The sequence below is a fragment of the Tenacibaculum agarivorans genome, from assembly GCF_001936575.1.
In the GTDB taxonomy this organism is placed as follows: domain Bacteria; phylum Bacteroidota; class Bacteroidia; order Flavobacteriales; family Flavobacteriaceae; genus Polaribacter; species Polaribacter agarivorans.
The window spans coordinates 57,672-112,327 of record NZ_MSMP01000016.1 but is presented as its reverse complement, the minus strand read 5'-3'; the positions used below and the strand labels follow the sequence as shown (position 1 = coordinate 112,327).

The 54,656-nt window shown below is 30.6% G+C and carries 49 protein-coding genes (1 of these 49 only partly in view); 21 read left to right on the top strand and 28 right to left on the bottom strand.

What is annotated here, in order from left to right; all coding sequences use genetic code 11:
- The 3 genes from BVC87_RS13585 to BVC87_RS13575 form a co-directional block, all read right to left on the bottom strand.
- Positions 1–4,089, bottom strand: a 4,089-nt coding sequence (locus BVC87_RS13585; protein ID WP_075342931.1) for an ELWxxDGT repeat protein, incomplete at its 3' end; no start/stop codon positions are given.
- Between the two features lie 312 nt (positions 4,090–4,401).
- Positions 4,402–6,012 carry a class I SAM-dependent methyltransferase gene (locus BVC87_RS13580; RefSeq protein ID WP_075342930.1) on the bottom strand — a complete coding sequence of 537 codons (1,611 nt, stop codon included), beginning with the start codon at positions 6,010–6,012 and terminating at the stop codon, positions 4,402–4,404.
- 70 nt (positions 6,013–6,082) lie between these two features.
- Complete coding sequence (locus BVC87_RS13575; protein ID WP_083629466.1) at positions 6,083–7,993, bottom strand: alpha-amylase family glycosyl hydrolase; 1,911 nt, start codon at positions 7,991–7,993, stop codon at positions 6,083–6,085.
- A gap of 190 nt (positions 7,994–8,183) precedes the next feature.
- Here BVC87_RS13575 and BVC87_RS13570 point away from each other — a divergent pair, with 190 nt between their 5' ends.
- The gene (locus tag BVC87_RS13570; RefSeq protein ID WP_083629464.1) at positions 8,184–9,410 is read left to right on the top strand and encodes a CapA family protein; all 1,227 of its coding nucleotides are present in this window, start codon (positions 8,184–8,186) and stop codon (positions 9,408–9,410) included.
- 505 nt (positions 9,411–9,915) lie between these two features.
- Here BVC87_RS13570 and BVC87_RS13565 read toward each other — a convergent pair.
- On the bottom strand, positions 9,916–10,467 hold the full coding sequence (locus BVC87_RS13565) for an NUDIX hydrolase (RefSeq protein WP_075342929.1): 552 nt from the start codon (positions 10,465–10,467) through the stop codon (positions 9,916–9,918).
- Positions 10,468–10,876: 409 nt separating this feature from the next.
- Between BVC87_RS13565 and BVC87_RS13560 the strand changes: the two genes are divergently transcribed.
- Positions 10,877–13,429 (top strand): carbohydrate-binding protein, encoded by a 2,553-nt coding sequence (locus BVC87_RS13560; RefSeq protein ID WP_075342928.1) that lies wholly within the window; start codon positions 10,877–10,879, stop codon positions 13,427–13,429.
- A gap of 71 nt (positions 13,430–13,500) precedes the next feature.
- On the opposite strand, the gene BVC87_RS13555 is transcribed toward BVC87_RS13560, so the two are convergent.
- The 4 genes from BVC87_RS13555 to BVC87_RS13540 form a co-directional block, all read right to left on the bottom strand.
- Complete coding sequence (locus BVC87_RS13555) at positions 13,501–14,658, bottom strand: aminotransferase class V-fold PLP-dependent enzyme (protein ID WP_075342937.1); 1,158 nt, start codon at positions 14,656–14,658, stop codon at positions 13,501–13,503.
- A gap of 212 nt (positions 14,659–14,870) precedes the next feature.
- Positions 14,871–15,962 (bottom strand): M42 family metallopeptidase, encoded by a 1,092-nt coding sequence (locus BVC87_RS13550; protein ID WP_075342927.1) that lies wholly within the window; start codon positions 15,960–15,962, stop codon positions 14,871–14,873.
- 12 nt (positions 15,963–15,974) lie between these two features.
- On the bottom strand, positions 15,975–16,826 hold the full coding sequence (locus BVC87_RS13545; protein WP_075342926.1) for a lysophospholipid acyltransferase family protein: 852 nt from the start codon (positions 16,824–16,826) through the stop codon (positions 15,975–15,977).
- A 41-nt stretch (positions 16,827–16,867) separates the two neighbouring features.
- Positions 16,868–17,500, bottom strand: coding sequence for an NUDIX hydrolase (locus tag BVC87_RS13540; RefSeq protein ID WP_075342925.1), 633 nt, complete (start codon positions 17,498–17,500; stop codon positions 16,868–16,870).
- Positions 17,501–17,585: 85 nt separating this feature from the next.
- Here BVC87_RS13540 and BVC87_RS13535 point away from each other — a divergent pair, with 85 nt between their 5' ends.
- Entirely contained in the window at positions 17,586–17,894 is a 309-nt protein-coding gene (locus tag BVC87_RS13535; protein ID WP_075342924.1) for a hypothetical protein, read from the top strand.
- Between the two features lie 5 nt (positions 17,895–17,899).
- Here BVC87_RS13535 and BVC87_RS13530 read toward each other — a convergent pair whose 3' ends face one another.
- The gene (locus tag BVC87_RS13530) at positions 17,900–18,205 is read right to left on the bottom strand and encodes a DUF6787 family protein (protein ID WP_075342923.1); all 306 of its coding nucleotides are present in this window, start codon (positions 18,203–18,205) and stop codon (positions 17,900–17,902) included.
- Positions 18,206–18,297: 92 nt separating this feature from the next.
- Positions 18,298–18,939 (bottom strand): DUF937 domain-containing protein, encoded by a 642-nt coding sequence (locus tag BVC87_RS13525; RefSeq protein WP_075342922.1) that lies wholly within the window; start codon positions 18,937–18,939, stop codon positions 18,298–18,300.
- Between the two features lie 136 nt (positions 18,940–19,075).
- On the opposite strand from BVC87_RS13525, the gene BVC87_RS13520 reads away from it, so the two are divergent.
- The 6 genes from BVC87_RS13520 (at position 19,076) to BVC87_RS13495 (ending at position 24,758) form a co-directional block, all read left to right on the top strand.
- The gene (locus BVC87_RS13520) at positions 19,076–20,401 is read left to right on the top strand and encodes a dicarboxylate/amino acid:cation symporter (RefSeq protein ID WP_075342921.1); all 1,326 of its coding nucleotides are present in this window, start codon (positions 19,076–19,078) and stop codon (positions 20,399–20,401) included.
- A gap of 111 nt (positions 20,402–20,512) precedes the next feature.
- Positions 20,513–21,544: a glutathione synthase gene (gene gshB / locus BVC87_RS13515; protein ID WP_075342920.1), complete on the top strand. Its 1,032-nt coding sequence runs from the start codon at positions 20,513–20,515 to the stop codon at positions 21,542–21,544.
- 36 nt (positions 21,545–21,580) lie between these two features.
- Complete coding sequence (locus tag BVC87_RS13510; protein WP_075342919.1) at positions 21,581–22,420, top strand: sulfurtransferase; 840 nt, start codon at positions 21,581–21,583, stop codon at positions 22,418–22,420.
- On the top strand, positions 22,421–22,747 hold the full coding sequence (locus BVC87_RS13505; RefSeq protein WP_075342918.1) for a hypothetical protein: 327 nt from the start codon (positions 22,421–22,423) through the stop codon (positions 22,745–22,747). It abuts the gene before it with no gap.
- Positions 22,748–23,578, top strand: a complete 831-nt coding sequence (locus BVC87_RS13500; RefSeq protein WP_075342917.1) for an N-formylglutamate amidohydrolase — start codon at positions 22,748–22,750, stop codon at positions 23,576–23,578. It begins immediately after the preceding gene.
- 22 nt (positions 23,579–23,600) lie between these two features.
- Positions 23,601–24,758 carry a flavohemoglobin expression-modulating QEGLA motif protein gene (locus BVC87_RS13495; protein WP_075342916.1) on the top strand — a complete coding sequence of 386 codons (1,158 nt, stop codon included), beginning with the start codon at positions 23,601–23,603 and terminating at the stop codon, positions 24,756–24,758.
- A 65-nt stretch (positions 24,759–24,823) separates the two neighbouring features.
- Here BVC87_RS13495 and BVC87_RS13490 read toward each other — a convergent pair whose 3' ends face one another.
- The 4 genes from BVC87_RS13490 to BVC87_RS13475 all read right to left on the bottom strand — a co-directional run bounded on the left by BVC87_RS13490 (position 24,824) and on the right by BVC87_RS13475 (position 29,466).
- Complete coding sequence (locus tag BVC87_RS13490) at positions 24,824–27,340, bottom strand: membrane dipeptidase (RefSeq protein WP_075342915.1); 2,517 nt, start codon at positions 27,338–27,340, stop codon at positions 24,824–24,826.
- 351 nt (positions 27,341–27,691) lie between these two features.
- Entirely contained in the window at positions 27,692–28,396 is a 705-nt protein-coding gene (locus tag BVC87_RS13485; protein WP_075342914.1) for an SMI1/KNR4 family protein, read from the bottom strand.
- A complete protein-coding gene (locus tag BVC87_RS13480; RefSeq protein WP_075342913.1) occupies positions 28,396–29,046 on the bottom strand; it encodes an HAD family hydrolase in 651 nt (216 codons plus the stop codon). The genes BVC87_RS13485 and BVC87_RS13480 overlap by 1 nt, the downstream gene beginning before the upstream one ends.
- Positions 29,047–29,049: 3 nt before the next feature.
- The gene (locus BVC87_RS13475; RefSeq protein ID WP_075342912.1) at positions 29,050–29,466 is read right to left on the bottom strand and encodes a thiol-disulfide oxidoreductase DCC family protein; all 417 of its coding nucleotides are present in this window, start codon (positions 29,464–29,466) and stop codon (positions 29,050–29,052) included.
- Positions 29,467–29,603: 137 nt separating this feature from the next.
- Here BVC87_RS13475 and BVC87_RS13470 point away from each other — a divergent pair, with 137 nt between their 5' ends.
- The 7 genes from BVC87_RS13470 (at position 29,604) to BVC87_RS23865 (ending at position 37,568) form a co-directional block, all read left to right on the top strand.
- Entirely contained in the window at positions 29,604–30,311 is a 708-nt protein-coding gene (locus BVC87_RS13470; RefSeq protein WP_075342911.1) for an ABC transporter ATP-binding protein, read from the top strand.
- Positions 30,304–31,533 (top strand): ABC transporter permease, encoded by a 1,230-nt coding sequence (locus BVC87_RS13465; protein ID WP_075342910.1) that lies wholly within the window; start codon positions 30,304–30,306, stop codon positions 31,531–31,533. Before BVC87_RS13470 ends, BVC87_RS13465 begins: the two co-directional genes overlap by 8 nt.
- A 2-nt stretch (positions 31,534–31,535) precedes the next feature.
- On the top strand, positions 31,536–32,780 hold the full coding sequence (locus BVC87_RS13460; RefSeq protein WP_075342909.1) for an ABC transporter permease: 1,245 nt from the start codon (positions 31,536–31,538) through the stop codon (positions 32,778–32,780).
- A gap of 35 nt (positions 32,781–32,815) precedes the next feature.
- Positions 32,816–33,934, top strand: coding sequence for an efflux RND transporter periplasmic adaptor subunit (locus tag BVC87_RS13455; RefSeq protein ID WP_075342908.1), 1,119 nt, complete (start codon positions 32,816–32,818; stop codon positions 33,932–33,934).
- A 198-nt stretch (positions 33,935–34,132) separates the two neighbouring features.
- Entirely contained in the window at positions 34,133–36,718 is a 2,586-nt protein-coding gene (locus tag BVC87_RS13450) for a DUF6923 family protein (RefSeq protein WP_075342936.1), read from the top strand.
- Between the two features lie 283 nt (positions 36,719–37,001).
- Entirely contained in the window at positions 37,002–37,124 is a 123-nt protein-coding gene (locus BVC87_RS23870) for a hypothetical protein (RefSeq protein ID WP_262509529.1), read from the top strand.
- Between the two features lie 321 nt (positions 37,125–37,445).
- Complete coding sequence (locus tag BVC87_RS23865; RefSeq protein ID WP_262509528.1) at positions 37,446–37,568, top strand: hypothetical protein; 123 nt, start codon at positions 37,446–37,448, stop codon at positions 37,566–37,568.
- Between the two features lie 133 nt (positions 37,569–37,701).
- Here the strand turns inward: BVC87_RS23865 and BVC87_RS13445 are convergent, their stop codons facing one another.
- Positions 37,702–38,589: a 3-hydroxybutyryl-CoA dehydrogenase gene (locus tag BVC87_RS13445; RefSeq protein WP_075342907.1), complete on the bottom strand. Its 888-nt coding sequence runs from the start codon at positions 38,587–38,589 to the stop codon at positions 37,702–37,704.
- Positions 38,590–38,608: 19 nt separating this feature from the next.
- On the bottom strand, positions 38,609–39,577 hold the full coding sequence (locus BVC87_RS13440) for a Gfo/Idh/MocA family protein (RefSeq protein ID WP_075342906.1): 969 nt from the start codon (positions 39,575–39,577) through the stop codon (positions 38,609–38,611).
- A gap of 121 nt (positions 39,578–39,698) precedes the next feature.
- Between BVC87_RS13440 and BVC87_RS13435 the strand changes: the two genes are divergently transcribed.
- On the top strand, positions 39,699–40,340 hold the full coding sequence (locus tag BVC87_RS13435) for a protein-L-isoaspartate(D-aspartate) O-methyltransferase (protein ID WP_075342905.1): 642 nt from the start codon (positions 39,699–39,701) through the stop codon (positions 40,338–40,340).
- On the opposite strand, the gene BVC87_RS13430 is transcribed toward BVC87_RS13435, so the two are convergent.
- The 11 genes from BVC87_RS13430 to BVC87_RS13385 all read right to left on the bottom strand — a co-directional run bounded on the left by BVC87_RS13430 (position 40,337) and on the right by BVC87_RS13385 (position 48,864).
- The gene (locus tag BVC87_RS13430) at positions 40,337–41,065 is read right to left on the bottom strand and encodes a hypothetical protein (protein WP_075342904.1); all 729 of its coding nucleotides are present in this window, start codon (positions 41,063–41,065) and stop codon (positions 40,337–40,339) included. The two genes, BVC87_RS13435 and BVC87_RS13430, sit on opposite strands and share 4 nt — an antisense overlap.
- Before the next feature lie 67 nt (positions 41,066–41,132).
- Positions 41,133–41,291: a hypothetical protein gene (locus BVC87_RS23415; protein ID WP_159439358.1), complete on the bottom strand. Its 159-nt coding sequence runs from the start codon at positions 41,289–41,291 to the stop codon at positions 41,133–41,135.
- A gap of 24 nt (positions 41,292–41,315) precedes the next feature.
- The gene (locus tag BVC87_RS13425) at positions 41,316–42,170 is read right to left on the bottom strand and encodes a substrate-binding domain-containing protein (RefSeq protein WP_075342903.1); all 855 of its coding nucleotides are present in this window, start codon (positions 42,168–42,170) and stop codon (positions 41,316–41,318) included.
- Positions 42,171–43,040: a nucleoside phosphorylase gene (locus BVC87_RS13420; RefSeq protein WP_075342902.1), complete on the bottom strand. Its 870-nt coding sequence runs from the start codon at positions 43,038–43,040 to the stop codon at positions 42,171–42,173. It lies immediately after the preceding gene.
- The gene (locus BVC87_RS13415) at positions 43,041–43,976 is read right to left on the bottom strand and encodes a DUF1835 domain-containing protein (protein ID WP_075342901.1); all 936 of its coding nucleotides are present in this window, start codon (positions 43,974–43,976) and stop codon (positions 43,041–43,043) included.
- A 171-nt stretch (positions 43,977–44,147) separates the two neighbouring features.
- Positions 44,148–44,471: a translation initiation factor gene (locus tag BVC87_RS13410; RefSeq protein ID WP_075342900.1), complete on the bottom strand. Its 324-nt coding sequence runs from the start codon at positions 44,469–44,471 to the stop codon at positions 44,148–44,150.
- A gap of 57 nt (positions 44,472–44,528) precedes the next feature.
- The gene (locus BVC87_RS13405; protein ID WP_075342899.1) at positions 44,529–45,476 is read right to left on the bottom strand and encodes an isopenicillin N synthase family dioxygenase; all 948 of its coding nucleotides are present in this window, start codon (positions 45,474–45,476) and stop codon (positions 44,529–44,531) included.
- A gap of 214 nt (positions 45,477–45,690) precedes the next feature.
- Entirely contained in the window at positions 45,691–46,449 is a 759-nt protein-coding gene (locus BVC87_RS13400) for a DUF6048 family protein (RefSeq protein WP_075342898.1), read from the bottom strand.
- Positions 46,424–46,933 carry a DUF6452 family protein gene (locus tag BVC87_RS13395; protein WP_083629460.1) on the bottom strand — a complete coding sequence of 170 codons (510 nt, stop codon included), beginning with the start codon at positions 46,931–46,933 and terminating at the stop codon, positions 46,424–46,426. Before BVC87_RS13395 ends, BVC87_RS13400 begins: the two co-directional genes overlap by 26 nt.
- Before the next feature lie 6 nt (positions 46,934–46,939).
- Positions 46,940–48,391, bottom strand: a complete 1,452-nt coding sequence (gene rlmD / locus BVC87_RS13390; RefSeq protein WP_075342897.1) for a 23S rRNA (uracil(1939)-C(5))-methyltransferase RlmD — start codon at positions 48,389–48,391, stop codon at positions 46,940–46,942.
- Positions 48,392–48,510: 119 nt separating this feature from the next.
- Positions 48,511–48,864, bottom strand: a complete 354-nt coding sequence (locus BVC87_RS13385) for a hypothetical protein (protein ID WP_075342896.1) — start codon at positions 48,862–48,864, stop codon at positions 48,511–48,513.
- A gap of 219 nt (positions 48,865–49,083) precedes the next feature.
- Between BVC87_RS13385 and BVC87_RS13380 the strand changes: the two genes are divergently transcribed.
- The 4 genes from BVC87_RS13380 (at position 49,084) to BVC87_RS13365 (ending at position 51,772) form a co-directional block, all read left to right on the top strand.
- Complete coding sequence (locus BVC87_RS13380; RefSeq protein WP_159439357.1) at positions 49,084–49,635, top strand: RNA polymerase sigma factor; 552 nt, start codon at positions 49,084–49,086, stop codon at positions 49,633–49,635.
- Positions 49,622–50,005 carry a DUF6768 family protein gene (locus tag BVC87_RS13375; protein ID WP_075342894.1) on the top strand — a complete coding sequence of 128 codons (384 nt, stop codon included), beginning with the start codon at positions 49,622–49,624 and terminating at the stop codon, positions 50,003–50,005. Before BVC87_RS13380 ends, BVC87_RS13375 begins: the two co-directional genes overlap by 14 nt.
- A gap of 141 nt (positions 50,006–50,146) precedes the next feature.
- Entirely contained in the window at positions 50,147–51,427 is a 1,281-nt protein-coding gene (gene rocD / locus BVC87_RS13370) for an ornithine--oxo-acid transaminase (protein WP_075342893.1), read from the top strand.
- A 156-nt stretch (positions 51,428–51,583) separates the two neighbouring features.
- Positions 51,584–51,772, top strand: coding sequence for a hypothetical protein (locus tag BVC87_RS13365; RefSeq protein WP_075342892.1), 189 nt, complete (start codon positions 51,584–51,586; stop codon positions 51,770–51,772).
- 70 nt (positions 51,773–51,842) lie between these two features.
- On the opposite strand, the gene BVC87_RS13360 is transcribed toward BVC87_RS13365, so the two are convergent.
- On the bottom strand, positions 51,843–54,656 hold the 3' portion of the coding sequence (locus BVC87_RS13360; protein WP_075342891.1) for an AAA domain-containing protein. 165 nt of this gene lie beyond the right edge of the window; only the last 2,814 of its 2,979 coding nucleotides appear in the window; its start codon lies off the right edge, out of view; it ends in the stop codon at positions 51,843–51,845.

Genomic DNA, 54,656 nt, shown 5'->3' with positions numbered 1-54,656 from the left:
CGTAGCAGCGTTATAATTTACATTTCCAGCTTGAGAAGCTGTAATAGTTGTTGTACCTACTCCTACAATCGTAACTGTGTTTCCAGAAACAGTCGCCACAGAAGTATCAGAACTAGTATATGTAACTGTTAGTCCAGAATCAGAAGTTGCATTTAGGTTAAAATCAGCATCCCCATAGGTTACATCAGATAAACTATTGAATGTGATTATTTGATCAGCTTTGATGATTTCAAAATCATTAGAGACAAATGTGATATCATAGTTAGCATTATCTAAAGTTCCTTGATTAATAGTATAAGTACCCACATCTTCACCTGTAATTCTATCTAAGTTTCCAGTAAGTATATCGCTTCCGATTAAGCTTCCAGAAGTAATAGTATAAGCAAATGCAGGATCAGGCGTATTATATATTTTAGATTGTCCAGCATTTGTAGTAATTGTTACTGCTCTTCCGTTTACTTGTAAATCTTGAGTAACATCAGTAGCAGGTTTAAAATCTGAATCTCCAGCTTGACTAGCTGTAATAGTAGCTATTCCCGCTCCAACAATAGTTACTGTATTTCCAGAGATAGTAGCTACAGAAGTATCCGAGCTTGTATATGTAACTGTTAATCCTGAATCTGATATAGCGTTTAAATCAAAATCAGAGTCACCATAAGTAACAGTTGCTAATGCATCAAAAGTGATAGTTTGTTGAGATTTTCCAAACTCATAAGCTCCAATATCAATTGTATTGGTAGTATCTAGATTTCCATCAATGATACGATCAAAACCTCTAAGATCTTTAGTTTTTGTGTTTGCTGAATTATTTCCTGCATCTACTAAAGGAGAACTTCCTTGTAAGGTATAATCGTTAGTAGCAATATCTTTAAAAAGTACGTCAGTGATTGTTGTACCATCTATATTTCCCGTTCCTGACGGATTTTCACCTTTTAAGTAACTATATGAGGTAGATAAACTTCCTGTACCTGTGGTATTAAAATTTAAAGTATGATTTCCAGATACAAGGCTATTGGTAAATGCAATAGAAGCATTTTTCACTCCTAAAATCCCGTTTCCAGAGGCTGCCGTATTATTTACAATTGTACAATTGATAAAACTAGTTGTACCTTCTTCTATAGTTATCGTATTGGTTTGTTGTGCTTGATTTTCATAGAACAAACAGTTAATAAATTTAGTGTTTGATCCTGAAGTTTGATAAATTGTAGCACCCTCTAGACCTAAGTTATTTCTAAAAATACAATTAGTGAATGTATTGTTATTGGCATTTCTTAAATAAGCACCACCACCTCTTGTATCTTCTAAAGTATCTACATTATGATCAAATTCAGCATTAGCTTCTTCAATAATAAGTCCATCAATAGTAGTATTATCTGTATTTCTAAAATGTAATAAGGTGAACGAATTTCCAGAAATTGCCTCAGGAATACCGATATCTCCACTTAAAATTGTTGGATTAGTAATCCAGTCTCTTTCTGAAAGTTGAGTTTCAGAACCTGAAAATCCACCATAGATTTTAATATTATCAGGAATATAAAAGGTATCCAATCTGTTTTTTCCAGGAGTATAGCTTCCTTGTTGGATCCATATTTCTTCAATAGTAGAACATGTTTCCGCTAAGAAAAGTGCATTTTGTAACGAAGTAGCTTCACTCCATGAAATTCCGCTATTCGTATCTTTTCCTGTTGTACTTACATAGATAACTGTTGAAGTAATCGTACTACAATCAAAAGGTTCGTAAGCCCAAACTTCTTCTTGATGGATACCATCATCTGCATTAAAAATCAGTTTATTCCCTAAAATTGCGATATCGTCTAAAGAAGAACCTGACGGACCTTTTCTCATATCAGCGACTAATCGAGTGCCTTCAGAAGTACCATCACTTTCCCATAATTCTGAACCAAAAACTCCATCATCAGCACGAAAATATAGGCGATCTTGATGTGCTGTAACTTCTCTAACATAAGAGCCACGATTTCCTTTATGAATATCTACAGTTAGTTTAGTTCCAGCTTCTGTACCATCGCTTTCCCATAGTTCATCACCATGAATTCCGTCATTAGCTTTAAAATATAGTTTATTACGGTAAACAGCTAACCATTGTGGTGAAGACCAAGAGTTTCCTGAATAAATATCTTTGACTAATTGAGTTCCTGTCTGAGTACCATCGGTAACCCATAATTCTCCACCATGAACTCCATCATTGGCTTGGAAATAGAGTTTATTATTATATACTTTGAAATTTCTAGGAGATGAAGCTGAAGCACCTGAGTAAATATCTTTTAGTAATTGTGTACCTGCCGCTGTTCCGTCACTTACCCATAGTTCTCCACCATGAATACCATCATTTGCTTGAAAATAGAGTTTGTTATCAAACACAGCTATATCTCGAATTGAACCGTGATTGGTCCCTGGATTAATATCCTTAACCAATTGTGTACCTGCTGCTGTTCCGTCACTTACCCATAGTTCTAATCCATTAGTACTATTTTCAGCTTGAAAATAGAGCTTATCATTCCATACAACAGCGTTAGATGGATATGAACTGTCGTTTCCTGAGTTAATATCTACTGTCTGTTTTGTTCCAGTAGCTGTTCCATCGGTTTCCCATAATTCAGTTCCATTAGTTCCATCATTTCCCTGAAAGTATAACTTTCCATTCATTACTCCGAGCATTCTACTAGCTCCTCCGCGATTACCAGGGATAATATCTTTAACAATTGTTGTACCTGCTTCTGTACCATCTGTTTTCCACAATTCGAAACCATGAATATCATCTCTCGCTCTAAAGTATACGGCATTATTGTAAGTCGTAAAATATGAAGCATTAGAAGCTCCCGTTCTTTTTCCAATTGAAAAAAATTGTGAGGTACCTATTTCAGTACCATCAGTAACCCACATTTGACCATTACCTTCAGGACTAGAAGCTTTAAAAAAGATACTTCCGTTAAAGCTAAAAAACTCTCCTGGGCTTGAGCTGTTTGTACCTGGATATATATCTTTCAATACTTGAGTACCTGCTTCTGTACCATCACTGATCCATAGTTCTGTTCCATGTGTTGAATCAGAAGCGGAGAAATACAAATTATTATCAATAACAGTAAGATTGTAAGGACCAGAACTGCTATTGCCAGGTAAAATGTCTTTAACCATTGTAGTACCAGAAGGAGTACCATCACTTTTCCATAATTCAATTCCTGATGTTCCATCATCTGCACGAAAATAAAGTGTATTGTTCAGTATAGTTAACTGAGATGGATGAGAACCTCTTGTAGGATGAATGTCAACAGCCAATTTTGTTCCTGCTACTGTTCCGTCACTTTCCCATAATTCTCGCTCATAGCTTGAATTTTGTGCAGAGAAATACATTTTATTATTATAAACTACGATATCTGAAGGAGATCCTGAACGATACATATCAGGAACAATATCTACAGCAAGCTTAGTTCCTGTTTCAGTTCCATCACTTTCCCATAATTCTCCACCATGAATTCCGTCGTCGGCTGTAAAGTAGATTTTGTTATTATAAACAGTTAAGTTATTTATATAAGAACTATTTGAACCCGAAAAAATATCTTTTACCATATGTGTTCCCGCTGTAGTACCATCACTTACCCATAATTCTTTTCCATGAACACCATCATCTGCAGAGAAATAGAGTTTATTATTAAAGACTGTAATTCTAAATATTCCAGAAGAAGCTGTTCCTGGGTTCATGTCAGTTATTCTTTGTGTTCCTTCAGGAGTACCATCGGTCACCCACAATTCTCTACCATAGGCATCATGATCTGCAGAGAAATATAATTTGTTGTTAAATACAGTTAAACCATGAGGAGTAGAACTAAATCGTCCCGATTCAATATCTACAAATAATTTAGTTCCTTCAGGAGTACCATCACTTATCCAAAGCTCGTCTCCATATTCATCATCTTCAGCAGTAAAATAAAGCTGATTCTTATATGTTATAAAATTTTCAATATCTGCTCCAATACTAGATCGAATAGCATTTACATCTTTTACTAGATAAGCACGTTGGGCGTTAATTGTAGTAAAAAGAAAAAATATAAAAAGGGTAATTGTATATCTCATTGTATAGAAATGTTTAACAATAATTAGTTTGTCTATTAACTGTACAGGTAGACGATAGATTACCCTAGTTTTGAGATGAAAAAATATAATTTATAATGATTTAAGAAGTAAGGGGATCGATCAACTAAGCTATTGTAAAGAAAAAATAGACAACTATAATTGCCTTGTTTTTGAAGAAAAAAATAGATGATTATACTTATATGACAAAGAAATTACAGGTAAAAACGTAAAAGAAAGCAAAAGACAGAAATTTGGAGGTTTATTTAATGATGATTAATGTTTTTTGTTAACCTTTATTCGTTATTATTTATGTTATTTGAATAAATTAATAGATACAGTTGCTAATTCCGAGTTAGGAAATTTTCTAAAGCTATTTTGTTCAGGGGTTAAACCAATATCTTCCATAGCTTTCATGTATTCATCAATTTCTATAATGTATTGATCAGAATAACCATGGGTAGCATCATAAGCAGTAGCAGCAGTTTTTCCTAAATTTTGAGATACTAAATTGGGGGTAGAAGTATGTAACTCAATTAACAATAAGCCAAACTTATGAATAAACGGTTTCCATTTGTTAAAATGTTGTTTTAAAGATTCAATTACTAAATTATTATTAATTCTGACACCTCTATAAGCGTAAGCTCCTGTACAAGATGTAGTTTTTAATTGACCATTCAGTTTAGGTTCTTCCCATATTCTATTATGATCTAAAAAAGTCCTTACATTTAATAGATCAGATAAGTCAATACCGTATTTCTCATTTAAATCTTTAGACATGGCTTTTGGGTTACCAATATCTCCCCAAATTACTTTTGCCCAAATATCTGCTTGAACTAAATTTTTTCGAGTGATTTTTAACGCAGCTTCATTATAATCGACACCAATTAAAAATAGGGGATAGTCTTCTAAAACTTTTCCTCTTTCAGTTCGATTTTCGATAATATTGAACAAATGTTTTAGAAATGCACCATTACCACAACCTACATCTAAAATTCCTTTAGGTTGTTCTTGAATGGGTTTATTGAATAGATTAATAATGATCTCATCAATAACTTTAAAGTAAGCAGCATGAGCTCCTCCGCTTCCCCAAACATTCATTTCTCTATCTACATGAATTTCTTCGTTTCCAATACCTTCAGACCTGAAAATTGTAGGATCACCAAAAATAAATTTATCTAATTTTCTAAGTGTTGGAATATAGGAAACAGTTACTCCATAGGCACTAGCTCTTCTTGCAAAAAACAAACCTTTATCTGTAAACTCATAAGAATCTCCAATTTTTGAAAACCATCCTAAATGTGTTAGAATATCTAACAATCGACCGAAATTCTCAGGATCTTTATGAAATTCTTCAGCCTTAAATTTAGTTTGCATAAAGTATTTATGGAACATGCCTTTCATTCCTAATAACACTAAAGTAGGTCCTACTATAATTCCTTCAATATGTGTTATGATTTGTTGTAGTATTTCAGCCTCTTTTTTGTCTGTAGGAATTTCAACGCCAAAATTATTTTTAAAATTTTTAAACAAACGTTCTAACTTTAAAAAAGGCTCAACTTCAAATTTCCTAGCGCTGAATTTTTCAGAGAATTTTAATAATAATGCAGCTTCCTTGTAGAGATGAAAGTAATTAAAAGCAACTTCTGAAAGTGTATTTGTTGAAATAGAAACAGTATTAGTTTCATTAGCTACGTTATAGTCTAGCCATCCTTGAGAGGCTAATGTACGTAATGCTACATTCAAATAGCCTTCATTAGCTTTGAATTCAATAGAGATTTTGTGTAGGTCTACCGATTTCTTCTTTAGTAAATAAGAAGTGATCCCTTTTTCGTGTAATTCGTGAGCAGCAGGACAAGTTACTATTCCGTCTAAATGACGAAATAGTTTTCCTCTTAATTCCGATTTTTCTTGTTTAGAAAGCATGAATTGAAGTTGGTTTGTTTTGAATTATAAATTTAACCGATTAATTCAAATATGCTAAAAAGTTTATATTTTATTTCAGTATAATACTTTCTCTTCCAGGAATTATAACTTTCTTTTTTTCAGATTGATGATGTATTGGAATGTTGTTTATTATATTTTTGAATTGTAAGTTTTTCAGCTTTGGAAGTTCAATTTCTTTATCTTCAAAACCAGTGTTAAAAACAACCAAAATATTTTCGTTATTGCTATAACGTTGATACATTAAAATATCATTATCAGCAGTATTTATAAATTCTATATTTCCAGAAATTAATACAGGATTTTCTTTTCTGATACGAATTACCTTTTGATAAAAATTAAATACATCAGTATTCAATTTTACTTGATCTCTAGGTCTTTTCAAATGTAATGGATGTGTAGTTTCATCCTCAAAATCTAAATCAGGCCAAAGTAAGGGTTTTCTACATGATGGATCATCAGCTCCCCACATTCCCATCTCATCTCCTGCATAAATATGAGGGGCTCCTATATATGTATATTGATGCGTGAGCAATAATTTTAAAGTTTGTATGGTAGCTAGGTCTGGTTTATTGATTTTATAAGCTGGGTCTTCGTGAACTTTACATTTATACTTGTATTTATTTTTATTGAAGAGTGAAGTTAGCAGCCTTGGAGTATCAAAACCAGAAGTATAATTCATCATTGCCAGATTTGTCTCAGAATTCAACTGATTGTTGAACTTTTGTATGCTATCGATGAAAGTTGTAACTGGTATTTTATCAGGAGAAGCATTAAAAAAATGACGACTAGATCTAAACCATCTGTAATTCATTACAGCATCAAAAATATCACCCTGTAAAAAAGAAGAAGGATTTAATAATTTATCAGGCCATTCTTCCCACCAGATTTCACCTAACAAGTAAGCATCTGGATTAATACTTCTTACATGTTTTCTGTACTCTTTCCAAAATTCTAGAGGCATCTCAGCAGCTACATCTAATCGATATCCATCTACACCATCAGAAGGATCACCATCTCCATTAGGATCTAACCATTTTTTAGTGATTGCAAAAATATGATCTTTAGCCGCTTGACTAAATACGTTTCCATTAAAGACAGTTACTTTTTTTGAAAGATCTTGCTTTTGCGTTTCTTTAATCTCAGGAAGCTCATGAACGCCAGTCCAACCATGATATTTAAATTCATTTTCTGGAGTTTTAGGATCATCAAAATGATCAATCCAATACCAATCTTTGTATTTAGATTTTTCTTGATTTTTGAGAATGTCTTGCCAAGCCCAAAATGTTTTTCCTGTATGATTCCAAGAGTAATCTAAAATTACTTTAATTCCTTTTTTATGTAGCTCATCTATAACTTTCACAAAAAGTTTATCGGCTTCTGTAAATTGCCAAGTTGAAGGGTCATCAGGAATTTCCTTAGACATAGTTTCTTTATCCTTTTTAGGATTTGGACCAAAATTTCGATCAATATGACGCCAGTTTCTAGCATCGTATTTATGTAAAGAAGGTCCATCATTCAACGGTCTAAAATAAATAGCAGTAACTCCAAGGGATTCTAAGTAGTTTATTTTATCTAAAACACCTTGTAAATCTCCACCATATCTTCGTAGTTGTACTTTGTCTACAAACTTTTCTACAGTGCCTCCATAAAAGTTTTTATAGTTTTTGATATCGTCAAAATACTCATCTTCTTTATACCAATCTTGAGTCCATGGTGTAACTTTCCATCCCTTAGGAATAAAGCCAGGGTAAGAACCTTTTATATCATCTGCAGTAGGATCATTAGTTGGGTCACCATTTCTAAAACGTTCTACAGCAACTTCATACCAAACAACATCTTTTGCCCATTTAGGAGGGGCATTGAAATCCGTATGTTTTGTTTTTATTTGAGTAATTTCTTTCTTTTCTTTTTTACATTGAAGAAATAAGAAAATACTAAGTAATAAAAGTAATTTTTTCATGAAAAGTTAGTTAGAATACCGAGTACTAAAGTACTTTTTTTAGAATAAATGATGAATTAAATTTAATAAAGAAAGATTTCTTAAGTAGTCCAATAAATGAAAATTATAGACATTTAAAAAGTTAAGAAGTTTTTACTTGTTATTTTAATTTGATGTTTAATATATTGGCATTACAAAATTTCAATAAAATATGAAGGTTTTTAAAATAGTACTGATTTTTGGTTTATGTCTTTTCATACATAACTCTTGTGTTTCAAAAAAACAGGTACAACAAAAAGAAGAGGTAAAAGAAGAAAAAGTAGAAGTAGAAGTTAAAAAGAAAGCCCCGCCAATTGAACAAAAGGTAAAAAAGATAGAAAAACCTAAACCTAAGAAAGATGATGAGATAAGTTTACTTTTTATAGGAGATTTTATGGGGCACATGGATCAAATAAACGCTGCATATAATAAGAAAACTAAAACCTACGAATATGATACTTGTTTTTCTAAAATTAAACCAATTTTGAGTGATGCTGATGTTACTTTAGGAAATTTGGAAGTAACATTAGGAGTAAAGCCATATTCAGGTTATCCACAGTTCAGTTCACCTCCTTCATATGCAGCTGCAATACAAAATGCTGGTGTAGATATTTTGACGACTTCAAATAACCACTCGTGTGATAAGCGTAAAAAAGGATTGGAAAGAACCATCCATATTTTAGATTCATTACATATTGGATATACAGGAACTTTTATAAATTCTGTAGAGAAAACTAAAAACTCAGCCTATGTAATTAACAAGAATAATTTTAAAATAGCTGTGATAAGTTACACATACGGAACTAATGGAATAAAACCTACACCACCAAATGTTGTAAACTACTTGAAAAAAGAAACTATTAAAAAAGACGTAGAACTTATTAATACGACTATTAAACCAGATCAAATTATTGCTTTTGTACACTGGGGAGACCAGTATAAGGATCTACCAAATAAAAGCCAGACAGATATGTTTGTTTATTTTAAATCTTTAGGCGTAAATATTGTTATAGGAGCACATCCACATGTATTACAACCTATGAAATGGGAGAAATCAGTTAAAAAAGAAGATAAGGATAATCTTGTGGTGTATTCTTTAGGTAATTTTGTGTCACACCAAAGAACTTTTCCAAGAGATGGTGGGGCTGTTTTTAAATTAATTTTAACTAAGGATAGTACAAATACGGTAAAAATTAAAAAGGCAAATTATTTTCTTACTTGGGTATATGAACCAATTGTAAATGGAGAAAAAGAATATTATGTGCTGCCAGCAGATGCATACGCTTCAAAACCAGAGACATTCACTAAGAAGAAGGATTATGATAAAATGATGCGATTTATAACTCATGCTAGAAAATTATTAGGAGAGCACAACGAGAATATTACAGAATACAAGTAAAATTATTTCAGTAATTTATCTTATAAAGTAATAGTTTTAAAAATATATTAATTAAACTGTTTGTTTTTAACGATTGTTTTTTAAAGGTTTATATTGTTTAAAAAGTGTTAAATTATGTTAAACAATAATTGCCTAGCTGTGATAATAAATGTACAATTGTTGAAAAGAATTATTGTTTTTTCTTTAAATCATTGATTTTCAGTTATTTGTTTGTTTTTTATTTCTTCACTATTTCAATTTTTTTTTAGTTTAATTTTAAACATTGATAATTAATCTATTAGATAATTCGTTATCTTGACGGTAACTATATAAAGTTAGAAGGGCGGAGAAGAGACCATGTAAGTTAATATGATACTCTTATTTAATCCCTAAAGTAAAGAGCTCTCTTCGCTCGGTCTAACTTTAAGTCGCTTGCTTACTTAGGTTTGAATAGCAATAATCGAATAATCCCCCAGTGTTCAGCTATTTATCCAATAAGGATTAAGCCTAAATCAGCACAATTATTTTAATTGGTTTTCAGATAATTTTGAATAGAATCGTACACCGATTTATAATATTCTTGATATTCAGGGAGCAAAACATTTTCATATGTATCAACTTCTAAAAGAATATTCATATCAAAAAGTTGCAAATCATCTACTTCACTTTCTTGAATTACAAGATCATCTACAGGCACAGTTAGCTCTGAAATAAATACATGGTGGAATTCATTATCAATAATTCCATTTTTATGTTTTACCTGATGTTTTCTAGTTCCAATTTTAATAAGCTTTTCTACAGGGATATCAAAACCAATTTCTTCTTTTACTTCTCTAATAGCAGCTTCTTCTATAACCTCTCCAGCTCCAATATGTCCTGCAACAGAAATATCCCATAAACCAGGAAAAACCTTTTTGGTTAATGCTCTTTTTTGAAGTAGAATTTGGTTATCTGTGGTGTATATCCAAATATGAACAGTCGGATGAAAATATCCAAATTTATGAGCTTCAGATTTTAAACACGTTTTTCCAGTATAGTTTCCTTGTTCATCAACAATATCAATAAGTTCATCAGACATAATTACTATTAGTTTAGTTGTTTTCGATTGCTAATCTAATACAAGTTTACAATATGTGAAAATAGATGATCTTACTTCAATATAAATTAAATTTTATGTGTTTTTAGCGGTAAAAAATTAAAGAATAACTTGATTTGTTAGGAATATTCTTTTAAGTGTTAAATTTTTTTAAAATATATATAAATAGTTTTTCAATTTAAAGCTATATAAGAATTTAGAGCTATGTTAAATTTTGTTTTTTTGAAGATTAATAGCAAATAGATACTTGATATAAACTTTACAGAGATAATTAGTGTTCTAAAAAACATAGGTTGTTTTATACTTTTGATAATGTTTTCATGAAAATAATATGGAAAAGAAATATTAAACCTTTATCAATTAATAAATATTAAAAAACCTAATTAAAATCATGTTTAATGACATTCAGTTCTTTACTAGAACTAAAAAAACACTAAAACTCCTCATTTTATTTTTACTGGGATTCAATTTTATTACTTCAAATGCTCAACAGATAGATTTTGATGCAGTATATGGAAACTCAGGAGACATAAGAGAAAAAATTCAAGAAGCAATAGATAAAGCTAACGATAATGATATTATTCTATTTAAAAGTCAATATTATAATTTGGGAGGATCTAAAGCTATCTTAATTAATAAGCCTTTAACTATTGAAGGCGCTACGCCCGATAGTGGTACATTTTTTAAGAATGCTATAGGTGCTTCAGGAATTAAAACTACTTTAGGAAATACTGCTGACATACAAATTCGTTCAAATGATGTAAATTTTAAAAACATTTCTCTTGTTAGAAAAGATCAAACTGATGGACCTAATAAGTTTGATATTTTAATAGATGCGCGTCATAGTGACTATTTTGGAGATAGTCCATTTAGTAGGTACAAAGGTTTGAAATTTAATAACGTGGTATTAGCTCAAGCAGCATATTCCTTTCATGCAGGAAATGGTGTAGAGGTAGAAATGAATAATGTAACATTTATTGATTTCCGTAGAATTGGTTATTGGATAGATAGGGAAGGTAGAGTAAATAATACTGGAAAGGCAGTGTTTAACAATTGTCTTTTTAAGTTAAGAGAAGAGTCAGATACTTTTAAGCATCAATTTGATTTTAGAGCAATTTCTTTTGATGCTGGAAATACAGAATATCCAGTAGTTTTGGATTTAGATGACTCTGTTGTTAACAAATGTAGATTTGAACATACTGGCGTTGCTGTTTCTAGATGTCATAGTTTAACAGTTGAAGATTCTGAGTTTTATGATAGAGAAGGACTGGTAGATCAATTGCATTTTGAAGAATTTTCTTACAATATGAATGTATTTGATAATACGTTTGATTGTGGTGGACCTAATCCAAATTTGAGAACTAAAATTATTGTTATAGATAGAGAGTTACAACTGTGTAGAGATATTACCATAGATGGAAATACTATAAAAAATGATTATAACTTTTTCATTTCTTCGTATTCTGTAGAGAATATACGCATTACTAATAACGATTTTACTGAAGCAAATGCTGTAAATGATAATTCTATTAATTTCTCGTTTTACGAAGCGGCAGATTCAGAACCCATACCTCTTTCTTCTAGGTTTCCTTCTAAAAATGTAATTATAAAAAATAATGAAGGCTTAGGTACAGCTGCAAATAAAGGTTTGCAATTATTATATCTAAATGATGCGAGTAAGGATAATTTTGATATTACAGATTATCAAGGTCGTAGAACATTTATTCAGATTAATGAACCAACTCCAATTATAGAAGAGGGTGCATATGAAATTATCAATAAAGAAACAGGGGAGAAGTTGACAGCATCTGGAAATTCTGTAACGATGTCTATGAGTTCAGATGATACAACAAAGTGGAACGTAATTTGGAATTCTCCATATACATTTTTTATTGAAAATATAGCTACAGGAAACTTTTTAGAAACCGATTCGGGCTATACAGAGAATGATCTATTTAAAAAAGGTACTGATGGAACCAAAGCGAATGGTTCAATTATTCCATATGCTTCCAATACTTACAGTGGTACTTCTGTAAAGCCATTTTGGGCGTTTGTTCCTGTAGGTTCAGAATATGAAATTTTTGCAGGAGGTAATGAAAAACAATCTGCTTTGGCTGTAAATAACTCTAATGTAAACTTATTATATGGAAAGTTTTTTAACAAAAACAATATTAGAGAACCGATTATATTAGAAGATGATGCGAAATGGAGCTTTGTTAAAACTGCTGGACAAGGAAATACAAGTTCCCCTACTGGTAACGATTTAATTATTGAAGCAGAATCTTTTAATGAAACAGGAGGGACATTTGATGATAGCTTTGCCAATGGACCAGGATCAGGAGTTAATATTCAAGGAGGAATCATAAATTATGTAAATCGAGGAGATTGGGTGGAGTACGTAGTAAACATACCTGAAGCTGGTGTATACGAAATAGAATATGTAGTGGCTACTCCACAAATAGGTGCAACAATCGATTTTAGTGTTAGTGGTACGTTTTTTAATACTACTGAAATACCAAATACAGGAAGCTATGCTTCATATGAAACTGTAAAAGCTAGTAATACAGCTAACTTTAGCGCAGATACTCACGTTATTAGGCTTACTGCTGGAGGTCATAATTGGGCATGGAATTTAGATAAATTTAGTTTAAAAAGGATAGGTTCGTTTTTAAGTAGATCAATAAATCAAAAGGTAGATATTAAAAATGATGGTGAAGTAGGAGTATATCCAAATCCGGTACATGATTATTTACAAGTTCGAAATATTGGAGACAATCATACGATCAATGTGTTTACCATCACAGGTAGAAAGCTGAAAACAAAAAAACTGAATCAAAATCAAAATAGTATTGATATGGCTAACTTATCTGAAGGAGTTTATCTAATAGAGTTAGTAAGTAATATAGGTAGAAGTATAAAAAAAGTTCTGGTTAAACACCATTAAGAACTGTTTTGTTAATAGTAATTTTAGAACAGATAAGTTGTAATAGCTTATCTGTTCTTTTGTTCTTTACATTATACTAATGATAGAATACAATTAGCAAGTTTGTCTAAATGTTCTTTAGTATTAAATACATGACAAGATACTCTAATGTAATTTCCTCTAAAGGATACAAATATTTGTTCGACTCTCAATTTTTCTTTCAAGATTTCATGATTGATAGAAGGGGGAAGTTGAATTCCAAATAAATGTTTGGATCTGTACTGATCTTCTTCTATAACGCATCCTATCTTTCTTAATTTTAAAATACTAGATTGTGTAATAGAATGACAATATTCTTGTATATCTTCAGGATTCCAAGTCAATAATTGTGTTAATGCAGCAATTTGCATTTGAACATAAATAAAACTACCATGTTCACCAACGGAATATCTATTGGCAAGAGGTTTGTAGTTAGATTGATAGTTTGTGAGTCCACTTAAATTTTCACTATGTAATCTGTTTGCCCAATTTTCTTCAATTGGATTTCCATTGTCAAAATACTTTCCATAATAAGCATATCCGCAACCATAAGGACCAAAAAGCCATTTATAACCAGCACAAACCATGGCATCAGGTTGAATTTCTTGTACAGAAAAAGGTAATGCTCCAATAGATTGACTACCATCTATAATTAATAATGCATTATGTTCTGTAGCTTTTTTTCGGATAGATTTTAGATCAAATATAGTCCCATTTGTCCAATGAATATTTCCCATAGCAATAACTTTTGTTGTACTGGTTATTGCATTTAAAATTGTTTGATTCCATAATTTTCCTTTTTCTTTAGAGTCTTCAGGTTGTTTTACAATATGTAAAACTGCATCATACTTTTCGGCTAATTTTTTCCAGATGTAATAATTGCTAGGAAATTGTTCTTCAATTAATAGAATTTCATCTCCTTTACTTAGCTCTATATTATTAGCTATGGTAGCTAAACCATAGGAAACAGAAGGGATATTAGCAATTCTATTGTAGTCTTCAACATCAATGAGTTTGGCAAATAATTGTTTCAATTCAACTACAGGATCAAAAAAGTCAGAACTAGGTATGGTATATGGCCTACTTTTTTCTTTTACAGCCCTAATTCCTGCTTCTTCTATACTTTTAAAAGAAGGAGATAAACTAGCAATATTCAAATAACTTATCTCTTCAGGAATGTCAAATAGATGTTTTTGATTTGTTAAACTCATGCGAATAGACTTATTTCCTATAAAAATAAAAATGTCATTTTGAACCCAATGAAAAAATCTAGTTAAGATTTGATAAAAGTTCAAAATGACACAAAAAAAGTATCGTTGTTATTTTTATTGGCACCGCCAAAGGGTATAATAATCTAAGACTTATCTCAAAATAAAAATGGATAGTCAATTATAAATACCTCGTAGGCTTGCCTTGAGGAAGTTTACTTAAAATAAGAAAAGTCTTCTCCGTCTTCTATTTTTAACACAGCGTGATATATCATTTTAATTACATTTTCTACATCTTCTCTGTGTACCATTTCCACTGTAGTATGCATATAACGTAATGGCAATGAGATTAAAGCTGAGGCTACACCGCCATTGCTATATGCAAAAGCATCAGTATCTGTACCTGTTGATCGAGATAATGCAGAACGTTGAAAAGGAATATCATTTTCTTCAGCTCCTTCAATAATTAGGTCACGTAACTTTTGTTGTACCGCAGGTGCATATGCGATTACTGGTCCTTTACCAATTTCTTGATATCCTTGTTTCTTTTGATCAATCATTGGAGTAGTAGTATCATGAGTTACATCGGTAACTATCGCAACATTAGGTTGAATAGTATTTGTAATCATTTCTGCTCCACGTAAGCCTATTTCCTCTTGAACAGAATTAGTAACATATAATCCAAAAGGTAATTTCTTTTTATTTTCATGAAGCAAACGAGCTACTTCAGCGATCATAAAACCACCCATTCTATTATCAAGAGCTCTACAAACAAACTTATTTCCGTTTAAAATATGGAACTCGTCTGGGTAAGTAATTACACATCCTACATGAACACCTAAAGCTTCTACTTCTTCTTTGTTTGCGCAACCTACATCAATAAAAATATTATCTTGTTTCGGAGGTGTTTCATTTCCTTTATCTCTTGTATGAATAGCAGGCCATCCAAAAACACCTTTTACTATTCCTTTTTTGGTGTGAATATTGACAATTTTACTTGGAGCAATCTGATGGTCACTACCACCATTTCTTACTACATAAATTAATCCTTTATCAGAAATATAGTTTACATACCAAGAAATTTCATCTGCATGTCCTTCGATGACTACTTTATATTTTGCTTCAGGATTAATTACCCCTACAGCAGAACCATAAGTGTCAGTAATAAACTCATCTACATAAGGCTTTAAATAGTCCATCCAAATTTTTTGCCCTTCCCATTCATAACCAGTAGGAGCAGCGTTATTCAAATACTTTTCTAAAAAATCAAGTGATTTATCAGTTAATATTGTTTTGTTTGTTGACATATCTATTTATGTTTAATAAAAGTCCTCTTTTTTCTTTTTTTTGTCCTTCTTCTTATTATCAACACCCCAAAAACTTCTACTTTCAATAAACTCTTCTTGCTCTTTAAGTTGTTGAGGAGTCAATACTTTTAAAAATGAAGGATGTTGTTCAATAGCAAACTCAATTTTTTCTACTATACTAGCTATATCTTCATTTTCATAATCGATATCCAAAGGCTCTTTAATAACCATTGATTGGAGTACATTTCTTTTCTTAATCATTAATCCTTTCTTATCGAAAGATCTTCTAAACCCATCAATAACTATAGGAACTACAGTGGGTTTAAATGTTTTAATAATATGAGCCGTACCTCTTCGTATAGGCTTAAATGGTGTAGTTGTTCCCTGTGGGAAAGTAATTACCCAACCATCTTTTAATGCGGTACCAATATTAGAAATATCAGACATTTTTACTTGTCTGTTAATATCTTTTCCAGCGCTTCTCCAAGTTCTTTCTACAGAAACAGATCCTACATAAGCAAATATTCTAGGTAATAATCCAGAACGCATGGTTTCACCAGCAGCTACATAATAAAGGTTCAATTTAGGTTTCCATAGGTATCCTACATTTTTAATATTATCATCACGTCCTTTTAATGCAGCATTAAATACGTGGAACATGGCCGCCACATCAGCAAAATAAGTTTGATGATTGGAAATGAATAATATATTCTTATCAGGGAGTTGTCTTAAAACCTCTGATCCTTCTATTTGTAATTCATTAAAGCTTCTATAACGGCTATGAGAAATAACACCTAAAATTTGTATTAGAAAGCGCTTAATGAATAAAATATGACCAAAAGGATTCCTTTTAAACAAGGGCATAAATACTTCTTTAGTTAAGCAAATTTACAAAAGATTTTGAATCATAAATCTTTTATTAAATCTTTTATTTCTGAAAGAATCATTGCTGTAGCTCCCCAAACAATTTGATTATTAAAGGTAAAGCACGGAACTTCAATCTCCTTCATATAGGAAGTGTTCATTTTTACAGACGAAATAAAATCATCATTAATTAAATCTTTTACAGTTACTTCAATGGTTTCAGCTACTTCTTCATTAGGAATAAACTGAGGTTTTTCTTCTACAAACCCTATAAAAGGTGTAACCAGAAAGTTACTAGGAGGTATGTAAGTGTCAGATATTTGTCTGATTAATTCAACAGTATTACGGTGAACTCCAACTTCTTCTTCTAATTCTCTTAAAGCAGTTTGAGCCATATTATTATCTATTGGATCTACTTTGCCGCCTGGAAAACTAATCTGAGCAGAATGTGTACCGTTATAACTAGCTCTTTTAGTGAGTAAAAACAATGTTTCTCCATTATTGTCAGGATAAAAAAGAGCTAAAACAGCAGCTTTTCTAGGATTACTTTTCTTTATTTTTTCTTCAGAAAATTTAATTCTTAATTCAGGAACTAATTTAAATTGTGATGTAATTCCCCCTAACTTATTAGTTTTTAAGGAAACAACTTGAGATTTAAAATGAGAAAACTGCATTAATTATGTTACTTTTTTCAGTTTTATGTGTCTAATTATTACAACTCAAAATTTGAGTTATCTAAATCCAAACTACTTAAAAAATATGAATACAGAAAATAAATACCAAAAGTTAGTTTTAAGTTTGCTATTCGATGCTATAGGATATGCATCTTTTATTATTCCTGGATTTGCTGAAATAACTGATATTATTTGGGCACCAGCAGCAGCTTATATAATGACAAAAATGTACAAAGGGAATAAAGGTAAGATTGCAGGTGCAATAGCTTTTATAGAAGAAATTATGCCAGGTTTAGATGTGATACCAACCTTTACATTAATGTGGTTGTATACCTATGTATTCAAAAATAAAAAAGAAGAAAAGGTAACTAAGACAATAGATATTGATGTTTAGAAAACTTATTTTTTAAATAAGAAACCTAAACCTAATCTACCTAAAAACTTTTTTTCAAATTCCCAGAAGAATTTAAATTGACCAAATAACCATCCAATAATTGGTAATGTAGTCTGATATATAGGAAAAATTAATAAAATTCTTAGTGGGTAATATAACCAAGGACTAATAGTTTCTGGAGATAGACCTAAGAAATGAGTAATAGGTTTAGCTATCCATGCAGATAAAGATCCATTAATAGCAAAAACAATAAAAACAGCGATCACATCCCAGTTTGTTTTTAATCCCCAACGTGCTTTAAGTTTTTCCACAAAAAATAATATTATTTCAGTGCGCAAATGTATAGAAAAGAAAAAGGGTAAACAATATATGTTTACCCTTTTATTATTATGTAGATTAAATCTTATTTCTTTCCAAATAAACCACCTAAAAGTCCACCAAGTAAACCTCCAGATTTTTTCTGACTACCACCTAAAACCATTCCAGCAACATCGTCAATAACACTACCGTCTCCATCAGCATCTAAAATCTTTTCTAAGAAACTTTGTTCTTGTTGGGTACTGTTACCTCCTAACATTCCGCCTAATAAATCGCCAATACCTCCAGAATTACTAACTCCGCTTTGTCTAGATTGTTTTCCTAAAACTCCCATTAAAATTGGAGCAGCAGTCTTTAAAATATTACCAACAGCTCCTAAGTCCATTCCAGTTTTTTGTCCAATTACTTGTTCAACACCCTGTTGTTTTGCTCCTAGAACATGACCTAATATTTTACCTCCATCATTAACTACATCTTGGTTTACACCACCATTAAATAAATCACCTAGATTGTCTAAAATCCCTCCATCATGTTTACTTAACGCTCCCATTAATCCTTCAGCTCCTTGTGGAGTAGCTGCATTTCGTTGCATAGCTTTCATTAAAACTGGTAATGCCATAGTTAAAACACTTCCTGTTTTACTACTATCCTGTCCGGTAGATCCAGCTACACCATTAATGATTGTTTTACCCATTGGGCTGTTTAAGAGGTCTAATATTCCTTCCATTTCTTTGATTTTATTATTGTTCTACGATTATTATAGACACAATATACAAAAACAAAGTCACAAACACATTCAAAATAAATACTAGATTGATTCAATTTTATATTTTTACAAACAATATATCAACTAAATTTAATATATGAAGAAATTAGCATTACACTGGAAAATATTAATTGGAATGGTAGCAGGGATACTGTTTGGTTTATTAATGACAACGATTGGTGGTGGAGATACTTTCGTATCTAACTGGATTAAACCCTTCGGTTCCATATTTGTAAAACTTTTAAAGTTAATCGCTGTTCCGTTGATCATTGCTTCATTAATTAAGGGAATTTCAGATTTAAAAGATATCTCTAAGTTTAAGAATATAGGATTAAGAACTATTAGTATCTATATAGGAACTACAGTAATTGCTATTACTATTGGGTTATTGTTGGTTAATATTGTAAAGCCAGGTAATGGTATTTCTGAAGAAACCATTGAAAAATTAACAAGCACATATGCAAATAGTGGAAGCGTTCAAGCGAAAATTGCCGAAGCAGCTAAACAAAAAAATAGTAGTCCTTTACAATTTTTGGTAGATATGGTTCCGGATAATGCTATGAAAGCAATGAGTAATAACAAAGCTATGTTGCAAGTGATTTTCTTTGCTATTTTCTTAGGGATTTCTATGTTGTTAATAGGTGAGAAAAAGTCTGAGCCATTAAAAAACTTTTTTGACTCGTTGAATGAAGTGGTGTTAAAAATGGTAGATCTAATTATGCTATTTGCGCCATATGCTGTTTTTGCCTTACTGGCTAATGTAGTCGTTTCTTCTAATGATCCAGACTTATTATTAGCGTTATTAAAATATGGATTTACTGTAGTTGGAGGATTGTTAATTATGGTAGTTTTCTATATGATTCTTATAAGCGTTTTTGTGAAAAAGAACCCGCTTTGGTTTTTACAACAAATAAGTCCAGCACAACTATTAGCATTTTCTACCAGTTCAAGTGCTGCAACTTTGCCAGTAACTATGGAAAGAGTAGAAGAGCACGTTGGTGTAGATAAAGAAGTATCTAGTTTTGTGTTACCAGTTGGAGCAACAATTAATATGGATGGGACTAGTTTATATCAGGCAGTAGCAGCTGTTTTTATAGCACAAGCCTTAAGCTTTGATTTAACTTTTGGAGACCAGTTGACTATTATTTTAACAGCGTTATTAGCTTCAATAGGTTCGGCAGCAGTACCAGGTGCTGGTATGGTAATGTTAGTAATAGTTCTTGAATCTGTTGGATTTCCAGCTGATAAATTGGCGATAGGTTTAGCCTTAATTTTTGCTGTTGATAGACCCTTGGATATGTGTAGAACAGTTATTAATGTTACAGGTGATGCCACAGTTTCTACTATTGTAGCAAAATCAGTAGGGAAATTGGGCGATCCAAAGCCAAAAAACTGGGATGATAATTATGATTTAGTAAAATAAATTTCTCATTTATATATCATTAAAAAAATAGTATTTTTATGAACACCAATACATGCTGTGTAGTTGGTGTTCTTTTATTTGATAAACTAACCAAATACAATTTTAAGTATAATGAACATTTGTTTTTTAATGTATCCTTGGGAAGATATAAATCCAGAAAATGATTCTTCTCTGACACTTATTCATGAATGTGCAAAAAGAGGACATGGAGTAGCTATTTGCTCTCCATCAAACTTAACAATTCGTAATAGTGTAACCAATGCGTTTTGTACCATTATTAATAGAATGGAAAAGGTACCTTCTTCTCCAAAATCTTATCATAAAAAAGCAACTACTAGGGAAGAAATGTTACCATTAGCTGGTTTTGATGCTATTTTTATGAGAGCAAATCCACCATTAGATCCTCTAATGCTCAACTTCTTGGATTCTGTGAAAGATGATGTATTTATTATCAATTCTGTTCAAGGGATGCGAGAAGCAAATAATAAATTATATACGGCAGTTTTTGAAGATCCAAATAATGAGATTATCCCTGTTACTCATGTTTCTAAAAATAAAAATTACTTAATTAAAACCATTGAAGAATCTGATTCAGATAAAATGATTTTAAAACCATTAAATGGTTATGGAGGATCAGGTGTGATTTTAATTGAAAAGTCTGCAATGGGAAATATTAATTCATTACTTGATTTTTACATTAGTAAGAGCGATGGAAGTTCGGACTATGTAATACTTCAAGAATATATAGAAGGTGCAGAAAAAGGAGATGTACGCATTTTATTATTGAATGGTACTCCTATTGGGGCGATGAAAAGAATTCCTGGAGAAAAGGATCACCGCTCTAATGTAACTGCTGGTGGTAGTGTAGAGAAACATCGATTAACACAGGCAGAAAAATTATTATGCAAAAAAATAGGCCCTAAATTAGTAAAAGATGGACTGTATTTTGTAGGAATTGATGTAATTAATGGAAAACTAGTTGAAGTGAATGTAATGAGTCCTGGTGGGATTACTTATATAAACAAAGTATCAAAAGTAAAACTTCAAGAAAAAGTTATTGATTTTCTAGAAAGTAAAGTATTAGAGAAAAATGCGGCTTTTAGGAGAATGACTGATTTGAAACGTATGGTAGATGAAGCATAATTACTAAAAAAAGTAAAAATAGAAAGTTAGAATTTCATGTTAAAAATAGATAAACCATTAGTTTCAGTATCTTGTTTAAATGCTAATCTTAGTGCCGAAAACTTAATTGTTTTAGATGCTACAATTCCAAAAGTAACTTCTGAGCAAAAAACGTTAGCTGAAAAAGTACAGATTCCAGGTACAATTTTCTTTGATTTAAGAGGTGTGTTTTTAGATAAAAACGGATTATATCCAAATACATTACCTAGTGAGCAACTTTTTGAAGAAGAAGCGCAGAAATTAGGTATACATACTGATTCTTGTATAGTTGTATATGATGATTTAGGAATTTATTCTTCAGCTAGAGTTTGGTGGTTGTTTAAAACTTTTGGATTTGATAACATTGCTGTGTTAGATGGTGGTTTGCCTGAATGGAAAAAACACGATTTTTTGTTGGAAAAACAAGCTTTTAAAAACAAATCGAAAGGGAACTTTAAAGCAAAGTTTAACTCAGAAAAATTTACTAATACGGAAAAGGTTTTATCAATTATAAACAATCCTAATTACTGTGTAGCAGATGCTCGATCATCAGATCGTTTTTATGGTAGAGTAGAAGAACCTAGAAAGGGTGTCAGAGGAGGACATATTCCTAATTCTAATAGTTTGCCTTATACATCATTGCAGAAAGAAGGTAAGATGAGATCTAGTGAAGAATTAACTGATATTTTTAAGAACATAAATTCCTCTAATAAAGATTATATTTTTACCTGTGGAACAGGAATTACTGCTTGTGTTATAGCTCTTGCGTTAGAACTTACAGGAAAAACTAACTATGCGATTTACGATGGATCTTGGACAGAATGGGGAAGTAGAACAGAATTACCAATAGCATTATAAATGGAATTAAATTGGACTAAAAGAGAGTTTGAAGTATATGTACTACTTTACGCTGCTCAATGTAATCATTTAGAAACTCAAGAAGAACGTGACTATATTCTTTCTAAAGTAGATGAAGAAACATTTAATAAGATGCATACTGAAATTACTATAGAAAACGAAGCCATGAATATTAAGAAAATCAAACACTTTTTAGCATTTCATGAATATACAGATGAAGATAAAAAGAGTTTGATAAAAGATATTAAACAAGTTTTTTTTGCTGATGGTACAGTAGACTTATTAGAGAAAAATATTTTTGCTTTTTTGAAAGAAATAATTGAGTAAATGGAAAAGTTATCAATAGATCAAATCATCGAAAAAATAAAAAATGAAGAGGTTTTTCATGCAGTAATAGATGATTATTCGTTTACATTAAAAGTAGAACAATACGTTCCATTTGTATGCGCTGCGGTGCATGATGGGCATCAGTTTAGAAAAGAATTATGGGAATATTGTCTACATACTGAATATGAGAGATGGTATGAGGAAGATCCGTGTACAAAACAAATGATTGCTTCTCAACCCATAGTTATTTCTGGTTTAGATTCTCGATTTGAGTACGATTTAAATCGATCACCAGATGTTGCGATATATGATGACGCTTGGGGAAAGAAATTATGGAGATCACCTTTACCAGCTGAAGTAAGGAGTAGAAGTCTACAAAAACACACAAATTTTTATAAAGTTGTACACAATTTACTGGAAAAATTAGAAAGTAAATTCGAAACGTGTGTTGTGTACGATATGCATAGTTATAATTGGCAACGCTGGGATAGAGAAGTGCCTACTTGGAATTTAGGAACGTCTAATATAGATAATGATAGATTCGGAATTGATATAGAAGATTGGAGAGTAATACTCGAAAAAACTCCTTTGCCAAATGGAATCATATCTTCATCAAAAATTAATGATACTTTTCAAGGAAATGGATATTTTTTGAAATTTATTACTCAAAATTTCACCAATACTTTGGTTCTTGCGACAGAAATAGCCAAGATATATTGTGACGAAAGATCACAAATTATATATCCTGAAGTTGTATTATCCGTAAAAAAACATCTAGATATTGTATTAAAACAACATGCAGAACATTTTTATGCAAATCATAAATCTTAAATTTACAGCCTGAGATTTTATTATGATTGATACTTCTAGTAGAACACAAAAGGTATTGGATATAGACAATCGTTTAGATGCGCTTGTAAAAAAAATAGAATTATTGCGATATGTAAATCCAATAAATATAGAGGACGAAAAACAAAAGTTTTTTGCTTCTAAATACCTAACAGATCCAGATTTTAAATATCCTAAAAGAGACTTCGATAAATTCAAATTACATAGCCAGTTTTTTGCACTTCCATTAGATGAGATTGAAGATGAGAAAATCAAAAATCTATATGAAGAGATTATCTATTTCTACTCAGGATTAATCCAATGTATTGAAACTATTGGTGATGGAAAGAAGTTTTATTACAATAGTTTACGATCTTTTGGGACACCTACTGAAACTGATGTAGAAAACGCAAAGTTTATTCTTCATTTTGATGATGAAAGTGAAGATGATGCTGTTTTTCATCCTAAATATTCGCCAGCCGAAGCAGAACAAATATTTAAAGATTACGGACAGAAATATGATTTTGACTTTAATATAAAGCATTCTTCTACCATGAGTGCAATAGCTATGGTATTGAATAGTGTTAAAACATTAGTGTTAAATAGTCATCATACCTATTCAGAAAATGAAATGGCAGTATTAACTAATCATGAAATAGGTGTACATATGGTAACAACAATGAATGCTTTAGAGCATCCTATAAAAATCTTTTCTCACGGTTTTCCAAACAATGTAGAAACTCAAGAGGGACTAGCAGTTTTTAGTGAATATATGTCGGGGAATTTAACACTAAAGAGATTGAAGGAGTTAGCTTATAGGGTTTTGGCAGTAAATGGTTTAGCTAAAGGGTATTCGTTTTCTAAAACATTCCGTTCATTACACAATACTTTTGATTTAAATAGGGAAGATGCATTTTATATAACTGTTCGTGCTTATCGTGGAGGAGGATTTACAAAAGATTATTTATATCTAACAGGACTTAAAAAAATCTATAATTATTATAAAGAAGGTAAAGATTTAAAAACCTTATTAACAGGTAAGGTAACTTTAGAATTTGCTGATGAGATTAATTATCTAATAGGAAAAGGTTATGCTGTGGAATCCAAATTTATCACTGATTCATACGCAAAAAATAATAATACAGATAAAACGATAAACTTTATTTTAGATAATTTAAAATAAATTATTTCATTACATCTAAAATGTAAAGACCTAAAAAGTACTTCACTTCTTAGGTCTTTTTATTTCTATTTCTTAATTACTTTGTAAATCACATTTTTAAGAGATTTTAAATCCTTTATTTTTATAAATAAAACTCCAGAAGTAATGGTACCTAAATTGTCTATTGATTTAGGAGAAATATTGTTGTAATGTATCGTTTTTTGATAATAAACTTTACCTTGTATATCATAAATACTTACTTCTAGAATTGTAGGCTTTTCAGTTTTAATATTAAATGTATTCTCTATTAATGTGGGGTAAATAAAGGTCTCATTATTTTCCTCTTCATTAACAGTGTCTCTGTTTTTTGAGAATTCAGATGATGCTGTTGTGTTTTCAGTTTTCTTAGGTGACTTTTCTAATGGAGTTACTTTTAAATTACTATCCTTAACGCGTTTTGAAGCTTCAATACTTCGTTCCCAAAGTCTAAGGTATTCTTCAGCGCCGTTAAACAAAATATCAACATCTTTATTAGTATATCCTTGGTTTTTAATATCTTGGATAAGATCCGGCAATAGACCTAAATGTACTAAGCCATCAGAATTAATATCAAAAATTCGTTCTCCGGTTTGTTGACGATTAAATGTAACTGCACCATCATGTGATGTGAAAGGGTAACTTACAGGATTACTTTGTGCTCTATTACAAGGATTTGTTTGATTATTGAACCTAGGACCATTCATATGTTGCGTACCAGCGAAAAGATCCGAAGTAAAAGGAATTCCCACATGGTTTTCTTTGTTTTCTAAATTAACTTCATTTCCAACTTTAACCAGTTCAATAAAATCAGAAGAGATTGGGAATTCACAAGGATATGTATGCCCTTCAAAACCATTAGCTTTAAACATAGGAGACAGAACACCATTTCTTTGTAATACATGTTTCATAGAGTTAAAACTAGCCGAATGTGTAAATAAAGGAGGGTAATCGTATTGGTCTAGTAATTCGTAGGCATCTTCGACAGCAGCTTTAGAAGAGTGTCCAAAATCTATCATTATTCCTCTTTGCATACATTCTTCTATAAATACTTTTCCTAAAGTATTTAATCCTTTGGTGTTTCTATAGTTTCCAGTTTCAGAATCTGGTAGTTGGGCTGGTAGTGCATTTACATTAAATAATACACGGATAACATCTAATACTAAATCATTTATATCCCCAAGATTTTCTGCTACTAAAGGTTTGTGTACATTGAAGATTCCTTCAGCACCATGATCTGCTGCTTCCCATTCAAATACATGATCATTAAAAGCAATGTTACTTAACTCTAAAAACTTTTCAAATTGACGTGCTCCACCAAAATCATTGTCCCAATGATGATTAAGAAAAATATGGCTAATACCTTTATTTTCATATTTATCTAGTTGCTCTTCAATATATTCTCTCGTGCAATTAGAAGCTCCATCACGAGTTTTTATACAGTTAAAAGGAGCTTCAAGTTCCATTCCCATAACCACTGCGAGTTTTCCTTGAGCAATAACATTTCTGGCTTCAGCTGGAGTATGTACAATTCGAAACCAACCTTTACCGGGCCCGCCTTCTTGAGCATCTACATAATTCATTAGTTGTGTTGCTTTCTCTACCATAATGTTATGAGCTTCCATAGAGTCATAAATATCTTTTGGATCATCTAAAGTGTCAAATAATATAGGTTTAAGCTGTTTAGCAAGTTCATTATAAACCTTATTTAATACTTCATTTTGAACAGATAAGGTAGTGATCAATCGAAGTCCTCCCAGTCGAGCTCTATTTAACCATTGGTAATATCCCTTTTGATGGTTAAAATCAATATGAGAAGGCCAATAATCGAAAGTAGGGTATCCATTAGTATTATGTTCCAAAGGATTTTGTTGACTACCTGTTACGGAAGCATAAATGTCAAAAAGACCTGAGTCACCATGTGAGGTATTACAATTGTCTAATGCTTGTTCAATACCATAAGGAGAAAAAGGAGCTCCATGGTTGAAGTAACCTCCATAAGATTCATTTCCGAATAAATGTAAATGGATATCTGCCATTCCCCAAACTGTGCCATTGGAATTTAGACCTTTTAAAGTGCCTGACTGTTCAGCGGATACTGATGCTTCTGGAAATATTGCACAATTTTCGTTATCAAAAAATTCAAGTTCAATAGCATTTTTTTTCTTTGCATTTCCAGTAAAACCTAAAAAGTTTCTACCCAAATAATTTCCAAAGCGCTTATTTTTCAATCTGAATTTATTGTTAGAAGAAGGCTCAGGAATCCAAATAGATCCATCATCAGCATTTTTTGAATCATCAAAGGTAAGTGTATACCACAAAAATGATTCTTTACGAGTAAGAATTTTATTATTTTTTCCATATAGCATGTATTCACCTAAAGCAGCTGGTTTTAAGTAGTACTTTGAATCGACATCCTTGAAAATAAAATCTTTCGTTTTTTTCTTATGCTTATAAGTTACGCTATAGCAAGAATTAGCTAAACTATATTTATCATTTAAAATTTGTCCTGAAAGTGAGGAAAATGTAAATAAAATAATACCGAATAGAGAATAATGTTTTTTCATTTTTATTTGATTTTTTAATAGGAAAAATAAATTTAACTAAATTCAAACCTATAAAACTCAATAATTATGAATTTAAAATTCTGTTAACTTAAATTTGATTGTGAAATTTTAGACTGGTATTCTCTATTTAAGATAATGTAATGTAAAGCAGTAATTAGATTGATTCTGGTTCTATAAAGATTTACAACTATTTCCTGATAGGAAAAGTAACCTTAGCATTAGCTAAAGAAATCAAATGTTTTATAGTTATATAGTAAAGAATTACAGTAAAGTTTACTGTTGATGTAAGAATGTAAATAAGTTAATAGACTTTATTTTAGATAATTCTAAACTGTAAAATAAGCAAGTACCTTAAGTAATTTTTATAAAAATTAACTTCTCATTAATATCTAGTTCACTAATAACTTCTGATCTGTTATCCACTAATATCTCTAACCATTCCGCAAAATTGGTAACTTTAAAATGTAATTTGTTGTCCAAATTACTGTAATATGCTAAAGGCCATTCCCCATTTTCGGTAACCTCATTTGTTAGCCAGCACCAGCTACCTCCATTCATATCTACAGAAGTTAAAGGTAATAATGTGTTTGTTAGTATTTGTTTTCGTTCACCAACAATTTCTATTTTAGGACCTATATCTTCCACAGATTCAGAAAGAAAAATAGATTTTCTAATGTCATTTATAGGATTATCATAAAATACACCACCATTAGCCATATGCTTTAGAAATAACTTATAGGATTTAGGTAATGTGAGATTTAAATCTTTTTCAATAGCTAATATTTCATCATCGGATAATTTTTTGCCTAGGTTTTTATGTCTAGAATAATTATCTAATAATATAATAATTAGATCCATAGTGGTATCCTCACTATGTGATGATTTTAATACCTTATCGATTTCTTTTCGAGCATCTTGAGTTAACTTCAAACGTTCCGAAATACTTTCTTTATTAGCTTGAGCTCCAGATTTATTAGCCAGAAACATAAAAAATGCACCGACTATTAAAACCAAAGAAGCAGTAGTTATAAAGAGGTTAAATTTATTTTTTTTCATTACAATAATTTCATTAGTTCATCATAGTCAGTAATTACTAGATCTGCATTTTGCAATGTTTGATTAGTTACTGCTGGGTTGTTATAACCAACAACAAAAATTCCTGCATCATTAGCTGCTTTAATACCATTGTCAGAATCTTCAATAACAATGCAGTTTTCTCTATCGTGACCACTTAAAGTAGCTGCTTTTTCAAAAATTTCAGGATGAGGTTTTGAAGCTTTTAAATCCGCTCCACTAACTTTTGCTTTAAAGAATTTATGTAAATCAAATCGATCAAAAACTCGGTTAATATTAACCATAGCTGAAGATGAAGCTAAAATTAAAGTGTATCCTTTATTGAAAAAATACTGAATCAAATCTTCTACGCCTTTGATTAAGCTTAGGTTCGGATCATTTTCAAAAAAACCTACAAAATGTTTCCGCTTATGAAGTACTAATTCTTCTGGATTTTCATCTAAGTTGAAATAGGTCACTATTTGTTGAAAAGTATTAATAGTAGAAGAACCTGTAAAAGAAGTGTAGAGTTCTTCAGAAACATCTAAATTTAAGGACTTAAAAGTTTCATAATAAGCTTTTTTATGTAAAGTTTCAGAGTCAATAATGACACCATCCATATCAAAAATTACACATTTTATATTTTGTATCATTCGCTAATTCAAAAATTTAGATAATAATTCGGGGGAAGGTATCATACACTCGTTTTTTTTACCAAACCATTTATAACGATTTTTAGCTATAAAATCGTATATGAAATCTCTTAAATAAGCGGGCAAAATAAAGAAAACTTGAGCTGTTTTCCAAAAACCACCAAATTCTTTCATTATTTTTAACGCTGCTGTCGATTTTATATAATAGGCTACATCAGGTTCATATAAAATTACAGAATCAATTTTTTGAGTATCTATTTTCAGTTGATTAATAATTTTTTTTCCAGAAGCTGATTGTAATGAAGAAAATAAAAAGGAGTTGTTTTTATCTAATTCAATAATTTTTAAGACAGAACTGTTACATAAATAACAGACTCCATCAAATAAGATAATTTTCTTATGACTTGGAAAACTTGACATATAGGACCCTCCCGAAATTTTTTATAAAATTACATTAACTTTTTGTAACATATTTACCAAAACAACGTCTTGTGAGTGTAAGTATATGAAATCTAACTATTATATACTTATCTTTAGTAAAAAATTAACTAAACTATATGATAAAAATTGAGGGCTTACATAAATCTTATCCCATTGGTAAAGACTCACTACATGTGTTAAAAGGTCTAGATTTACATATAAAAGAAGGAGAATTTGTATCTATTATGGGATCTTCTGGTTCAGGTAAATCAACTTTATTAAACATTGTAGGACTTTTAGATACTCACGATTTAGGGAACTATTATTTAAACGGACAACTTATTCAAAACTTAAATGAAAAGAAAGCAGCAGTATTACGTAATAAGTTCTTAGGCTTTGTTTTCCAATCGTTCAATTTAATTTCTTATAAGACCGCACTAGAAAATGTTGCTTTACCATTATATTATAAAGGTATTGGTCGTAAAGAACGTTTAAAAACTGCACAAGAGTATTTAGAAAAAGTAGAATTAGGACCTTGGGCAAATCACTTACCAAATGAATTATCTGGAGGTCAAAAACAACGTGTTGCCATAGCAAGAGCTTTAGCTACAAAACCTAAGGTGATTTTAGCAGATGAACCTACAGGAGCATTAGACTCTACAACTACAGATTCTGTTATGGATTTGCTAAAAGGAATTAATGATGAAGGAATGACTGTATTTGTAATTACGCATGAGGAAGAAGTAGCTGAGCAAACCAATAGAGTTGTTCGATTAAAAGATGGAGTGATTATTAGTGACGAGTTAACTGAGATAGGAAAGTCAAAAAACGCTAGCTATGTTTGATATAGATGCTTGGCGAGAAATTTTTCAGAGTATAAATAAGAATAAATTAAGATCTATTCTTTCAGGTTTTACTGTTGCGTTTGCTATTTTATTGTTCACTTTATTATTTGGTATTGTAAATGGTTTACAAAACTTTTTTACAAAAGCTTTTATAGACGATGCTGATAATTCAATGTTTGTAAGAACATGGAAAACAACAAAACCATACAAAGGATTACAGTCTGGAAGAATAATACAACTTAAAGATGAACATTTTGATTATATTCTAGAAAAGCACTCAGATAAAATACAACATATATCCGCTAGGAAATATTCAAGTGCTAGAATAACGTATAAAAATAAACAAGATTTTTATAACATTAGGGCTGTACATCCAGATCATAGATATTTAGAAAAGACAATTATTGATGAAGGAAGATTTATAAATCAATTAGATTTAAATCAAAAAAACAAAGTAATTGTAATTGGTCGATTAGTTAAGAAAGATTTATTTGGAGAACGACCTGCAATAGGTAAATATGTAAATGTAAGTGATATATCTTATAAGATTGTAGGAGTGTTTTCTGATGAAGGAGGAGATAGAGAAGAACGAAATGTGTATATGCCTATAACTACCGCGCAAAAATTATATGGGAATAATGATCATATAGATAATATACTTATAGGATATAGCCCTAAACTAACTATTGATAAAGCTGTTGCTTTCGGAAATAGATTAGAAAGAGAATTAAGACAAAAGCTAGATATTCATCCAGATGATCAGAATGCTTTATTCATAAGAAATATGGCAGAGGCAAATAAAGGAGTGGGACAGTTAACTACAGCATTATTTTTTATTGTAATATTTGTTGGATCAGGAACATTAATAGCAGGAATTATTGGTATAAGTAATATTATGATTTTTTCTATTAAAGAAAGGACTAAAGAGTTTGGAATACGAAAAGCACTAGGTGCTAAACCTGCATCAATAATAAGTATGGTAGTTAAAGAGTCGGTTTTAATTACAGGATTAGCCGGTTACCTTGGATTGCTGCTTGGTACATTTATATTAAACCAAATAGGAGATGGTTTAGAAAAGTATTTCATTCATAATCCTAGTGTAAGTTCAAGTTTAGTAATAGGAGCTACTATAACCTTAGTGTTGGCAGGATTATTAGCTGGCTATTTACCAGCGAAGAAAGCAGCAGGAATTAAACCAATTGTAGCATTAAGAGCAGATTAGTTATGTTTAAATTTTTATTTGACTCAGATACTTGGCAAGAAATTTACGGAGGAATTCGTAAAAATAAGGTTAGAACTATAATCACAATTTTAGGTGTACTATGGGGAATTTTTTTACTTGTAGTTTTGTTAGGAGCAGCTAGAGGTATGGAAAATAACTTTAAAACAGTTTTTGGTGATTTTGCAACAAATAGCTTGGCAGTATGGACTGAAACAACTGATACTCCTTTCAAAGGATTTCAAAAAGGAAGAAGAATTCAATTGAAGTCTAAAGATATTGAAGTTTTGAAGGAAGAATATAAAGGTGAATTACAATATATTGCACCTAGATGTCAAACTTCAAGTACTATAACCAATGGATTCAAGTATGGAGAATTTCAAGTTAGTGGTGATTATCCAGTGCTAGATAAAGTACAGAAGAAAAATTTGATTTATGGACGTTTTTTGAATGAAAATGATGTAAAGAATAAAACAAAAGTTGTTGTTATTGAAGAAAATATATACAAACAACTATTCGAGAAAAATGAAGATCCAATAAATCAGTATTTAATTATTAACAACGTAAATTATAAAGTAGTTGGAGTGTATAAGTCTGGAAATATAGATTTTGATGATGACGCAGCTTATATTCCATTCACAACGTTTCAACAAGTATACAATAGAGGTAATAGTATTGATTGGATGTTAGTGACAGTTTATGAAGGAATAGATATCAATCAATTTGAAAAAGATATCCAATTAACACTAAAAAATCTACATAAAGTACATCCAAAAGATAATAAAGCAATTGGAGGAGTTAATTTAGCAAAAGAAATAGGACGAGTTACTGGATTCTTAACAGGAATGCAATTCTTAACTTGGTTTGTTGGAATAGCTACTTTAATTGCAGGAGTATTTGCTATTGGGAATATCTTACTAATTACAGTAAAAGAAAGAACAAAAGAAATTGGTATTAGAAGAGCATTAGGAGCTACTCCAAGAGAAATAAGACAACAGGTTATTTTAGAGTCTATATTTCTAACTACAATAGCCGGAATGCTAGGAATTGTATTCGGAGGTTTGGTCTTGTTTATAATGGATTCAACTTTAGGTACAGGTCCCGATCCTTCACTATTAAATCCTACGGTAAATATTCCAATTATATTAATAGCATTTGCAATCCTAATAATTTTAGGAACCACTATTGGTCTAATACCAGCTTATATGGCAACTTTAATAAAACCAATTGAGGCATTAAGAGAAGAATAAATAAAAAAAATAATCAAGCTTTATAAATAAAAACAATGAGTAAGAGAGCAAAAATTATATTAACTATAGTAGTAGTATTATTCGCAGCAGTATTAATTTGGCTCGCGAAAAAGAACAAGAAAAATGTAGTACAATTTGAAACGGAAAAACCATTTAAAACAACAATTGTTAGAAAGACTGTAGCTACAGGTAAAGTAATTCCATTAGAGGAAGTACAAATAAAACCTCAAATTGCAGGAATTGTAGATAAGGTTGTTGCAGAAGAAGGACAAATTGTAAAAGCAGGAGATTTAATAGCAACAGTAAGAGTAGTACCTAATGTAGAAGCATTAAATTCTGCTAATAATGAAATTAAGAATGCGCAATTAGCTTACGATAATGCAAAAGTACAATTTGATCGTAATAAAAATTTATTCGAAAAAGGTGTAATTGCTAGACAAGAGTTCGAGAATTCTGAATTAAGCTTTAATAATGCAAAACAACGTTTATCGAATGCACGTTCTAATATGGATATTGTAAAAAGAGGTACTACTGCTGGTTTAGGAAGTGCAGCTAACACTAATATTAGAGCGACTTCTTCAGGAATGATTGTTGAAATCCCAATTAAAAAAGGAGCGCAAGTAATTCAAAGTAATAGTTTTAATGATGGTACAACTATAGCTACAGTTGCAGACATGAATAAAATGATTTTTGAAGGTAAAGTAGATGAATCAGAAGTAGGAAAATTAGTGAAAGGAACAGAGTTAAAAGTATCTTTAGGAGCTATTGAAGATAAAAATTTCCCAGCAAAATTAAATTTTATTGCACCTAAAGGAACAGAAGAAGGGGGAGCTGTACAATTTAAAATTAAAGCAGATGTAGCCTTAGATGAAAAATACTTTATAAGAGCAGGTTATTCTGCTAATGCGGATATAATTTTAGAGAAAAAAGATAGCATTTTAGCTATAAAAGAGGCTTTATTGAGGTTTGACAAGAAAACAGAGAAACCTTATGTAGAAATTAAAGTAGGAGAAAATAAATTTGAAAAGAAAGAATTAGAATTAGGAATCTCTGATGGGGTAAATATTGAAATAAAATCAGGAGTTACTGCAGAAGACGAAATTAAGATTTGGAACAAGGCATCTAAGGATAAAAAAGAAGAAAGTGATGATTAATGAACATTTTCTGATGTTTAAAAACAAAAAAAGACTTCTAGTAGAAGTCTTTTTTTGTTTTTAAACCTTCTTATCCATGTATTTATGTATTTAAACCATTAATAATTACGAAACAGTTTTTTTCCTGATAAAAATCATTAAGTATTGCCTTAATTTGCTGTAAACATAGTTGTTAACCCCCAATAAATGATTTCTATTATGAAAAAAAGTTACTTCAAAATTAAAATATGTTTAGCTATAGTATTTACAAGTATTTTTGCTCAAACATTAACGTCTCAAACTAGCGAACCTTTTAATTGTGTAACCGAAGCATATTTATTCCAGAGTAATGATGTATATGCTCAAAATCTAGCTTCAGGCTCAGCAATTTTAGATGCTATAGATATTACACCTAATGTTATAAATGGAGTAGGATATAATTCTAAAGATGGTTATATATGGGGATCTTTAAAATCACCAGCTAATACTATAGTAAGAATCGGTAAAGATTATGAAGTTACCACATATACGCTTTCTAATGCTCCATATTCTTATGTAGGTGATGTAAACCAAGATGGAGTTTATTTTCTTAAAAATGGAAGTTCTTCGTTTTATAAAATTGATCTAGATCCAGAATCTCCTACTTACTTAACTAATATTGGTAGTCAAGCACTTTCACAAGCAATTACAAATCATGATTGGGCATTTAATGCAGCAGATGATATGTTATATACTGTTGAGAAACATTCTAATATTTTATATAGAATTGATACAACTACAGGGAATGTAGAAGCTTTAGGAGAAGTACCAATCCTTTCAGGCTTAAATTACACATATGGAGCTGTATATTTTGATGTAGATGGTAATTTCTATATTTCAGCAAACCAAACCGGAACGGTTTATATTGTTTATGAAGTTCAAAATATTACAGTAGGAGGAAGTATGAAGTCTAATTTGTTTGCATTTGGTCCATCAAGTTCTCAAAATGATGGAGCAAGATGTCCAACAGCACCAGTACCACAAGAAGATTGTACTAATGGAGTTGATGATGATGGCGATGGGTTAGTGGATTGTGATGATCCTGCTTGTTCGGGAGTAGCAGCTTGTCCAACTATAACAAGAACGAGTAGTGGAAATGATGGAGGATTAGAAAGTAATAATCGTTTAGCTAGTCAAATTAGTCAAAGAAATATTAATAGAATTAAAAGAAATTATACTTTCAACAAGAAAACAGCTAAAAGGGTTAAGAAGAATAGTTTCTATGGTATGAAATCTGCTAACCAGACAATTTCATTATGGGATTTTGTACCTATGGATATAATTCCTGAAGCTACAGCAATTGAAAGTTCTCCAGGTGATTTGGTTGATATTACTAATGCAATTGATTTAGTTTCTGTAGATTATCTTAAAGGAAATGATAATGTCGGAACGCTATTGGTTTTAGAAACTCAAGATGAGGTATATGAACATACTAAACATATTTGTGATCGTTTTACTGGAGCAGAATTACTATCTGTATCTACTATGGAAATTAATGAGGCAACATTTATTAAATCTGTAGTTAAACAACCAGATGGATCTGTAGAATATGTGGCTAGCTTTTCTGTGAGAGTCTCAGAAGATAGTGCATTTTTTATTGCTGAATCACATTGGAATTTAGATCAATATAGTGATACAGGTTTTTATAACTTTCAAGTTTGGGCAAATTCTGTAGATGATCTATATAACTTGTCTCAAGAAGTGATTCGTTTGATAGAAATTCAAAAACCAATAGCTAGTTATATCAGTTCTCAAGCTCCACCTGTTTATGTTAGAAAAGCAAGTTATATGAACGGAGGAAAAATTAATCTTGAGGTTATCAATACGTTATCTTCTGAATCAATTACAATCGAAGGGTTTAAAAGAGCCACAGAAACAAGTGAAATTGAACCAGTAAATTTAACAATTACCGCGCCTAATTATGTAAATAATATAACTTTAGAAGTAGGAAGTTTATATGATATTGGTTTTAGAGTTAGAAATGCTTTAGATATATCTCCAGATGATCTTTTCCTTTCTGATGGTACTTGGGGTATAGATTATAGCTCAGAAAATTATATCGATTCTTTTGAAGTCATTAAAAGTGATATTTCTGAAGGTAAAGATGCTTATAACGTTGAAAGAGGTATTGTATTAACTACCACTACTAATCAAGATGTTTCTATATATCGATCTTTAACTCCTAAGTTTGAACCTGTTGATGTTTCAAATTATAATCAAATAACTTTTAAAGCTAAAGGAGATGGTAAATTGAAATTAACATTTATTAAAGATGAAATTACTTCTTGGGAAGAGCAACCTTATCTAATGATTGAGTTAACAGAAAATGAAAAGGAATATGTATTGCATAACGCAGATATTATTGCAGCTAAAGGAGGAACAAATTTAAATGATATAAAAATGTTATTGTTTACTTTAGTTAGTGAAGACGTTACTATAAAAACTAAGAAGTTTGACATAACAGATATTCAGTTTTCTAAGCAATCTACAGCATCACTAGAAGAGCAAGATCAAGAAATTACAGCTAGAGTAGTTCCAAATCCAATAGTAGATCAAGCAACGTTCAATTTTGAAGTAAAAAATGCAGATGATTATATTTTAGAAATCTATAATTTATTAGGGAAAAGAGTATTCTCTCGTAAGATACAAGCTGTGGTTGGTAAAAATAAGGTAGTATTTTATCGTAATGAGCTTTCTTCAGGAGCATATTTATATTCATTAAACTCTTCAAATCAAAAAATAAAAGGTAAGATTTTGTTGAAATAATGTTAACTATCTAGAATAGAGGTTGTTTTAACTGTGTTTTTGCATTATTTTCAATAAAAACAAAAATTAACCTATGTTAATTTAATTTAATTGCGATTAACATAGGTTAATTTATTTTAAATTCAATCATTTCTCTAAATTGATAAGAATTTTTCATTTGATCGAATCAATGATACCGTTTGTCGAACTTTTAACTACTGAAAGTCTAAAAATTAAATTTTACATCTTAAATCTGACGTAAATTTGCAGTGTAAAACAACAGTAATCTTAAATAAAACAAGACATGAATATTACTCAATTGTTCTTAGAAATTATAGAAAAGTTTGTTCAACAGTTAAGACCTGAAATGAATGTTCAAAAGATTCCTGTGTATGTAAAAAAAGATAAATACCCATTTAAAAGGTAATTACATTCAAAATATAAATTGAATCATAATATTTCCCCTTATTACATTTAGTAATAGTATAATCCCCAATATTAAAAGTGAACTCTTTATGAGTTCCTTTTTTTTTGCTTTAAATTTAGTCAATTGTGAATCGTACAGTAGAACAATTTAAAATATTGAAGTACCAATTTAAGGTATGAATTGTATTCAACGTTATAATAATGTTATTTACCGAACTTAAGTTTTCACAAATCTAAAATTTCAATAAAAAAGGGAAAACAATTGTAATTTAGAAGTGTCATTAGCGACAAAGTTCAAAGGAATCCCTAAAAGATTAAAATCATGAAAATTTTTAAGTATTTAAACGAAATCTTAACTCAATTATTTAATCAGTTATCTCCAGGAATGAATGTGCAAAAAATTCCAGTATACGTTAAAAAAGACAAACATTCTTTTCGTAAATAATTGAATTTATAAGTAATAAGAAAATCCTTTAACTAATTCTCAATACATAATAAGTATAAAGTTTAGTAAATCCCAATAAAAAAAGAACTCATATAGAGTTCCTTTTTTATTTTATGCAATAAGTAGTTTTTTATTAAGTGAACATTTTAGCAACGTTTTCTGCTTTTCTACTTTCCGAATAATCATAAAAACCTTCACCAGACTTTACACCTAGCTTTCCAGCTGTTACCATATTTACTAATAAAGGACATGGAGCATATTTAGGGTTTTTAAATCCATCATACATTACATTAAGTATCGATAAACATACATCCAAACCTATAAAGTCAGCTAATTGTAATGGTCCCATAGGATGAGCCATACCTAGTTTCATTACAGTATCTATTTCTTTAACACCAGCAACTCCGTTGTATAAAGTCTCGATAGATTCATTAATCATTGGCATTAAAATTCTATTAGCCACAAATCCAGGGTAATCATTAACTTCTACTGGTACTTTATTAATTTTTTGAGTAAGTTCAACAATATAATCATTAACTTCATCAGAAGTGTTATAACCTCTAATAATCTCTACTAGCTTCATAATAGGAACAGGATTCATAAAATGCATCCCAATTACCTTTTCTGGTCTAGAAGTAACAGCAGCGATTTGAGTTATAGAAATAGATGAAGTATTGGTAGCCAAAATTGTATCTTCAGGACAAACATCATCTAATTCTTTAAAAATTTTAAGTTTTAAATCGATATTCTCAGTAGCCGCTTCTACAACTAAACCAGCATACTGAACACCTTCCTTAATATTAGTAAATGTAGTAATATTCTTAAGCGTGTTTTCTTTGTCTTCAGCTGTGATCTTTTCTTTTGCTACCATTCTATCTAAGTTTTTAGAAATAGTAGCTAATCCTTTATCTAAAGCTTTTTGAGAAATATCAATTAATTGAACATTGTATCCAAATTGAGCAAAGGTATGTGCTATACCATTTCCCATGGTACCAGCACCAATTACTGCAATATTATTCATTTGTGAAATTTAGTTTAATTTATTTGTTAGAGAAACAATCTATAATTTGATGAGCAACTCGTAATGCTTCAGTTCCTTGAGTTAATGAAACTATAGGAACTGTATTATTTTTAATAGCATCAGCAAATGAGTTTAATTCATCTAAAATTGCGTTATTCTGTTCTATTTTAGGATTTTCAAAATAAATCTGCTTTTTCATGCCTTCAGCATTTTGCAAAATAATTGCAAAATCATCTGGTGTTTCAGGGGCATCTTTCATTTTAACAACCTCTGATTTCTTCTCTAGGAAATCAACAGAGATGTAAGCATCTTTCTGAAAGAAACGAGACTTTCTCATATTTTTCATAGAGATTCTACTAGAAGTTAAATTGGCAACACATCCATTTTCGAATTCGATCCTTGCATTTGCAATATCGGGAGTTTCGGAAATGACAGAAACTCCACTAGCATAGACATTTTTCACCTTAGATTTTACAACGGAAAGTATAATATCTATATCGTGAATCATTAAATCTAAAACCACAGGAACATCTGTACCTCTTGGATTAAATTCAGCTAATCGATGAGTTTCAATAAACATAGGAGTATCAATAATATCCTTTACTGCAGTAAAAGCAGGATTAAATCGTTCAACATGACCAACTTGACCACGAACATGATTTTGACTAGCCAAAGTTCTAATAGCCTCAGCTTCTTGAATAGTATTGGTGATTGGTTTTTCAATAAAAATATGTTTACCTTTTTCTATGGCTAGTTTAGCACAATCAAAATGAGATAAGGTTGGGGTTACAATATCTACTACATCTACAGCATCAATTAAACTTTCAACAGAATCAAATAAATGATATCCGTATTCAGTAACAACTTTATCAGCATTTTCTTTATTAGGATCATAAAAACCAACAAGTTCATATCTTTCTGATTCTTGTAGAAGGCGTAAGTGAATCTTCCCTAGGTGACCAGCACCTAAAACTCCAGCTTTTAGCATAAATGTTTAGATTTATTAAAGGGTGTTAATTGTTTAAAAAAATCAACATCAACAAAGATACACTTTTATAGATTTGTTTTGTAATTATTACTACTTTTAGCTTGCTGAAAAATCAAATGAGGTGAGAGATACAACCAAACATCAAGGGCTTAGAAACCAATTAGCTAATGTATTGCACAAAAAAGGAATTGTGGATGAAAAAGTATTGAGTGCAGTAAGGAAAATTCCACGACACTTATTTATCGATAGCAGTTTTGAAGATCATGCTTACAAAGACAAGGCTTTCCCTATTGCAGCTGATCAAACTATTTCGCATCCGTATACAGTAGCATTTCAAACACAAACTCTTGAAATTAAGGAAGGTGAGAAAGTACTTGAAATAGGTACAGGTTCAGGTTATCAAACAGCAGTGCTTTTAGAATTAAAAGCAGAAGTGTATACCATAGAAAGACAGCACGAGCTTTTTAAGAAAACATCGTTGTTTTTACCTAAAATTGGGTATAAGGCAAAACGTTTTGTATTTGGTGATGGGTATAAAGGACTACCTGAAAATGCTCCTTTTGATAAAATTATAGTAACAGCTGGGGCACCTTTTATTCCAAAACCATTATTAGGTCAGTTAAAAGTAGGAGGGAAGTTATTAATACCTGTAGGTGATGGTACTCAAATTATGACTTTATTAGTCCGTACGTCTCCAAAAGAATTTGAAAAACATGAGTTAGGTGATTTTAGATTTGTACCTATGTTAGAGAAGAAGAATTAATTATTTAATTTTTTGAATACTTTACTTTTCTCTAATATCATTCTCTCAATTATTTTGGGATAAGATAGTTTAATATAATTTGATTTAGCGTAAGATAATTTTTGATGATTATAAGAGAAAAATGGCAGAAATAATTGAGCATCAATACTGTCTTTTTCAGTAATATCTTTTCTTTTAATAACTTCAAAAGTGTTTTCTCTATGATTAACTATCAATAAAGGTTTATTATAAATCAAATCATTAATAGTATCACCATTTTTATTGTTTTGGTGATAAGCTCCCCAATAATAAGGATCTAAGAGTTCTTGGCGAGTTACTTTTGAAGAAAAACTTTCATAAGGATTGATCGAGAAAGATCCTGCACCTGTTCCACAATCTAGTCCATATTCATAATCATTCTTAAAATGAGGAGTATTTACCTTTAACCTATAACGGTATCTAAATATAGAATCATTCATTTTAAATAAAAGTTGATCGTATCTGTAGGTCCAGACTAAAAAAGCTTTTATTGATGTATTCTTAAAATTAATTTCATATAGATTATTTTCTTTAGTAATCTCTATACTTAAATCCTCTGATTCTATTTCTTGACTACTAGTTTCCCAGTCATATAAATTGTTTAAAAATGTAGGTAAGTAATAACTTCTAAAAACATATAAGTCTACAAGAACGAATAGAGAAGTCAACGAAAGAAATGTAATAACAATTTTTTTTAACTTTTTCATAAGTTAAAAGTAACAAAAAAATCCGCAAAATAGCGGATTTATTGAATTTGAAAAAAGAACAATCAACTTATTCAGCTGTAGCATCAGCTACAACTACGTCTTGTTGAAGGTTTTGTTGAGTCTGTTTTTGGTTATTTTGTGATAAACCACATGGAGCTGTGCTTCCACAAGATGTTAATCCTAATAAACCAACTACACAAATTACAATAAATACTACTCTTTTCATTTTTTTACTTTTAAAAACGCTAATTTATAAAATTTTAATTAATTTATCAGAATCAATTTTCTCTTTTATAACGTTGAAGGTTTCCATTTTATTTTGAATGTCAGTCAATAAATTTTCAGAAATAGGTTTTCCATCATTCCATTCTGTAATAGATAGCCATTTTTGTATGTCTTCTAGCTGTTGCTCATATCGTACAGAAAGTATTTGATCTATGTTTTCTAGAGATTTAAAACCACTTGTACAATTATTAATAATATCCAATACTGTTTTTATTTGTTCAGGATAGTTTTCTAAAATTTCTTCTCGAATTGCTACTACAAAACAAGGCCATGGAGTAGGACAGTCTCCTAAACGTCTAAACGTTCCGTTATCTACTAAAGGTTTTGTCGTAAAATGTTCCCACATAAAATAGTCAGCTTCACCATTCGTTAAAGCATCAATTCCTCCTTGCAAGTTTTTAACTACTTTAAATTGTAATTTATCAATATCCCAACCATTATTATAAGCGTTAACTATAGCCATTAAATGAGAGCCGGATCCATATCTACTAATGGCAACTGTTGCGTTTTCAAGGTCATCAATGGTTTTAAACTTTGATTTCGCACCGACGTGAATTCCCCAGATTAAAGGACTTTTTACAAAAGTTTGAATAATCTTAGAAGGATTACCGTCGATAATATCTTTAATAATACCTTCAGTCAGTACTATAGCTATATCTACATCACCTTCTCTTAGAGCTTTACACATGGCGCCAGTCCCACCGGGAAAGTCTTGCCAGCGTAAATTGATATTTTGTTGGGTATATTCTTTATTTTTTAGGGTAATGTACCAAGGGTAGTTAAAATGTTCAGGAACACCACCTACTTTTAAATTCAGCATTTATTCAACTAATTTTTGTAATGTATATGTAATTAAATCTTCAACAACCTTACTAGGATTTTTACTAAATGTTCCGTTAGCTCTATTTGCCAAAATAGCATTCATTGAACAAGCATTATGACCTAATAATTTAGAAAGTCCATATATGGCAGAAGTTTCCATTTCTAGGTTGGTAATTCTGTGGTTATTGTAGGAGAAATTATCTATCTTTTTATTTATGTTTTCATCCTGTAGAGGAAGTCTTAATACTCTTCCTTGAGGAGCATAAAAGCCACCTGCAGTAGCTGTAATTCCTGTAAATGTAAGTTCAGAAAGCAGTTTTTCTTCTAATACTTTTGAATTAGCTACAACTAAAGGATATGATTTTCTTTGAGACCAATTGGTTTGTTTTACAAATTCCTCTTCTATTTCTGGGTGAGAAATTTGGTCTACTTTGTAAGCTTGTAACATACCATTTAAATCGATAGCATGTGTACTTAGTAAAAAACTATCTATTGGAATATCACTTTGTAGTGAGCCTGATGTTCCTATTCTAACAATATTAAGTTGCGTGTGTGTTTCTTTCACAACTCTTGTAGTAAAATCAATATTAACTAAGGCATCTAGTTCATTGAGTACAATATCAATATTATCAGGACCAATTCCAGTAGAGATAACGGTAATTCTTTTGCCTTTATAAATACCAGTAGTAGTTTTAAATTCTCTTTTTTGCGTAGAGAATTCAATACTGTCGAAATGTTTAGTTACTTTATCTACCCTGTCTTGATCTCCAACAAAAATGAGATCTTTGGAAATATGTTGAGGCTTTAAATTTAAATGATAAATACTTCCATCATCATTTAAGATAAGCTCAGAATTTTTAATATGCATCTACGATGTTAATTTCAATAGCTTATTTGTAGAATTCATAAACAAGTAGCTATATTTTCTTGCGCCGCCAAGATACGAAAAATCTGAACGAATTTGTCGGTAATAGTTAAGCTGATTATTCAGTACTTCTTTCCCAATGTCATTTAATTTAACAGGATTGAAAGATGAGAATAATTTTTTTAATTCTTGAAGCTTGTTGGTGTATTGAATATCTCCAAACCCATAAACTCCTTGTTGATTTAGAAGTGTACTTACTAATTCATTTTCACTTTTAAATTGAGTACTATCAGCAGTTGATAAAATTGTGTTTTCAATGGAATTTAACCCATTTTCAATAGATGGAAATCGCTGTAAATGTGCACTAATAGCATCTGTTAAATAGATGAAAGGAGATGAAGGATTGAATTTATGGACAGTTTCCAGTCGTATAGGACTATCAGAACAATATAATTGCCAAATGTAATCAGCATATTCAATATCATCTTGAGTTAATGTAGTTCTATTCTCGTGTAATTTTAATAGTTCTTTTTGAGTTAATTTTGAAAATCCAACAGCTCTTTTATTTTCATCGGGGCCAGTTTGAATTATAGTTATTTTTCTTCCTTTCCTATACCTTTTTAACCAGCTTACTACGGCTATCATATTTATCTGGCAGAACAAATCATGATCAAACCATAAAATGATCTCATCTTGATTTTGTTTACATAAATTTCTATATTCTTTTAAAGTAAAGTCAATAAAAGTTTTCTTGGTAATTTTGTAGGATGAATTTAAGAAATCAAAACGGGTTTTCCAGAAATCTTCACTACCAACATCTGTTGTAGTTTTTCCTTCACATAGCATTTCTCGCCATGTTATAATTTCACCTTCTATTGGTAAGTTTCGTAAAATTTCGGTGGTAAAATCACCATTGGTTATGTGTAAAAAAGAACTCATTGGAAAGGGACTTTAAAATACACCCCAATATTAATGAAAAAAAAGATATGTTGAGAATCTTATTTAGTATTAGTCTAATTTTTAATTAATTATTATCTTTTTTGTTAAAAAAATGATTTTTTTAAAATCAGTACAAGGAGATTTAACATAAATAGTTAACGTTTTTTTATCTTATCCCCCAACTCGCTTAACATTAAAACCTTTTTCTTTTAACAGTTTCATAATTTGATCTCTATAGTCACCTTGAATAATGATTTTTTCGTCTTTAAAAGAACCTCCAACAGAAAATTTAGTTTTAATTTCTTTAGCTAACTTTTTAAAATCTTCAGTAGCTCCATTGTAACCATCTATAATTGTAATAGGTTTTCCTTTTCGTTTTTCATATTTACAAAGTAATGGTTCTTCTTGAAGCCAAACATCTGGCTTTTCTTCCTTAGGAGCTTCTTCAAGCTGATGATCAGGAAATAAATTTTTAAGTTGATCTTGTAAATCCATAGTTTTTATTTTAAAGTCTAAAGATGTGTTTAAAAAATTTAACTTAATATCTAGTAGTTATTTAATTAACCCTAGTTCACGTAGACGTTCATTTAGAAATTCACCTGCGGTAATGTCTTCAAACTGTTTAGGATTTTTAGCGTCTATACAATTTTCTAAGACGTCTAATTTCATTTCAGAAATAGGATGCATGAAGAAAGGAATTGAATATCTAGAAGTTCCCCATAACTCTTTAGGAGGATTTACTACACGATGAATTGTAGACTTTAACTTGTTATTACTATGACGTGATAACATGTCTCCTACATTAATCATAAGTTCATCAGGTTGAGCTATAGCATCTACCCATTCTCCATCATGATTCTGAACTTGTAAGCCTTTACCATGAGCTCCCATTAAAAGTGTGATTAAATTAATATCTCCATGAGCAGCTGCTCTAACAGCTCCTTTAGGTTCTTCTTTAATTGGAGGGTAGTGGATAGGTCTTAAAATACTATTTCCATTTAAGATATATTGGTCAAAGTATTCTTCGTCTAGATCTAAAAACAAAGCTAAAGCTCGCAAAACGTATTTAGCTGTTTTTTCTAGCATTTTATAAGTTTGCTTTCCTACTTCGTTAAACTCTGGTAATTCATCAACAATTACATTAGCAGGATATTCATTTTCTAATTTTGAGTTATTTTCTACATACTGTCCGAAATGCCAAAACTCTTTTAAGTCTCCTTCTTTTTTTCCTTTAGCACTTTCTTTACCAAATGAAACATAACCACGTTGTCCACCTATGCCAGGAATTTCATACTTCTGTTTTACATCTACAGGAAGATCGAAAAATTCTTTGATTTGACTGTATAGATTTTCTACTAGTGTATCGTCTAAAAAATGTCCTTTTAAAGCTACAAAACCAATAGTTTCATAGGCATTACCAATCTCATTAATAAACTTTTGTTTTCTTTCAACATCTTCAGATAAAAAATCTTGTAAATCTACACTTGGTATTCTAGTCATTTTGGTACGTTTTAAAGTATAAAATTAATAAAAAAGCACTTATTTTTCAATGAAGTGATTTAAACTTTTTGAATTGATCTAAAAATTAATGATTTTATATCCATATAGAGACTTTCCAAGCCAAAAATGAGAGATAGGAAAGAGAAAAGATAAAATATAGATATAAACGAGTAATCTTTTAGCTAATTAGAAAAATTAAGCCACTTCTTTATATTTATTTTTTTGCAAATGGAATTAAATAAGATAGTGTATAGTTGAATCCAAATCCTGTATTACTCTCGAAAACCGTGTTAAATCCTGGGAAATATAAGGTTTTAAAGTTAGTTTGATCATCTATACTAAGTCCTACTTTATAAGCTCCATGAAACCCCATAAATAAGTTTTTGAATGTTTCAACTTTAATTCCTAATTGAAATTCAAACCAGTGTCCAGTTAAACCAGATTCTGAAATATTAACTTCTTGCGGAACAGTAGGAAAAAAAATATCGCTTGTAGTACTTCCAGTAGAAACATTTGGAGTGAAACTATTTAATGTTTGTTCAAAAATCGCAAATCCATATCTACCACCTACATAGATTTCATTATTCATGTCTAACCAATTCGTATAGGTATTATAGTTAGCTCCTAAACGAATATAGTTTCCTTTAGATGTTGAAGTGGTAAAATCTTCAAATGTAATTTCCTCTTCTCGTCCAATTTCACCAGCAATATACCATCGTTTAGATATTCTATAATCACCTACAATTTCTATCCCAGTATAACTTTTATCTACAAAATTTAAACCTAGTTTACTTAAATCTATCCCTAAACGCAACCCATATCCTGTTTTATAAACTATGGTATCTTTAGAAGTATCTTTCTTTTTAGAAATTTTTTGTTTAGACGATTTTTGTTGCGTTGTTTTTTGTTGAGAATAACTATTAACAAGAAACAATAAGAAAAAACAATTAATGAAAAATGTTAACGTGCGCATTTATTTGTGAATTAATTGATTCTATTTCATTTACAGATAATCTACTTATCCAACCATTATCTCTTTCAAGAGTAACATTATTATAAATTACTCTATACCCACAAGAACGAGAAACATATTCGTTTTCGGGCATGTATTTTACAGTTAAAGTGGCTGTTTCATTACCAACCATCCCCACATCACTGTCGGTTTGATTTCTTTTTAATATGAATACTGTTTCGTTAGTTAATGAGTTCAAAGGAATAGCTATACTATCCGTAGTTATACTTTGGTGTATGCTATCACCTGCTGCTAATCCTTGTGCTGTAATTGATAGACGCATAGCTTCTTTTAGATTGTCAACATTATCCTTATCATAGAAACGTAAAATAAGATTAGGTGTTACTGGATTTTCTACACAAAAATCGTCTCGTTCACAAGAAAAAAAAGTGATACTAGTTATGGATAGTACTAGTACGACGAATAAAATTTTAATAATTTTCATCTAGTATTATTTTTCAAACAAAACAACAGTTTCAATATGGGCAGTATGAGGAAACTGGTCTACTAAGCTGATTTTTTTTATTTGGTATCCTGCTTCATTTAATTGCTCTGTATCTCTTGCCTGTGTTGCTGGGTTACAAGATACATAAACCATTCTATCTGCATTTAGATTTATGATTTTTTTAAGTGTTTTTGGAGCAATTCCTGCTCTAGCTGGATCGAGAATTATAGTTCTAATTTTATTTTTATATTGAGGATGTTCCGTTAAAAACTTGCCTACATCAGCAGCGTAAAATTCAACTCCTTCAATATGATTTCTTTGAGCATTCTTTTTCGCATCTTCAATGGCAGAAGCTACAATATCTACACCAATTATTTTTGTGTTATTACTATTAGATGCTAAAATTTGACCGATGGTTCCTGTTCCACAAAACAAATCCATGACTACAGTATTGTCAATAGCTTCTTTATTTTCTAAAGCATATTCAACAACCTTACTATATAATTTTTCTGCTGATTTAGGATTGGTTTGAAAAAAGCTTTCCATACTGATTTCAAAATTCAAGTGTAATAACTCTTCTACTATTTTATTTTTACCGTAGATTAATTTTGTACTACCATTAGTTGGTATATCTCTATCACCAATATCGTCATTAATAATATGTAAAACTCCTGCAACACGATCTCCAAATAGTTCCACTAAGTAGTCTGCAAATTTTTTAACACTAAACTTAGATAATTCTTTAGATGTAGTTGTTAATCCGAATAAAAGTTCATCAGTTTTATATGATTTACGGACAATAAGATGTCTAAAAAATCCTTCTTTTCGAGGTCCGTGCCATGGTTCTAGATTTGTGGCCTCGCAATATTGTCTAATATTTTTTAAATTATTTTCTAACTCTGCATCAAAAAGACCACTGTCTTTATCTAAGTTTTCTCCCATCCACCATACACCACGTCTTTTAAAACCTAATGTAAATTCATCTACATCTGAATTTATTGCTGCGTCAAAACCAATAGCAGAAAAACTATACACCATTTTATTTCTGTAATGGTATACATTTGGTGAAGTTACAAATTCATCAAAATAAGCTTCAATATCATCTATTTTTGCAAATTTTTTGAATAATGTCATAGTACTACTATACTTGTATTCATGTTGCTTTTCAATAGGTAATTTAATATACGGCGCTCCAGGAATTTCCTGAAAATCTGTAGCAATTTCATCTTTAGATTCTTCTATTACTTCAATTAGCTTACATTCTGCATAGCTTTTTTGAGACTTTGTTACTTTAGCTTTAACTAACTGACCCGGTAAGGTATTATGCACAAAAACTACAAATTCACCTAGTTCTGAACGAATTCTACCAGCTCCTTTTCCACCGAAGGCATAGTCTTCAATTAATAATTCAATGATTTCTCCTCGTTTCACAAATTTATTGCGTTCTCTTCTTGGCATTACTTACTGTTTAAGGAATGCAAAATTAGAAAATACTGGTGGTTTAATGCCTAAAATGTAATAAAAAAGACCACCAAAAAAGTTTTTTAGGTGGTCTTGTTATTTTTTCTAGAAATCTTTTAGTCTCTCGGAGTAGTAGTAATGTCTATGGTATTGTCGCTTTTTACAATAATTACGTAGTCCTCGCAAAAGTTAACATTTACTGTTTTAACTAATTCTGTTCCACTTTTTAGTACTACAGTGTAGGTGATTTCCCCTGGTGAGTAGCTGGTTGTGGGTGAAGATTGTCCAGATTCTATGTTATTGATGTTTTCGGTATTTCCTCCTGTAGTTTTTACCTGAACACTTACCTCATCTGTACCTTGATTAGTAACTCTAGCTGTTGGGTTTTCATTATCACAACCAGAACAACTTTGAAAAAAAGCCATTGCTACAATTAAAAAAAATGGGACGATTTTTTTGAATAATTTCATGATTTTGGGGTTTAAATTGTTAATATATTCAATATTTTACGGCTATAATATACTGTTTTTTTTATGGTTTCTATTTTTTAGACAAAAAAACGACTTAAAAGTCACCGAGAAATGATGCGAGTTAGTGCTTGTTATAAAAAAGTTACAGGAATTTTTAAAAATAAATGAACCTTCTGCCATTTTATACGTCTATGTTATGAAGTTTAATCTATGAAGAACATGAGCAAAGAGATTGATGCAGAATTAGTTTCAGCATTTCAATCCGGAGATAATAAAGCATTTGTATCGCTGGTAAAAAGATGGCATGTGTCATTTTGTAAGTTAGGATATTGGTATGTTAAGGATGTTGACTTAGCTAAAGATATAGCTCAAGAGAGTTGGATTATAGTATATAACAAATTACAAAAATTAGAAGATCCTAAAAAATTTAAAAACTGGGCAATACGTATAGTAAATAGAAAAGCAATTGATTTTTTACGATTTCAAAAAAAGATAGATAAAAAGAACGAAGAATATAAAAACACATTCCAAGTTACCACAGAAGATAGTACTTCTAATAATGAAGTCAAAAATCAATTATTAAAAGAAATTAAAAAATTAAGTATAGAACATCAGGAGGTTTTACAGTTGTTTTATGTAGAAAGTTACTCGTTAAAAGAAATTAGCACATTACTTAGAATCTCTTTAGGAACTGTAAAATCCAGATTGTTCTATGGTAGAGAATTATTAAAGAAAACAATGATTAAATATAAAACAAATGAAAAATTTTAGAGAAATAGATGAGTTGATAAAAGAAACGTTAAGTGAAGAAGAAGCAAAGTTTTATGATGAATTGAACGAGCAGAACATTTTCCAAATGATGTTTGGTATTTTTAAAGGAAAAAATAGATGGATGACAATTACAATTAGTATTGTACAGTTGATTTGGTTTGTAGTGTTTGTTTATTGTGCGATTCAGTTTTTTAATACCGAAGAGACTAATGAATTAATTCGTTGGGGAATTTTTGGAGCTTTGAGTATAATGGCCTCATCTATGTTGAAATTTTATACTTGGATGCAAATGGATAAAAGAGCGTTGTTACGAGAAATTAAACGTTTAGAATTACAAGTTTCATCTTTATCTGGAAAAATATCTGATTAAGATTGTATAAAAGCACTAAGTATTTAATAAATTGCACCCTCTTTTAGGGATGATTTCTCTCCCACGCTGCTTTTTCGATTTCTCGAAAGAATAAAGGTATAGTAGGAATGGTTATTTTATACATTTTTAAAAATTAAAGAAATGGCTGTTTTAGAAAAATTAACTTCACAGCAAGCAATCGACTTAGAAAACAATTACGGAGCACACAACTATCACCCTTTACCTGTGGTATTAAGTAAAGGAGAAGGTGTGTATGTATGGGATGTAGAAGGTAAGAAATATTACGATTTCTTGTCTGCGTATTCTGCAGTAAATCAAGGACACTGCCATCCGAAAATTGTGAATGCAATGGTTGAGCAAGCGAAAACGTTAACATTAACGTCTAGAGCGTTTTACAATGATATGTTAGGGCAATATGAAAAGTATGCTACTGAATATTTTGGTTTTGATAAGTTATTACCAATGAATACTGGGGCAGAAGCTGTAGAGACTGCTTTAAAGATTTCGAGAAAATGGGCTTATGAGAAGAAAGGAATAGCTGAAAATGAAGCACAGATTATTGTATGCGAAAATAACTTCCATGGAAGAACAACTACAATTATTTCTTTTTCTAACGATCCAGTAGCAAGAGAAAATTTTGGTCCATATACAGAAGGATTTATTAAAATAGAATATGATAATCTAGAAGCTTTAGCAAATGCTTTAGAAAACAATACAAATGTAGCTGCATTTTTAGTGGAACCTATTCAAGGTGAAGCAGGTGTTTATGTGCCTTCTGAAGGGTATTTAACAGGAGCTAAAGCGCTATGTGAAAAGCATAATGTATTATTTATAGCCGATGAGGTACAAACTGGGATTGCTAGAACAGGTAGATTATTAGCAACTTGTGGTAACTGTAGTTGCGATAATAAGAATTGTTCTAATACTCCAGATGTAAAACCTGACGTATTAATTTTAGGGAAAGCATTGTCTGGTGGAGCATACCCTGTTTCTGCTGTTTTAGCTAATGATGATGTAATGAATGTTATTCGCCCTGGTAATCATGGTTCTACTTTTGGAGGGAATCCAATTGCCGCAGCAGTAGCAATTGCAGCTTTAGAGGTTGTTAAGGAAGAGAAGTTAGCTGAAAACGCATACCGATTGGGAGAAATTTTTAGAGAAGAAGTAGGTAAGTTAGTTGAAGAAACTGAATTGGTAACTTTAGTTAGAGGAAGAGGGTTGTTAAACGCTATTGTAATTAACGATACTGAAGACAGTAAAACAGCTTGGAATATTTGTATGAAATTACGTGATAACGGATTATTAGCGAAACCTACTCACGGAAATATTATTCGTTTTGCACCACCATTGGTAATGAACGAAGAACAATTAAGAGATTGTATTTCTATTATTAAGAAAACAATTTTAGAATACGAAGCATAAGAAAAAGCGACCTTTAGGTCGCTTTTTTTGTATTACTTGTTTTCCTCATGAAATGCTTATGATTTCCACTTTTTACAGTAGGAAATCATTAATTGTCAGTTTTTTACAAGGATCTTGCTTAAATTTAAGGTATTAACCTATTAAATTTAATATATCATGAAAAAAAACATTTTAGCGTTAGGAAAAAAGTTAAATAAAAAACAACAGCAAATAATTAATGGAGGAATGAGAGGTATAGTGCCTTGTAATACTATAAGAGACTGTTTCTTTTTAGGAGACGGTTATATAGGAGATTATTTTTGTCTAGATAATGGAAGAGGATTTAAAGAATGTGTATTATTATAAAAAATGAGAAGCTGTCAGATAAACAATATTTATATATCTGACAGCTTCTTTATGAATAGAAATTTAATTATTAGTTAGCCATTTCATAAATATTTAGATGTTTTTTTAATACCCCTGAAGGAGTATCTTTAGTCTCATCGAAAATTCTAGTATCTCCAAATAAAATAAAGCTGTCTTTAGCTCTAGAAACTGAAACATTTAACATGTTTGGTTTGTTATCTTTTTCAAAGAACATTGTGCCTTCATCTTCATTAGTATATACAGAGCTGAATAAGATGATACTGCGTTCCGCTCCTTGTAAAGCGTGTACTGTACCTAGTTTGATATTGTTAACTTTAAAACCAGCTTCAAGTAAGGCTTTAGAAAGTTCACCTTTTTGGCTAGCAAATGGAGTTATAATTCCTAAGACCTCTTCAATTTGCTCAACATCATAGGCCTCTTGTATTGTTTCTTTGTTTTGTTGTAACCAAGTAATAATAGCTTTTACTTCTTGAATATTTTGACGGCTATTATATTTTCGTTCACTGATGCCTTCTATATGATACGCCATCATAGAAGGAAAAGCTTGTCCTTCTCTAGCTTTACCTTTCATAGGTTTTAAAATACCACCATACGCTAATTCGTTACAAAAATTAATGATTTCATCATTGCATCGTCTATGTTCTAATAAAATCAATCCTTGTTCCTTGGTATTATTGATTGGTGTTTCAAATTCACAAGAATTTTGGGCCATTCTCATAATACATCCATTAGAGGCCAAAAAACCTAGGTCTTCCAAATAACGCATATCTTGTTCTTGTTGGATAATGTTCAGACTAGATAAATTTCCTTTATCTATTCTAGAAGGAATAGACCATATGGGTTCAATTTGTTTTAAATCACCAACTACAAAAGCTTTTTTAGCAATGGCAAATACAGGAATACTAACTTCAGGAGTAACTTGTCCAGCTTCATCAATAATTAATAAATCGAGAAAATTATACAAAGGGAAATACTCAAAAATTGGTTTCCCGTTTTCATTTTCACCTTGATATTGACTATATATGAAATGACTTGGAGCTGTGTAAAAAGTACCAACAAAACAAGGAGTTAGCATAGCTCTTCGTTTCCATTTTATTATAATAGATTGCTCTCCAGTTCCTCGTTCAGTATCTTCTTCTAACATCTCTCTAGTTGCAATGAGCCATCGAGCCTCCCAATAATGAGTAGCTAATAAAAAGGCCTTATGACGTAAGGAAACATCCAACTCGTCATAATAAAAACGAGGTGTTGGGTTTTTAGAGTTGAGTTTTTCAAATTCAGAAGCCCATAATTCATCTTCTTTTAGAATAGGGAAATTCTGAATGTTCGTTTTTCGTCTCCAATCTTTCAGTTTTAAATTAGCTTGTAATGCAATGTTTAAATTATTGATAAGCTCTTTAAGTAGTTGATTGGCTTTTTCTTTATCATTAAGTGTATTTTCATATGCCTTAAAAATATATTGTTCTTGATTTTCTGTAAATTCTGTAGTATCTGCTTTAAAATATTGCGCAATCAGCGAAAGAAAATCCGGTTTTTTATAAGCCGCTTTCAACTCATTTAAAGTAGTTCTCCAAGTTGTGAGTTTCGAAATATTGAGATGATCACGATCAATATGATCTTCTTGATGTATGAGTCGTTTATTGAGATATTCTATTGATTTTAGATAGTTATTTGGGTAATCAACACTATCTATCAATAGTTCTTCTATAATTACAATTTCATCTTGTATGTGTTCAATAGCATCTTCTAAATCGTCACATTCAACATTAAAATAGTCGCAATATTTTGTTAGAAAATAATATTCTGCGTCTTCTAAATATTCGTCGTTTTCAAGATTACATAATGTTCCTTCATGACCAAATAAATTTCCTTTTAAGAAATTGATATCCCCTAAATATTTTTCATTTTTACCACTAGAAGGTAAGTATGTAGCATATCCTTTAAAGTCAGGTATCCATCGTTCAGATAATTCTACCAAGCTACTTGCTGAATTAATAAAACTATCGATAATATTGGTTACAGCTTGATTATTGTTAGAACACGCTAATACTATGGGAGGTTCTTCACCAATAATAGCACTTTTAACAACTTCAGTAGCTACCAAGCTTTGTAATAATGTGGTTTTACCAGTTCCTGGAGGACCATTCACGGCAGTAACTGAACTTTCATTAGCTGCTAAATAAGAAAGTAATGTTTTACGTTGACTAACAGATAAAGGGAACTGATTAGACATTTGACCCAAATGTAAATGGTTATAATTCAAAAAATCATCATCTGTAATGGCATCTCTTTTTTCAATTTGTGAAGGATTGATAATTTTAGAAAGTAATGGTAGTTCCTCATCATAATCCAATAAATTTTCATACAGGAATAATATACTTTTAGCTGTTGAAATTTTAGAACTTACTGCAAAATAAGTCAACTTATATTGAGTAGTGTATTTTTCAGCTCTATAATGCGATAAATTCTTAAACGTTATGGCTTCAAATACTTCATTAATGTAATTCCAATATTCATCCCAAGGCACAACATCATTTTCGTCTTCAGGCACAGGAGGTTCAATTTCTCTAGCATCTAAAACAGTATCTATGGAAGTAAAAATGAAATCATTTTTTACATCCGCCATAGGAGTCATATAATTACGAACGATTAATGGAAATATATCTTTAGGTGCAGATAATTGTCCTAATCGATTTACGGATGCATAAATCCAAAAAGGGTGGATTTGTCTTTGTTTAAATTTTGCATTATCGGTTTGGTATTCTAAATGAAAAGGGGCAATTAGTATTTTAGTGCTATCAATTTCATGCCATTGACTACTATCTTTTTTTAGAATACCGCGTAATCTATTAATTCTTCTTTC

Coding starts and splice junctions, on each gene's coding strand:
- BVC87_RS13525 (WP_075342922.1), bottom strand. CDS start 18,939: ATGGAAGGAATATTAGACCTCTTAAACAGCCCAATGGGTAAAACAATC.
- BVC87_RS13555 (WP_075342937.1), bottom strand. CDS start 14,658: ATGAGTTTAACAAATCAAAAACATCTATTTGACATTCCTGAAGAGATA.
- BVC87_RS13425 (WP_075342903.1), bottom strand. CDS start 42,170: ATGCTGAATTTAAAAGTAGGTGGTGTTCCTGAACATTTTAACTACCCT.
- rocD (WP_075342893.1), top strand. CDS start 50,147: ATGGCTGTTTTAGAAAAATTAACTTCACAGCAAGCAATCGACTTAGAA.
- BVC87_RS13460 (WP_075342909.1), top strand. CDS start 31,536: ATGTTTAAATTTTTATTTGACTCAGATACTTGGCAAGAAATTTACGGA.
- BVC87_RS13415 (WP_075342901.1), bottom strand. CDS start 43,976: ATGAGTTCTTTTTTACACATAACCAATGGTGATTTTACCACCGAAATT.
- BVC87_RS13455 (WP_075342908.1), top strand. CDS start 32,816: ATGAGTAAGAGAGCAAAAATTATATTAACTATAGTAGTAGTATTATTC.
- BVC87_RS13405 (WP_075342899.1), bottom strand. CDS start 45,476: ATGACTAGAATACCAAGTGTAGATTTACAAGATTTTTTATCTGAAGAT.
- BVC87_RS13375 (WP_075342894.1), top strand. CDS start 49,622: ATGAAAAATTTTAGAGAAATAGATGAGTTGATAAAAGAAACGTTAAGT.
- BVC87_RS13510 (WP_075342919.1), top strand. CDS start 21,581: ATGTTAAAAATAGATAAACCATTAGTTTCAGTATCTTGTTTAAATGCT.
- BVC87_RS13365 (WP_075342892.1), top strand. CDS start 51,584: ATGAAAAAAAACATTTTAGCGTTAGGAAAAAAGTTAAATAAAAAACAA.
- BVC87_RS13540 (WP_075342925.1), bottom strand. CDS start 17,500: ATGCAGTTTTCTCATTTTAAATCTCAAGTTGTTTCCTTAAAAACTAAT.
- BVC87_RS13465 (WP_075342910.1), top strand. CDS start 30,304: ATGTTTGATATAGATGCTTGGCGAGAAATTTTTCAGAGTATAAATAAG.
- BVC87_RS13550 (WP_075342927.1), bottom strand. CDS start 15,962: ATGTCAACAAACAAAACAATATTAACTGATAAATCACTTGATTTTTTA.
- BVC87_RS13420 (WP_075342902.1), bottom strand. CDS start 43,040: ATGCATATTAAAAATTCTGAGCTTATCTTAAATGATGATGGAAGTATT.
- BVC87_RS13480 (WP_075342913.1), bottom strand. CDS start 29,046: ATGATACAAAATATAAAATGTGTAATTTTTGATATGGATGGTGTCATT.
- BVC87_RS23870 (WP_262509529.1), top strand. CDS start 37,002: ATGAATATTACTCAATTGTTCTTAGAAATTATAGAAAAGTTTGTTCAA.
- BVC87_RS13500 (WP_075342917.1), top strand. CDS start 22,748: ATGGAAAAGTTATCAATAGATCAAATCATCGAAAAAATAAAAAATGAA.
- BVC87_RS13470 (WP_075342911.1), top strand. CDS start 29,604: ATGATAAAAATTGAGGGCTTACATAAATCTTATCCCATTGGTAAAGAC.
- BVC87_RS13570 (WP_083629464.1), top strand. CDS start 8,184: ATGAAGGTTTTTAAAATAGTACTGATTTTTGGTTTATGTCTTTTCATA.
- BVC87_RS13560 (WP_075342928.1), top strand. CDS start 10,877: ATGTTTAATGACATTCAGTTCTTTACTAGAACTAAAAAAACACTAAAA.
- BVC87_RS13535 (WP_075342924.1), top strand. CDS start 17,586: ATGAATACAGAAAATAAATACCAAAAGTTAGTTTTAAGTTTGCTATTC.
- BVC87_RS23415 (WP_159439358.1), bottom strand. CDS start 41,291: ATGAAAAGAGTAGTATTTATTGTAATTTGTGTAGTTGGTTTATTAGGA.
- BVC87_RS13475 (WP_075342912.1), bottom strand. CDS start 29,466: ATGTCAAGTTTTCCAAGTCATAAGAAAATTATCTTATTTGATGGAGTC.
- BVC87_RS13395 (WP_083629460.1), bottom strand. CDS start 46,933: ATGAAAATTATTAAAATTTTATTCGTCGTACTAGTACTATCCATAACT.
- rlmD (WP_075342897.1), bottom strand. CDS start 48,391: ATGCCAAGAAGAGAACGCAATAAATTTGTGAAACGAGGAGAAATCATT.
- BVC87_RS13565 (WP_075342929.1), bottom strand. CDS start 10,467: ATGTCTGATGAACTTATTGATATTGTTGATGAACAAGGAAACTATACT.
- BVC87_RS13380 (WP_159439357.1), top strand. CDS start 49,084: ATGAGCAAAGAGATTGATGCAGAATTAGTTTCAGCATTTCAATCCGGA.
- BVC87_RS13445 (WP_075342907.1), bottom strand. CDS start 38,589: ATGAATAATATTGCAGTAATTGGTGCTGGTACCATGGGAAATGGTATA.
- BVC87_RS13400 (WP_075342898.1), bottom strand. CDS start 46,449: ATGCGCACGTTAACATTTTTCATTAATTGTTTTTTCTTATTGTTTCTT.
- BVC87_RS13545 (WP_075342926.1), bottom strand. CDS start 16,826: ATGCCCTTGTTTAAAAGGAATCCTTTTGGTCATATTTTATTCATTAAG.
- BVC87_RS13495 (WP_075342916.1), top strand. CDS start 23,601: ATGATTGATACTTCTAGTAGAACACAAAAGGTATTGGATATAGACAAT.
- gshB (WP_075342920.1), top strand. CDS start 20,513: ATGAACATTTGTTTTTTAATGTATCCTTGGGAAGATATAAATCCAGAA.
- BVC87_RS23865 (WP_262509528.1), top strand. CDS start 37,446: ATGAAAATTTTTAAGTATTTAAACGAAATCTTAACTCAATTATTTAAT.
- BVC87_RS13490 (WP_075342915.1), bottom strand. CDS start 27,340: ATGAAAAAACATTATTCTCTATTCGGTATTATTTTATTTACATTTTCC.
- BVC87_RS13485 (WP_075342914.1), bottom strand. CDS start 28,396: ATGAAAAAAAATAAATTTAACCTCTTTATAACTACTGCTTCTTTGGTT.
- BVC87_RS13520 (WP_075342921.1), top strand. CDS start 19,076: ATGAAGAAATTAGCATTACACTGGAAAATATTAATTGGAATGGTAGCA.
- BVC87_RS13440 (WP_075342906.1), bottom strand. CDS start 39,577: ATGCTAAAAGCTGGAGTTTTAGGTGCTGGTCACCTAGGGAAGATTCAC.
- BVC87_RS13505 (WP_075342918.1), top strand. CDS start 22,421: ATGGAATTAAATTGGACTAAAAGAGAGTTTGAAGTATATGTACTACTT.
- BVC87_RS13385 (WP_075342896.1), bottom strand. CDS start 48,864: ATGAAATTATTCAAAAAAATCGTCCCATTTTTTTTAATTGTAGCAATG.
- BVC87_RS13575 (WP_083629466.1), bottom strand. CDS start 7,993: ATGAAAAAATTACTTTTATTACTTAGTATTTTCTTATTTCTTCAATGT.
- BVC87_RS13450 (WP_075342936.1), top strand. CDS start 34,133: ATGAAAAAAAGTTACTTCAAAATTAAAATATGTTTAGCTATAGTATTT.
- BVC87_RS13410 (WP_075342900.1), bottom strand. CDS start 44,471: ATGGATTTACAAGATCAACTTAAAAATTTATTTCCTGATCATCAGCTT.
- BVC87_RS13580 (WP_075342930.1), bottom strand. CDS start 6,012: ATGCTTTCTAAACAAGAAAAATCGGAATTAAGAGGAAAACTATTTCGT.
- BVC87_RS13430 (WP_075342904.1), bottom strand. CDS start 41,065: ATGAAAAAGTTAAAAAAAATTGTTATTACATTTCTTTCGTTGACTTCT.